Genomic DNA, 57,545 nt, shown 5'->3' on the forward strand with positions numbered 1-57,545 from the left:
GGGACGGAAACCAGAGGGGAAACCAACAAGAAAAAAACAAAAAAAAAAGGGGGGAGGCCCCCCCCCCCGGGGGGGCGCCCCCTTCCGCGTCTTCCACGTCGTCGTCCGCGGGCCGTCCCGCGTCCCGCCCGCCGCTAGAGCTTCTGCACCGGCGCGTACCGCAGCAGGAGCCGCTTCGGCTTCTCGTCCCCGAAGTCGATGGTGGCCTGCGCGTCCGCGCCCGCCCCCCTGACCTCCATGACCGTGCCCAGCCCGAACTGGTCGTGCGTGACCCGGTCCCCGACCACCAGCGCGATGACCGGCTTGTCGGCGGCCCGCCGCGTCGCGAACCCCGACGGGCCCGACTTCGTACGCGACGAGGACAGGAAGGACTCCGGCGAGGTGCCGAAGGAGGCCTTCGAGCCGCCGCCCGAGCCGGAGGACCCGTACCCCGAGCCGGAGCCGCGCATCGGGCCCGCCGGCTTCTGCGCCGCGCCCGTCCGCTTCCACTGCAGGTACTCGGCCGGGATCTCCTCCAGGAACCGCGACGGCGGGTTGTAGGAGGGCGTGCCCCAGGCGCTGCGCATGCTCGAGCGCGTCAGGTACAGCCGCTCGCGCGCCCGCGTGATGCCGACGTAGGCGAGGCGGCGCTCCTCCTCGAGCTCCTTGGTCTGGCCCAGCGCGCGCATGTGCGGGAAGACCCCGTCCTCCATGCCGGTCAGGAAGACCACCGGGAACTCGAGGCCCTTGGCGGTGTGCAGGGTCATGAGGGTGATGACGCCGTTGCCGTCGGTGTCCTCGTCCGGGATCTGGTCGGAGTCGGCGACCAGCGCGACCTGCTCCAGGAACTCGGAGAGGGTGCCGGGGCCGACCGGCGGGGCGCCGTTCTCGGCGGCCTCGGCCGCCGCGGCTTCCCGTGCCTGCTCGAATTCGAGCGCCACGGCCGCCAGTTCCTGAAGGTTCTCGATGCGCGTCTCGTCCTGCGGGTCGGTCGAGGCCTGGAGCTCGGCGAGGTAGCCCGTACGCTCCAGGACCGCTTCCAGGACCACCGCCGGGCCGGCGCCCGAGTCGACGATGGTGCGGAGCTCCTCCATCAGCACGTTGAAGCGCTTGACGGCATTGGTCGAGCGGGCGGCCATGCCGAAGGCCTCCTCGACCCGGCGCAGCGCCTGCGGGAAGGTGATCTTCTCGCGCATCGCGAGCGCGTCGATCATCGCCTCGGCGCGCTCGCCGATGCCGCGCTTGGGGACGTTCAGGATCCGGCGGAGCGGGACGTTGTCCTCGGGATTCGACAGGACGCGCAGGTACGCGAGGACGTCGCGGACCTCCTTGCGCTCGTAGAACCGGACGCCGCCGACGACCTTGTAGGGCAGTCCGACCCGGATGAAGATCTCCTCGAACACGCGCGACTGCGCGTTCGTCCGGTAGAAGATCGCGACGTCGCCGGCCTTCGCGTCGCCCGCGTCCGTCAGCCGGTCGATCTCGTCGGCGATGAACTGCGCCTCGTCGTGCTCGGTGTCCGCGACGTAGCCGGTGATGACGGCGCCGCTGCCGGCCTCGGTCCACAGGTTCTTCGCGCGGCGGTTCTCGTTGCGCTCGATGACCGCGTTGGCGGCGGACAGGATCGTCTGGGTGGAGCGGTAGTTCTGCTCCAGCAGGATCGTGGTCGCGTCCGCGTAGTCCTCTTCGAACTGGAGGATGTTGCGGATGGTCGCGCCGCGGAAGGCGTAGATCGACTGGTCGGCGTCACCCACCACGCACAGCTCGGCGGGCGGCAGGTCCGGGTAGCCGGTGCCGACCAGCTCGCGCACGAGCGTGTACTGGGCGTGGTTGGTGTCCTGGTACTCGTCGACCAGCACGTGCCGGAAGCGGCGCCGGTAGTGCTCCGCGACCTCCGGGAAGGCCTGGAGCAGGTGGACCGTGGTCATGATGATGTCGTCGAAGTCGAGGGCGTTGGCCTCGCGCAGCCGCCCCTGGTACATCGCGTACGCCTGGGCGAGGGTCTTCTCGAACCCGTCGGCGGCCTGCCCGGCGAAGGCGTCCTCGTCGATGAGCTCGTTCTTGAGGTTCGAGATCTTGGCGCTGAACGCCTTCGGCGGGAACTTCTTCGGGTCCAGGTCCAGGTCGCGGCAGACGAGCGCCATCAGGCGCTTCGAGTCGGCCGCGTCGTAGATCGAGAAGGAGGAGGTGAAACCGAGCCGCTTGGACTCGCGGCGCAGGATGCGCACGCACGCACTGTGGAAGGTGGAGACCCACATCGCGTTCGCGCGGGGGCCGACCAGGCCCTCGACGCGCTCCTTCATCTCGCCGGCGGCCTTGTTGGTGAAGGTGATCGCCAGGATCTGGCCGGGGTGGACCCCGCGCGCGCCCAGCAGGTGGCCGATGCGGTGCGTCAGCACGCGCGTCTTGCCCGATCCGGCGCCGGCCACGATGAGCAGCGGGGAGCCCGCGTGCACCACGGCGGCACACTGCTCCGGATTCAGTCCTTCCAGGAGCGCCGCCGGGTCGATGACGGGCCTGGGGGCGCCGTCCCGGTAGTACGCGTCCCCGTGCATGGGCGTGTCGAAGCGCCCCCCGAAGAGATCGTCCGCGCCCGCCTCGGGGGCGGCGTGGTCTTCGGGCGGCGGGGGGACCTCTTCGGAGGGGGAGAGGTCGGCCAGGAAGCTGTCGTCAAAGAGGCTGCTCATCGCCTTCCGAGTTTAGAGGGCGGGACCGACAGCCGGTCCCGCCCTCGGAAAATTCGGCGGCATATGCCCTGAGAACCCTTCCCGCCCCCTTCCGAGGCGCCCCCTCCGGCGCTAGCGTGCTCCGCCAACCGGAAGGAGGTGCCGGCCCGTGTACGCGTACGGATTCCCCTCGTCCCACCCCTCCCCCCACCACCGCAAGCCGCGCACCCGAAGACATCCGAACGCCCCCACCGCGGTCGTCACGACCGCGGCCCTGTCCTCCTTGGGCCTGCTCCTCCCCCACCAGGCCGCGGCGGCGCCGGCGCCCCGCCCCTCGGTGGAGGAGGTACGGACCCGCGTGGACGAGCTGCACCGGCAGGCGGGCACGGCCACCCAGGCCTACGACGCCGCGGCCGGGCGGACCGAGGAACAGCGGGCCCTGCTGTCCGCGCTCATGGACCAGGTGGCCGGCACCACCCAGAAGCTGAACGAGGCCCGGCGGCTGCTCGGCAGCTACGCCGCCGACCGGTACCGCGGCGCCGGCGGCCTCGGCGGGACCGCGACCCTGCTGCTCAGCGACGATCCGCAGGCCTTCTTCGCGCAGACGCACCTGCTGAACCGGCTCGGCGGCCGCGAGGACGCCCTGCTCACCCAGTACACCCGGGCCAGGGCGGAGACGGCCGCCAAGCGCCGGGAGGCGGCCGTGGTGGTCACGGATCTGGAGCGGGCGCAGGAGGAGCTGCGCGGGCGCAAGCAGGACGTGCAGGCCCGGCTCGCGGAGGCGAACGCCCTGCTCGCGCAGCTCACCGCGCCGGAGCGGGCGCGGGCCCTGGCCCCCCGGTCCCCGGCCGCTCCGGGGCCGCTGCCCGCGGACGGTGCCGCGTCGGCGGCCGGCGCCAGGGCGGTGGCCTTCGCCCGGGCCCAGCTGGGAAAACCGTACGTCTGGGGCGCGACCGGCCCGCGCTCGTACGACTGTTCCGGGCTGACCCAGGCCGCCTGGCGGGCGGCGGGGGTCACGCTGCCGCGCACCACCTGGGACCAGGTGAAGGCGGCCCCGCGGATCGCGACGAGCGCGCTGCGCCCGGGGGACCTGGTCTTCTTCTACGCGGACATCAGCCACGTCGGGATCTACATCGGCGGCGGCCGCATGATCCACGCCCCGCGCCCGGGGACGTCCGTCCGCGAGGACTCGGTCTACTACCAACCGATCTACGGGAGCGTCCGGCCGGGGTGAACGCGGCGGCGCCCGCTTCTCCGTCGGCCTTTCCGTCGGCGTGTCCGTCACTCAGCGCCACGGTGCGGCGGGTGCTCCGGCGTGGCGCTCACCGTCCGTATCAGAGGAGTTGGCGGGGCGCCCGCCAACTCACCCTCTCCGTTGGTCCGTTCGTGCCGTTCGATTCGCAGGTTCCGCCAACCGGGCCTAGCGTCTAGCACATCGAGGAGCATTTACCCCCCTTTGCGGACAAATAGTTCGCGGCTGCGCCTCGGGGACCCGGAGGATTCACCATGCATTCCATACGTGTCGCGTCCGTAGCCCTGCTGTCCACGGCCGCCTTCGCGCTCGCCGCGCCGATCGCCTCGGCCAACGACGGCGGGACCACGCCCAACGTCACGTCCTTCGGCTTCACCGTCTCCCCCACCACCGTCGCCGCGGGCGGCACCGTCACGCTGAACGCCACCGGTTGCCAGGAACCGCTGGTCAAGGCCTCCTCCGGCATCTTCGACGCGGTCGAGCTCAACGAGGGCAAGCCCGCCACCGCCAAGGTGGACGCGGACGCCAAGCCGGGTGCCCAGTACGAGGTCACCTTCGACTGCAAGGGCGAGAAGGGCACGACCACCCTCACGGTCGCGGGCCACTCGTCCGGCACCGGCACCGGCACGGAGACCGGAACGACCACTCCCTCCACTCCCTCCACTCCCTCCAAGGGCGTCAAGGCCGGTCTCGGCGGCGGCGCCGGAGGCCTGAACGGCACCGAGATCGCGGCCGGTTCCGCGCTGCTGGCCGGTGCGCTCGGTGGTGGCGTGTTCCTGATGCGTCGCCGGGCGGGCGACCAGGCCTGACCGCTGTCCCCCTGACAGCCGGGCCCGTCCGACCCGCCCCTGGCGACCGGACGGGCCCGGTCCAGTACCCGGTCCCCGGTCCAGTACCCGGTCCCCGGTCCAGTACCCGGTCCGGCCTCCGGCCCCGGAACCCCCGGCACCACGGAAGGAGCGCGCATCATGCCCCGCCCCCAGGAACGTACGAAGCCCCGCGGCGGCTGGGGCGTCGTTGCCGTGGTCGCCCTCAGCGGCACGTTCCTCCTCTCCAACGGGCTCGACCTGAACGGCGGTCCGCCGCAGCCCGCGCAGGCCGCCTCCCTGGTCAGCGACCCGGCCCACGACGAGGCCGCCCGCCGCCTCCCGCCGGCCCCGCAGCCGCTGAAGCCCTCCCCGCCGACCCGGATCCGGATTCCCGCCGTACAGGTCGACGCCCCGGTCACCCGGGTCGGACTCGACGCCGAGGGCTGGGTGGACGCCCCGCCGCCGCAGGACCGGAACCTGGCCGGCTGGTACGAGGGCTCCCCCGCCCCGGGCACCCGGGGCACGACGGTAATCGACGGTCACGTGGACAACGAGCAGGGTCCGGCCGTCTTCTACGCGCTCGGCTCGCTCAAGCAGGGCCAGCACGTCGAGGTGGACCGACAGGACGGCCGTACCGCCGTGTTCACCGTGTACGGCATCGAGGTCGTCGGCAAGAAGGACTTTCCGGCGGCGCGGGTCTACGGCCCCAAGGGCGCTCCGGAGCTCCGCGTGATCACCTGCGGCGGCGGTTTCTCCAAGAAGGGGGGCTACGACGGCAACGTGGTCGTCTTCGCCCGCCTGACGGACATCCGCGGATAGCGGAAGGCCATCGACGGGCACCCGCCCGCCAGGTCCGGTTACGTACCGCCACTTTCGATCATCTCGTCATCTGCCCGTTACCTTCGGGTCTAGCGTCCTCCCCCAAGCACCGACCAGGCACCGACGGAGGAAGGACGTGAGGCCCTCGTGGCCAGTCATCGAAAGCCCAGGCAGCGCCCGCTCACCAGCGGCACGGCACGGAGCACCGTACGCACCACCGCCGCCACCCTCGCCCTCGCGGGCGCTGCCACCGCCACCGCCTTCGAAGGCACCTCCCACGCCGATCCGCAGCCGACGCCCTCGCAGGTCAAGGCGGAGATGGACCGGCTCTACGAGGAGGCCGAGGCGGCGACGGACCAGTACAACGGGGCGAAGGAGAAGGCCGACGAGGCGCAGCGCGCGCTCGACGGGCTGCGGGACGAGACCGCCCGCAAGACCGACCAGCTCAACACGGCCCGCAGCACGCTCGGTTCGCTGGCCGCGACGCAGTACCGCAGCGGCACGCTGGGCGCCGCCGTCCAGCTGGCGATGTCCGACGATCCGCAGGAGTACCTGGACCGGGCCGCCCTCATCACCCGCGCCGGGAACCGCAACGCGGCCGAGATCTCGGCCGTGCGGCGGGGGCTCGACGAGGTCGGGAAGCTCAAGGACCAGGCCGCCGGACGCCTCGCCGACCTGCGGGCCCGGCAGGGCGAACTCGCGGGCCACAAGGCCGCGATCGAGGAGAAGCTGACCGCTGCGCAGCGGCTGCTGGCCAAGCTGACGGCCGAGGAGCGGGCGGCCTACGAGGCCCGCTCGGCCGGCCCCGCACCGGCCGGCCCCGCCACCCAGGCTCCGCCGCCCTCCGACGGCTCGCGCGCGGCGCGCGCGGTGGCGTTCGCGTACGGGGCGATCGGCAAGCCGTACGTGTGGGGCGCGACGGGCCCGGGATCGTTCGACTGTTCCGGTCTGACCCAGGCGGCCTGGCGCGCGGCCGGGGTCGCGCTGCCGCGGACCACCTACACCCAGATCAACGCGGGCCGGCGGGTCTCCCGCGACGCGCTGGCCCCCGGTGACCTGGTGTTCTTCTACTCCGGCGTCACGCACGTCGGCATGTACGTCGGCAACGGCCAGATGATCCACGCCCCGCGCCCCGGCTCCACGGTCCGCGTCGCGCCGGTGGACTCGATGCCCTGGGCCGGAGCCTCGCGGCCCGCCTGACCGGGGCCCGGACCACTGAGGCTCAGATCAGCCGGCGGGCCGTCGCCCAGCGGGTCAGCTCGTGGCGGTTGGAGAGCTGGAGCTTGCGCAGCACCGCCGAGACGTGGGATTCCACGGTCTTGACCGAGATGAACAGCTGCTTGGCGATCTCCTTGTACGCGTACCCGCGCGCGATCAGCCGCAGCACCTCGCGCTCGCGCTGGGTGAGGCGGTCCAGGTCCTCGTCGACCGGCGGGGCGTCCGTCGAGGCGAAGGCGTCGAGCACGAAGCCCGCCAGCCGCGGCGAGAACACCGCGTCCCCGTCCTGGACGCGGAAGACCGAGTCCACGAGGTCGGTGCCGGTGATCGTCTTGGTGACGTAGCCGCGGGCGCCGCCCCGGATGACCCCGATGACGTCCTCGGCGGCGTCCGACACCGACAGGGCCAGGAACCGCACCGGGTCCTCGACGGCGCCCATCAGCGGGGCGCAGCGGCGCAGTACCTCGACGCCGCCGCCACCGGGCAGGTGCACGTCGAGGAGCACCACCTCGGGGCGGGTGGCGGTGATGACGGTGACGGCCTGGTCCACGTCGGCGGCCTCGCCGACGACCTCGACCCCGGTCCGCTCGGTCTCGCCGATCTCGGCTTGCACCCCGGTGCGGAACATCCGGTGGTCGTCGACGAGCACCACCCGGACCCTCCTGGTCACGCCGCCGGTGCTCGCGCTGTCCTCGGTCATGCTGCCTTCGCCGCCCTCTCCATCTCCAGCTCGACTTCCGTGCCGCCGTCCGGCGCGGACCGCAGTCGCGCGGTCCCGCCGTTGCGCTGCATCCGGCCGATGATCGATTCTCGTACGCCCATGCGGTCGTCCGGTACCGCGTCCATGTCGAAGCCGGGTCCGCGGTCCCGTACGGACACGAACACCGTCTGGCCCTCCACCTCCGCGTACACCTGGACGGGTCCGCCGTCGCCACCGTACTTGGCGGCATTGACCATCGCCTCGCGCGCGGCCTGCATCTGTGCGGCCAGCTTCTCGTCGAGGGGGCAGTCGCCGACGACGACCACCTCGATCTGGACCCCGTGGTGGTCCTCCACCTCGGCGGCGGTCTTCTTCACGGCCTCGGCCAGGGTCGTCGGCTCCTCGCCCTCGTCCTTGCCGGTGCCCTCGGGCTTGTACAGCCAGTTGCGCAGCTCCCGCTCCTGGGCCCGGGCGAGGCGGCGCACCTCCCCGACGTCCTCGGCGTTGCGCTGGATCAGGGTGAGGGTGTGCAGCACGGAGTCGTGGACGTGGGCGGCCACCTCGGCGCGCTCCTGGGCGCGGATGCGCATCAGGCGCTCCTCGGAAAGGTCCTGGGTCATGCGGATCAGCCAGGGTCCCGCCAGGAGGGCGACGCCGACGAGGACGGCGAGGGTGGCGGTCAGTACGTTGCCGAGCTGGGCGGCGGAGCCGCGGACCACGATGAAGACGGTCAGGCCCACCCCGACCAGGGCGACGCCGGCGAGCGCGCGGGCGGCCTGCAGCAGCCGGGCGTGCCGGCCGGCGGCGGCGTTCCAGTGGGCGCGGCGGGCGTTGTCGGCCTGGCGCCAGACGAGGACCACGCCGGCTCCGACGAGCAGGGTCGGCCACACGTACCGTCCGGAGCTGCCGCCGACCTGGACCTGGGAGATGAAGATGCCCGCGCCGACGCACAGGGCGATCAGCGCGATGATCTGGCCGCGCTCGGGCTTGCGCAGCCGCCGGGTGCCGTCGGGGAGGGTGTCGAAGTAGGAGCGGTGGCCGCTGCGGCCGCCGACGCCGAGCGGTACGAAGACCCAGAACGCGGCATAGAGCAGCACGCCGAGGCCGTCGCCCCACATGAACAGGCCGAGGAAGGCGAGCCGGACCCAGACGACGGGCAGGCCCAGGTGCCCGGCGAGGCCGCGCGCGACTCCGCCGAGCATCCGGCCGTCGGCGCTGCGGTAGAGCTTGCGCTGCGGCGTCTCGTCGGAGTCCGGTGCGTACGGCGTGCGGGGGGCGGCTGCTACGGGCATGTCACCGATGGTCACACGCTCGCGGCGGCCGTGGCATCAGGGCAGCCCCCCAGTTCTCTCGGGGGGATATCAGGGTTGCGCCAGGGTAGATCCGGATGCCTGCGGCGTCGGCGGACCGTCACCATGTACGCATGACCGAAGTACACGATTCCCCGCCGCCGGACGCAGGAGCCGGCACGAGCAGGGCCGGCGCGGGCGCCGGCTCCGCTTCGCCGCTCGCCGAGCGCCCTCCCCTGCGCCGCGGCAAGCGCGACAAGGTGCTCGCGGGCGTGTGCAGCGGCCTGGGCCGGTACTTCGATCTCGACCCGGTGATATTCCGGATCGTACTCGGCGTCCTCGCCGTCACCGGCGGCGTCGGTCTGATCTTCTACGGCTTCGCGTGGATGCTCCTGCCCCAGGAGGGCGAGGAGGACAGCGAGGTGAAGAAGCTGCTGACCGGCCGGATCGAGGGATCGACGCTGGCGGCGGTGTTCGCCGCGCTGGTGGGCTGCGCCCTGTTCCTGTCGATGCTGGACAACGGCGGGCTGGCGGTCTTCTCCGTCCTGGCCGTGCTGGCGCTGGGCGGCGCGGCGTACTGGTCGCAGCGCCGGCGGAGCGGGTCCGGCGGGCGGCTCCAGCCGGGAGAGGAGGAGCGGGCCCCTGCGGGCGTGGAGTTCGTGTACCCGGCGGCGACCCGCACCGGGCACCGCACCGTGCACAGTCCGGCGCCGCCGGAGACCCAGGCGCCGCCCGTGCCCGGCGGTCCGTCCTGGTGGCGGGATCCGCTGGTCAAGGACGGCACCACGGGGCCGGTCGGCTCGACGGGCTACCTGTGGGGTCCCGAGGACTCGGTGCCCGCCGGCGCCGGCGGCGATCCGGCCGCGCCCGCGGCGCCGGAGGGCGCGCAGCAGGTCCGCAGGGAGCCGCGGGGCGGTATCGGCGGCCGGGTGTTCGTGCTGGCCCTGCTCGCCTGGGCCGTCGGCACCGCCTCGGTCTGGGAGGGCAGCACCCTGAGCCGTGCCCTGCAGGTCGGCTTCGCCTCCGCCCTCGCCGTCTTCGGCCTCGGGCTCGCGGTGAGCTCGGTCAAGGGCCGCACCGGCTTCGGCACCGTCCTGCTCTCGGTGATCACCGCCGTGCTGCTGGCCGGGGCGGTGGCCCTGCCCAAGGAGATCGGCACCGCGTGGAAGGACGTCGTCTGGCGGCCGGCCGCGGTGGCCGACGTGGCGCCGTCCTACGAGGCGGGCACCGGGCTCGCCACCTTGGACCTCAGCCGCCTGGACGTGCCCAAGGGCGCGACCGTGCCCGTCCGCGCCTCCATCGACGCCGGCCGGCTGCGGGTGATCCTCCCGCGGGAGGTCACCGCGGAGACCGAGGCGGCCATCAAGCTGGGCGACATCCAGATGCCCGGCGATACGGGCGAACACATACGCATCCAGAGCCGCGACGAGGTGCGGCGGGTGACCCTGCAGCCCTCCCCCGGCACCGAGGCCGGCGGCACGATCGAGTTGCACCTGAGCGCGGGTGTGGGACAGGTGGAGGTGGCCCGTGCGGCGTCATGAGTTCCAGCCGGGACGGCTGATCGCGGGACTGGTCCTGATGGCGGCCGGGGTGCTCTATCTCCTCGGCGCGTCGGGCGAGGCCGATCCACCCTGGTTCTTCGTCCTCATGATGACCGCGGGCGGTCTCGCGTTCGCCGCCGTCGCCGGGCTGGTGACCTACGCCGTGCGCCGTGACCGGCGGGAGCGGATCAGCGAGTCCAGCGAGAGGTAGGGCGCCCCGGCGAGGACCAATGGGGTCCAGGCCATCAGGTAGATCAGGTCGTTGCCGTAGTAGTAGGGGGTCACCGCCCAGGACACGGTGAGCCACAGACTGAGCGAGATCAGGGCTCCGCCGACGGACGCGATCCGGGTCAGCAGTCCGGCCAGGACCCCCAGGCCGACCAGGAGTTCCCCGATGGCCAGGGCCACGGCGAAGCCGACGGGCGCCTTCAGGGCCAGGTCCACCATGGCCGGGATCGCCGAGGTGTCGCGCACCCCGTTCATCAGCTCGCCGATGGAGCCGCTGCCGGTGGCGGAGAGGAAGGCGGAGTCGGTCAGCTTGTCCAGGCCTGCGTAGACGAAGGTCACGCCGAGGAAGATCCGCAGGGGCAGGAGCGCGTGGCGGGCGGCGAGCTCGCGCAGGCCGTGCAAGCCGCTCTGTCCGGTGGGAGCGTCAGGGGCGCCGGAGGGGACGTCAGTTCGGGTCACGCGCTATGTGTACCCGCTTCACTCCGCCACGTCGATGGTGCACCGGTTGGATTCCACCCCCGCGGCAGTGACGACCTGGATCTCGATCCGCCCCGGCTCCACTTCCGCCGGGACCGGCACGGTCAGCACGGCATCGGACGGGTTGGTGAAGCCGCCCGCCACCGGGACCAGCGGTACGTGCACGTGGACCGCGCCCACGCGGACCACCAGCCGGGCCAGCATCTCCGGCGTCTGCGCCCCCGGCGGGACGAAGCCCACTCCGCGGATCTCGATGTCGTCCCCGGGGCGGATCGCCGCGTCCAGGTCCCCGGGCTCGCGTCTGCGCACCACCGACAGGACCAGCGGACGGCTGCCCTCGGCGTACTTCGCCGCCAGGTACACGGCCGCCGACAGCGCCACCAGCAGCGCGAGCGCCCACGGCAGTGCCGGCAGCCGGTCCGGGAACCGGGCCAGCGAGACCCCCGCGAAGCCCAGCACCACCGTGGAGACCAGCACGTACTGGGCGTCCGGGAAGGAGCCCCGGCCCGCGTCGTCCGTCAGCAGGTCCGCCCCGGACGGCCGGTCCGCCGGCAGCTTCTGCAACCGCTGCCCCATGATCCGTACGGAGACCACCCGGCGCACCAGCACCGCGACCCCCGAGGTCAGCCCGAGCACCGCCAGCAGCGGCAGCGCCCGGTCGAGCGCGAAGCCCTCGTACAGCGCCTGGCGCTCGGGTCCCGGCGAGGAGGCCGCCAGCCGCAGCGCGGGCAGCAGCGTCGCGAAGGCGGTGAGCACCAGCCAGGCGCTCGGTACCGCCTTCGAGGTGGACAGCCGGTTGTCCTCACCGACCAGCGGGGCCAGCAGGCCGCCCCGGAGCGTCTGCGCGCGGGCCGCCACCGTCAGCAGGGCGGCCAGCACGAGCGCGGCCAGCAGCCCGGCGGTGCGCGCCGTGGACCAGCCGGTGCCGAGTGCGGTGCCGACCTGGACCAGCAGCAGCACCCCCGCGGCGATCCACACGGCGAGGACGGCCCGCCGGGAGAACAGGTAGAGCCAGGAACTGCCCGCCTCCCGGCCCCGGTCGGCGACCGTCCGGGCCGACAGGGTCAGCTCGTCGGAGACCCACTGCCGGGAGGCTCCGAGGGAGTGGGCCACGGCGGCCGGAACCCCCTGCCCGGAGGCGAACTCGTCGCGCTTCGCCAGGAACGCTGCGACCGCTCGGCGGTGCCCCTCTCGTGTGCAGTCCTCGCAGGCACAGGCCGCGGTATGGGTGCTTCTGGACATCTCTTGGACAGCCACGAACGTGCCGCCTCTCTGAACTACGGTGCAATGCCAGCGAATTGTGCACCACTGCGGCAGTGTTCCGGATTGCGCACGATGTCAGAGCAGGTGATTAACCGTTCATGATGTTGACGGACCCGCTCCGGAGGTCTCCAGCAGCGGCTGGCAGTTGGCCCAGGCGGCCAGATCCGACCCGAACCGCTCCCGGGTCGCGAGCGCACTGTGGTGGCTGATGAGCACCGCTTTCCCGGCCGCCCGCGCGATCAGCTGCACCTGCGCGGCCCGCTCCGCCGCGATGAACCACCACGCGGCGGCCTCCACCGAGTCGCCGACCGTCAGCAGCCCGAGGTTGCGCAGCACCAGCGCCTTGTAGGGGCCGAGCGCACCCGCGATCCGCTCGGCGTCCCCGGTGCCCGCGCCCCCGCCGCCCAGGGCCCCGCCGCCCAGAAACTCGTCGAGCAGCGCGTGGTCCTCGTAGAAGGCGCAGGCCTCCTGGGTGACGGGGGCGAGCAGTTCGCCGAGCGCGGCAAGCGCCCTGCCGTACGGGGCCTGCGTGCGGACGACGGCCACCACGGCGGGCCGGGCCCGGTGGACGGCCGCGTGCACGGCGAAGGCCAGCTGGTTGACCCTGCGCTCCCCCTGGCGGACCCGCCCCTCCCCGTCGACCAGCAGCAGGTCGTCGGGGCCGATCGCGCCGAAGGCCCGGCCGAAGGGGTTCACCCAGTAGCAGTCCTCGAACTCCGGGTCCCGGGCGCTGACGTGCCCGCCCACCCCGTCCTCGTACCCGAGCCTCCCCAGCAGCCGCAGCACCGCGGCGAGCCGCTCCTTGCGGTGCGCGCGCTCCTCCCCGGGGGTGGCGAACACCGGCGGCATCTCGAAGCCCAGCCGCTCCACGGGCACGGGTGCGGGTGCGGATGCGGGTACGAGTCGCTCGGTCATGGCCCCTCCTTCAAGGTCGCGGCGCAAAGTACCGGCGACCGGCCGAAGAGGCCATACACGCGGCGAGGCCGCCGCTCCCGGGGAGGGAGCGGCGGCCTCGGCGTTCACAGCGGGGCGGGCAGGAGGCTTACTCCCACTCGATGGTGCCCGGGGGCTTGCTCGTGCAGTCCAGGACGACGCGGTTGACGTCCGGCACCTCGTTGGTGATGCGGGTGGAGATCCGCGCGAGCACCTCGTACGGCATGCGCGTCCAGTCCGCCGTCATCGCGTCCTCGGAGGAGACGGGGCGCAGCACGATCGGGTGGCCGTACGTACGGCCGTCACCCTGGACGCCGACGCTGCGGACATCGGCGAGCAGGACGACCGGGCACTGCCAGATCTCCTTGTCCAGGCCGGCCGCCGTGAGCTCGTGGCGGGCGATGGCGTCGGCCTCGCGGAGCAGGTCCAGGCGCTCCTTGGTGACCTCGCCGACGATGCGGATGCCGAGGCCGGGGCCGGGGAACGGCTGGCGCTGGACGATCTCGGCGGGCAGGCCGAGCTCCTGGCCGACCATCCGGACCTCGTCCTTGAACAGCTGGCGCAGCGGCTCGACGAGCTCGAACTCGATGTCGTCGGGGAGCCCGCCCACGTTGTGGTGGGACTTGATGTTGGCGGTGCCGGTGCCGCCGCCGGACTCGACGACGTCCGGGTACAGGGTGCCCTGGACCAGGAAGGCCACGGCCGGGCCGTCCTCCTGGAGGATCTCCAGCTGGGCCTGCTCGAAGACGCGGATGAACTCGCGGCCGATGATCTTGCGCTTGGTCTCCGGGTCGGAGACGCCGGCCAGCGCGTTCAGGAAGCGCTCCTGCGCGTCGACGACCTTCAGCCGCGCGCCGGTGGCGGCGACGAAGTCCTTCTCGACCTGCTCGGTCTCGCCCTTGCGCATCAGACCGTGGTCCACGTACACGCAGGTGAGCTGCGAGCCGATGGCCTTCTGCACGAGGGCCGCGGCGACCGCGGAGTCCACGCCGCCGGACAGGCCGCAGATGGCGCGCTTGTCGCCGACCTGCTCGCGGATGAGGGCGACCTGCTCCTCGACGATGTTGCCGGGGGTCCAGGTGGGCTGGAGGCCTGCGCCGCGGTAGAGGAAGTGCTCCAGGATCTGCTGGCCGTGCGTGGAGTGCATCACCTCGGGGTGGTACTGCACGCCGTAGAGCTTCTTCTCGTCGTTCTCGAAGGCCGCGACCGGGACGACGTCGGTCGACGCGGTGACGGTGAAGCCCTCGGGAGCGGCGGAGCAGGCGTCGCCGTGGGACATCCATACCGACTGGTTCTCGGGGGTGCCCTCGAAGAGGGTGGATCCGGCCTTGGAGACGGCCAGCGGGGTGCGGCCGTACTCGCGCGAGCCGGTGTTGTCGACGGTGCCGCCGAGGGTGACCGCCATGAGCTGGAAGCCGTAGCACATGCCGAAGACGGGGACGCCGGCCTCGAAGATCGCACCGTCGAGCTGGGGGGCGCCCTCCTCGTACACGGAGGACGGGCCGCCGGACAGGATGATCGCCTTGGGGTTCTTGGCGAGCATCTCGGCCACGGGCATCGTGCTGGGCACGACCTCGGAGTAGACCCGTGCCTCGCGGACGCGGCGGGCGATCAGCTGCGCGTACTGGGCGCCGAAGTCGACGACGAGAACCGTGTCCGGGGCGCTGTCGTGGGTGGCGAAGGTGGCTTCTGGCACGGGGCAGGCCTTCCGGCGGAAGAGGGGGTTGTTTTGTCGATTCTAACGGGGGACGGATACCCCTCTTCGTCTCACCGTCCGAACCGGCTTGGCACGGAGCGGGACAGAGGGTCATAATCCCTCCATGCGCAAGCAGCTGAGCTTCCTCTTTACCTATGGCACCGGCCGGTCCGGTCGCCATGGGTCATCGTGATGCTCGCTTGAGCCGCTGACTTCCCAGAGCGCCCCGGTCCGACAGGACCGGGGCGCTCTGGCGTTTCCCGCTCCGGTCGGACCCCCACCGACAGGAGAACCCCATGTCCGTCACCACCCCCGAGCAGCTCATCGCCGGCTCCCGCGAGCGGATCGACGCCATCGACGACCGGATCATCGGCCTGATCCAGGAGCGGATGGCCGTCTCGACCGTCATCCAGGAGGCCCGGATCGGCTCGGGCGGGCGCCGGGTGCACCTGTCGCGGGAGATGGAGGTCCTGAGCCACTGGAGCGACGCCCTCGGCAAGCCGGGCACCACGCTCGCGATGACCTTGCTGGAGCTGTGCCGCGGCCGGGTCTGAGACCCGTGGCGGGGCCCGTGACGGTGCCCGCGGCCGGGCCCGTGGCGGGGCCCGCGTCGCTGTTCGTCACCCGTCCGGACCGTGACCGCCCCCACGGCCCTTCGTTGATGCGGATGACCGTGCCAGCCAGGTGCGGGACCGCAGCACCACGCGTGGCTCCTCCGGAGCGATGAGACGCACCCCCTGCCGGGCGTGCGTCGTGGGACCTCGCTCCTTCATGTGACCGGACGGCAGGGGACAGCAGCCCGGTCACCACACAAAGGACGGCCGGCCCGGGGGACGCCCCGGACCGGCCGTTCTTCTGTTTCCCCCGTGACGCGCGCCCTCCGCTTCCCCCGTGACGCGCGTGTCCCCCCGCTTCCCCCGTTTCCCCCCGTTACCCCCGGCCGGTGACCCGCCGGCGGAACGCCAGGAACACCGCGCCACCGGCGGCGACGAGCGCCATGCCGGCGATCAGCACCGGCCCGGTCGCGGCGCCGGTCTCGGCGAGGCCGCCGTTGGGCGTCTTGCCGTTGCCGGTACTGGCACTGGGGCTCGGGGTGGCACTCGCACCCGGCGTGGCCGACGGGCTCGTGGAAGCCGTCGGCGTCGGGCCGGGGGTGGTCGGAGCCGGCGTGGGCGTGATCTGCTTGCCGTTGATCACGAAGGCGGCCTTGTTGTTGGCGTGGTTCGGGTCCCAGGCCTGCGGGGTGGTGCCCTCGGCGGACCACTGCCCGACCGAGACGGAACCGGTGGCGTCGGCCACGACCTTCTCGATCTTCAGCTCGAACGGGAAGCCGAACACCTGCTTCTCCCCGATGACGTGCGAGGTCGTGCAGAAGTAGCGCGGGGCGCCCAGCTGCTCCTCCCGCTGGCCACCGTCCGCCGCGGCGGCCCTGCAGCGCTCCGGCACCTTGGTGACCTTGGCCCCGGCCGGGATCACGATGTCCGCCAGGGCGACGTCCTCACCCGAGCGGAAGTAGGCGATCCACGCCGGGCCGTCGTTCCGGAAGCCGAGGTCGACCTTGACGGTCTCGCCCGCCTTGCCCTTGGCCGCGGTACCGGCCGCGACCAGGTCGGCGGTGTTCTTCGCCGAGAAGTCGAAGTCGTGCCAGTTGTTCCACGGGTCCAGGTCCGCCGAGCGGGGCGCGCCCTTGGCCGCACGCTTCGTGAACTCCAGCTTCTTGCCCGTGCTCGGCTTGACCTGCTTCCGCTCGGTCTTCGGCTGGTCGCCGGCCTCGTGCACCGAATAGATCAGGCTCTCGAGGAAGGCGTGCGGCGCGGCCTTGAGGGTCAGCGGACCGGAGATCTCGTAGAACTCGCCCGGCTGGACCACGTTCTCGAAGGTGCAGACCGTGGTGCCCCAGCCCGTGTTCCAGGGCCGGCCCTCGGTGTCGTCCTGGCTGTACGCGCAGTTGTCGTACTCCTCGACCAGGTCCATCCCGTGCGTGGTCTTCAGCTCCAGCGCCACGCCCTTGGCCGGCTCGGTGCCCGTGTTGCCGAAGGCGATCGGCAGCGGCTGCGTCTCGCCCGGGGTCACCTTGGCCTTGAGCTTGGACTTCTCCATCACCAGGTCGGGGCCGCCGATCCTGACCTTCGTGGTGGTGGACTTGAAGGTGGCGCCCTCCGCCGATCCGGTCATCGTCAGGTCGACGACCGCACCGGGCTTGCTGCCCTTGGCGGCGGTGAGGTCCAGGGCCCCCACCCAGTCCTGGCCGTCCGAGATGCCCCAGTGGTTGGTGCAGGTGACCGCCGTCGCCGTGAGGGTGCAGCGGCTGGACTGCCCCTCGGTGAGCGCAACGTCCGCGACGCCCTTGAGCGGGCCCAGGTCGACCGTGTAGGTGGACGGACGCCGGAACTCGTCCACGGTCCCGTTCTCCACCCGGAAGTCGACCGTGGACTTCTGCGGCTTGCCCTCCTGCCCCGGGTGCGGGAACAGGCCGATCTCCGACGGGCTGGTGAGCGTGAACACCGGGTCCGCGGCGTTCGCGGGGGTGGCGGCCAACCCGACGGCCACCAGGCCGGCTGCCGCCAGCAGGGAGATGCGCTTTCTCATGAAGGTGTTGACCAGCGAAGGCCCTCCACGGTTGCCTCCTTCACCCTGTGACGGAGGCCACACCTCCGTTGCCGGATTCCGCTACAACCATCCGGGCCCGACGGCTGTCATCCATATCGTTCGGCGGGCACCGCACTCGGAGGGGGAGTGCGGTGCCCGCCGCAGTCGTTCATTCGGTGGGTGCCGCCGAGCGCGGCGGAACCTCCGGCACCGCCAGGAACGGCAGGCGCAGCGCCCCGAAGGCCTCCTTCGGCACCACCGGGAGGACCGGTTCCACGGCCGTCAGGCGGGTGTAGGCCGCCCCCTGCTCCGGGCGCGGGTCGCGCTCGCCGTTGTTCGGCCAGTAGGACATCGCCCGTTCCGCCTGCGCGGTGATCGTCAGCGACGGGTTGACCCCGAGGTTCGCGGAGACCGCCGAACCGTCCACCACCGAGATGCCCGGGTGCCCGTAGAGCCGGTGGTACGGGTCGACCACGCCCTCCTCGGGCGAGGCTCCGATCGGGCAGCCGCCGAGGAAGTGCGCCGTCAGCGGGGTGCCCATCAGCTCGCCGATGTTGCTGCCCGGGAACCCGTTGATCTCCTCGGCCAGCAGCGTCGCCGCCTGCGTGGCCTCGGCGATCTGTACGGGGTTGGGCGCCCCGTGGCCCTGCCGGGCCGTGAGCAGGCCCTTCCCCAGGCCGCCGGGCTTGCGGTAGGTGGTCAGGGAGTTGTCCAGGGACTGCATGACCAGGCCGATGATGGTCCGCTCCGACCAGCGCCGGTTGGACAGCGAGCGCAGCAGCTGCACCGGGTGCCGGGCGGTGCGCCCGAACCAGGCGCGGACCCGGTGGGTGGAGTAGGGCACCTGGAGGATCGTCATGAACCCCATCGCGTTGGAGCCCTTGCCGTAGCGCACCGGCTCGATGTGCGTGTCGGCGTTGGGGTGCACCGAGGAGGTGATGGCCACGCCCCGCGTGAAGTCCGCACGCTTGTCCTTGCCGTGCCGCTTGCGGTAGCGGCGGTCATCGGTCTGCGCCCCTACGAGGCCTTCGGAGTTGGTCCGGGTCAGATCGCCGAGCCGGTCCGAGAGGCGGGGCAGCTCGCCGAGGTCCTTCATGGTGTGCAGGAGGGTCTGGGTGCCGTACGTGCCCGCCGCGACGACCACGTAGCGGGCGCGCAGCACCTTCGCCGTGCCCTTGGCGCTCCTGCGTCGCTGGTCGGTGGGGACCGTACGGACGCGGTAGCCGCCGTCGGGGTGCTCGGAGAGGGCGGTGACCGTGGTCATGGGGTGGATGACGGCGCCGGCCCGCTCCGCGAGGTGCAGGTAGTTCTCGCCCAGGGTGTTCTTCGCGCCGTGCCGGCAGCCGGTCATGCACTCCCCGCACTCGGTGCAGGCCTTGCGGGCGGGCCCGGCGCCGCCGAAGTACGGGTCGGCGACCTCCTCGCCGGGGCGGACCTTGCCCTGCCCCTCGGCGTCGTCGCCGTCCCCGAAGAAGACGCCGACCGGGGCCATGTGGAAGGAGTCCGCGACGCCCATCTTGGCGGCGGCCGCCTTGAGGTGGACGTCGGAGGGGGTCGTCGTCGGGTTGAGCCGGACCCCCAGCATCCGCTTGGCCTGGTCGTAGTAGGGGGCGAGCTCGTCCTGCCAGTCCGTGATGGACGCCCACTGCCGGTCCTCGAAGAAGGCGGTGGGGGGCACGTAGAGGGTGTTGGCGTAGTTGAGGGAACCGCCGCCCACCCCGGCGCCCGCGAGGACCATCACGTTGCCGAGGAGGTGGATGCGCTGGATCCCGTACAGGCCGAGGGCCGGGGCCCACAGGTAGTTGCGCAGGTCCCAGCTGTTCTTCGGCAGGCTCTCGCGGGTGAACCGGCGTCCTGCCTCGAGGACGCCGACCCGGTACCCCTTCTCGGAGAGCCGCAGCGCCGAGACCGACCCTCCGAAACCCGATCCGATGACGATGACGTCGTAGTCGTACGACACTGCGGTGCCTCCCAAACGGAACGGACTAGCGGAGCCGGAACGCCTTCATGACCTGGAGGCTGCGGGTCATGAACGCCGCGTACTTCTCGTCGTCCATCCCGAACGAGGGCGCCATCGGCAGCAGCCGCTGGTGGGCGACGGTCTGGGCCTCGGTGTACTTGAGGATGCCCTCGGAGCCGTGGCGGCGGCCGAGGCCGGATTCCTTCATGCCGCCCATGGGCGCCTGGGCGGAGCCGTAGGCCGGGGCGTAGCCCTCGTTGATGTTGACGGTGCCGGTGCGCAGGCGGGCCGAGACGGCGTGGCCGCGGCGGGCGTCCTTCGTCCACACGCTGGAGTTCAGGCCGTAGGAGGTGCCGTTGGCCTCTTCGATGACCTGGTCCTCGTCGGTGAAGCGGTAGATGGAGACGACCGGGCCGAAGGTCTCCTCCCCGCACACCGCCATGGCGGTCTCGACGCCGTCGAGGATGGTCGGCTCGTAGAAGAGCGGGCCGATGTCGGGGCGGGCGACGCCGCCGGTGACGAGGGTGGCGCCCTTGGCCACGGCGTCGTCCACGTGCCGCTGTACGGCGGCCAGCTGGCGTTCGCCGGCCAGGGAGCCCATGTCCGCGCCGTAGGCGAGGGAGGAGCCGAGGCGCATGGCCTTGGTCCGGGCGGCGAACCGGGCGACGAACTCGTCGGCGATCGAGGCGTGCACGTACAGCCGCTCGATGGAGATGCAGAGCTGGCCCGCGGAGGAGAAGCAGGCGCGGACGGCGCCGGCGGCGGCCTTCTCCACGTCGGCGTCGCGCAGCACGAGCATGGCGTTCTTGCCGCCCAGCTCGAGGGAGGCGCCGACCAGGCGGGCGGCCGCGCCCTGGGCGACCTCGCGGCCGGTACGCGTGGAGCCGGTGAACGAAACGTAGTCGGCGTGCCGGACCACCTCGGGGCCGACGACCGGGCCCTCGCCGAGGACGATCTGGAACACCTCGGCCGGCAGGCCCGCCTCGATCATCAGGTCGCGGGCCCACAGGGCGGTGAGCGCGGTCTCCGTGTCGGGCTTCATCACGACGGCGTTGCCCGCGACGAAGGCGGGCAGGGCGTCGCCGATGGAGAGCTCGAGGGGGTAGTTCCAGGGGGCGATCTGGCCGATGACCCCGCGCGGCTGGCGCAGCTCGGTGACCTTGGTGAGGGTGGGCATGGCGCCCGTGTGGCCCTTGGGGCGCAGGTACGAGGGCGCCTTGCGGCCGTAGTGCCGGGCCGCGATGGAGACGGCCTGGACCTCCTCGTGGGCGTGCAGGCGGGCCTTGCCGGTCTCCAGCTGGATCAGGTCGAGCACCTCGGCCTGCCGGGAGAGGACCAGATCGTGGAAGCGCAGCAGCACGGCGGCCCGCGCGCGGACGGGCACCGCGGCCCAGGCGGGCTGCGCGGCGCGGGCTGCGGCGAAGGCCTCCGCCACGTCCTCGGGGGTGGCTTCGGGGAGCTCCGCGAGCCGGTCCCCGGTGAAGGGGCTGTGGTTGGCGGTGCGGCCGGAGCCGGCCACTCCGCGGGTCAGCCGGGTGACCAGTTCGGGGGTCACCACGTCGGCGGCGCTCCGGGCGCCCGCCGGGGCGGGGGCGACCGGGTTGGTGGGCTGCGGGGCGCTGCGGAGGGGGGCCGGGGCCTGCGTGTCCGTCATGGCCGTGAGCGTATTGCGCCGGGGGGTGCTTTGGGTACCCGCCGGTAACCGGATTTTGCCTTTTCTGCCAGTGATCGCTGGCAGGATGGCGGAATCCGGGCACCCGGTGCACCCGCTGTACGCCGGGATCAGCGGGGCGGGGCCGGCGCCCAGCCGCTGAGCACCACGTCGAACTGATCCCGGGTCGTGTCCCAGTCCGCGACCGGACCCGACATGTACACCGCGTACTCGGTGCCGTCCGGTGCGTAGTACATCTGCTCGATGGCCTTCCGGGGCCCGGTGAAGGCCCCGGTCTTCTCCGTCCACTCGAACTCCCACAGGGCGGCCTTGGCCTGCCCGCGGAAGGTGTTCGGGTGCAGGGTCAGCTGCCTGTAGTCGGAGCGCTTCTGGACCTGCTTCTCCAGGTCCAGAAGGTGCGCGTACGGATCCTTGAAGGTCGGCTTGGGGTCCATCGCGATCCGGATGAAGTGCTTGCCGCCGTCCCCGGTGTAGTCGATCTGCGACCCGTCCTCCCGGCGCTTCCAGCCGTCCGGGACGAAGAGGGTGAAGCCCTCCTTGTCGACCACCTTGCTCCAGCCCGCCGGCGGAGCCTTCACCGCCTGCCCCTTGGCGTCCCCGGCGGCGGCCGAGGCACCGGCCGACGCGTCCGGCGAGCCGGCCGTCCGGCCCGGGATCGCGCCGTCCGTGGGCGAGTCGCTCGTGTACTTCAGGATCCCGAACACACCGCCGCCGCCGAGCAGCGCCGCCACCACGGCGACGACCGCAGCGCGCCGGATCCGGCCGGGGGCCCCGGTGTCCCCGCGGCCCGGACCGCCCGGTCCGGCCTCGGAGCGGGCGGCGAGCACCGGCTCCGTCTCCAGGGCCCGGCCCTGCTCCGGTACGTGGCCCTGGCCCCGGCCCTGCTCCGCTTCACCGGGCAGCTCGGCCGTGTCCGCCGGATCGTTCCGGGCGGCGCCCAGCTCCTCGGAGCCCATCGCGCGCGTGGGGACGTACGCCTGCGCCGCCTTCGGCTCGCGTCCCTCCATCGCCTGGAGGAACATCTGCTCGGCCTCGTCGGCCGACGGCCGCTGCGCCGGATCCTTGCGCAGCAGCGCCGTGATGACCGGGGCCAGCGCGCCCGCGTGGGCCGGGGCGGGCGGCTCCTCGTTCACCACGGCCTGGAGGCTGGAGATGGGCGAGGTGCGGCGGAAGGGCGAGCGGGCCTCGACGGCCGTGTACAGCGTCGCGCCGAGCGACCACAGGTCGGAGGCCGGGTCGGGGGACCCGCCGGTGACCCGTTCGGGGGCCAGGTAGTCGATGGAGCCGATCAGTTCGCCGGTGCGCGTGATGGAGGAGTCGCCCTCGATCGCGGCGATGCCGAAGTCGGCGAGCATCACCCGCCCGTCCTTGGCGAGCATCACGTTGCCCGGCTTCACGTCCCGGTGCAGGACGCCGACCGCGTGCGCGGCGCGCAGCGCACCGAGCACGTGCAGCCCGATCCGGGCCGCCTCTCGGGGTTCGATGCGGCCGGCCGTCTTCGCCGCGTCCGCGAGGGAGGGACCGTCGATGTACTCCATGACGATCCAGGGCCGGTCGTCGTGTTCCAGTACGTCGTGGACCGTGACGACCGCCGGATGCTGGATCCGGGCCGCGGCCCGGGCCTCCTTCTGCGTCCGGGCGTGCAGGACGTCCCGGTCGGCCTGGGCGACGTACAGGCCCGCCGTCAGTTCCTTGACGGCGACCGTCCTGTGCAGCAGCTCATCGTGTGCGCGCCACACCTTGCCCATGCCGCCCCTGCCGATGGGCTCCACGAGCCGGTACCGGCCCGCGAGCACCGCACCTGCACCTGTCTGCTGTTCCACGAATCCCCGCCGCCGCTCTGTGCACTTCCGGTCAGACTACGGAGATCCCGGGCGACGGCGGAACCACTCGGCCGCGGTTGGGCCGCACTGTGACGCAATCGCCGTACTGATACCGCGTCAGCCGCCGGTCTTGTAGCTGGCCGTCGCCTGCTCGAAGGTTTCGGTGACCTTGCCCTCCTGGTCCTGCGGGCCGGTGACCATGACCACGTGGTAGGTACCTCCGAGCGCGACGACGAAGTTGCGGGCCACGACGGATCTGCCGTTGCCGTCGATCCAGGTGTACCGGCCGGTGACGCGGAGCTGGTTGCCGACCTTGGTGGACTTGATGTCGCTGACGCTCGACCAGGTGGAGGAGCGGTACGGAGCCAGCTCGGGCTCCTTGTCCTTCTGGTAGGTGGCCGGGTCGGGGTTGCCCTCGACCTTGTCCCGGCCGGGGACGACGGTCAGCACGAAGTCCCCCTCCGTGTAGCGGACCTGACCGGACTCGTTCATTCCGCGGCGCTCCCAGCCGTTCGGAACGTTGATCGAGAAGTGCTCGGCGTCCTGCTGGGCCGTGTAACCGGACGGAGCGGGAGCGTTGGTCTGCGGAGCGGGCTTGGACTCGGGCGGGTTCGCGGAGGGGCTCGGAGCCTGGCCGGACCCGCTCGGCTTCGCGCTGGGCTTCGCGCTCGGCTTGGGGCTCTGCGGCTGGGACGCGGTGGGCTGCTTCATGCCGGCGGCCTTCTGCCCGCCCTGCGGATCGGCGGAGCGGGGCATGAAGAACAGGGCGTAGGCCACGGCTCCCGAGAGCAGGACGAGGATCCCGAGTAACAGGGAACGCCCCAGCGAGCGCGGCTTGCGGGGGTGTTCGGCGCTGCGGTGCCGGCCGTGCAGGTCGGCTCGCCGCCGTACGACGGGCAGCCTGGCCGGATCCTCCACCACCGGCGGCAGCATCGCGAAGCCGCCGTCGGGCTCCGGAGCGGACCGCACGAGGGAGCGCAGCCAGCCGCGGAGCTCCTCGAAGTCGGGGCGCTCCGTCGGGTCCTGGCGCAGCAGGGACTCCACGACCGGGCGCAGCGGGCCGCACTCCTCGGCGAAGGCGGGGGGCTCGGCGCAGACCATCTCCACGAGCTCGGCGACGCTGTCCTCGGGGTACGGGGCATGCCCCTGTACGGCGCGGTACAGGAGCGCACCGAGCCCCCACAGGTCGGTGGCCGGCCCGACCGGCGCGGCCAACTGCCACGGCCCGTGCACGGCCTGCGCCTGCTCGGGAGCCCACCGCTCGGTGACGGCCCCGACCACGGCCATCCGCGTCTGCCGGGCCCGCTCCGCATCCAGCCCGCTCCGCGGCCCGCTCCCCCACCCGGCGGCTGCCGGGTACCTGGCGGCACCCTGCGGATCGCCCTGCGGGGCGGCCTGGCCGTAAGCGTCGACCCCGGGGGCCGCGGGATACCCGGCACCGGTCTGGCCGGAATGGCCGTAACCGGCGGCGCTCTGCGGTCCGGTCTGCCCGGTGCCCGCCGGATCCGGGCGGCCCGGTCCGAGCTGGGGCTGTCCGCCGTATCCGGTGCCGTCCCGCGCAATCGGCCGGCCGAAGCCCGCCTGATCCTGCTCCGGGTGGCCCGGTCCCGGCGAAGGCTGCCCGGGGATCCGGCCGTCGCCGTCGGCCCGGCCGCCGGGGGTGTCCGCCTGCTGGTAGCCCTGGGGAAGGGCGAGTTGCGCCGGCAGCTCGGCACGGGCCGGAGGCTCCGCTTCGGCCGGGGGCAGGGCCTGGCGGCGCGGAGTGGCGCCGTGCCAGGTCGCGCCGCTGTCCGGGCCGCCGTACGGGTACGAGTACCCCTGCGGCAGCTTCGATCCCTCGGGCCTCGGCTCCGCTTCCGGCTCCGGCGCGGGCTCCGAACCGGCCCTGCGCTGCTCGGTGATCCGCGCGGCCGCCTGGGCCCCGGCCCGGTACGCCGCGATGGCCCCGGCCCGCGCAGCGGCCTTCAGATCGGGCCGCTCCCCGGCACCGCCCGGGGACCCGGCGGCGGGGGCGCCGGCCGCACCAGGAGTACGGGAAGGAGCAGGGGGGCCGGACGCACCAGGTGCACCGAGGGCACCAGGGGTACCGGGAGTACCGGGAGTACCGGGAGTACCGGAAAGGGCAGGGGCACCAGGAGCACCGGATGCATCAGGACCGTTCGCGGTCCCGGGGCTTATGTGGTCCCGGTAGCGCGGCCCGGTGTCGTACCCCGGGGCCACGAGCGGCGCGTACTGCGCCGTGTTCCCGCTCCCCGGGACGGCCGTACCCGCGCCGGGCCCGCCGTCTCGCCCGGACCGCTCCGCGGGCCCGCCCTGCTGCCCGCCGGCCGGCCCCGCGCCGGGCCCGGCCCCCTGCCCGTACCCGGCAGCCGCCGCCGGCCCGCCCCAGGACCCGCCGCCGCTCTCCGGCCGAGCCGCCACGATCCCCGGGCCACCGCCCGGCCAGGGATCCGCGGAGCGGTCCGTACCGTCCCGCGGGGGAACCGGGTCGTACCCGCACAGGGCGTCCTCCGCGGCTCCCGCCGCCAGCCCCGTCAGGACGACCCGCCCGTCCTCGCAGATCAGTACCGTCCGCATGGTGATGTTCCGGTGCGTCCACCCGTGCGCGTGCAGCACCCGCAGAGCGGTCAGCACGTCCGCCGCCACCTCCGCCGCCCGGTACGGGCTCAGCGGTTCGTCGGCGATCAGCGCCGCCAGCGGCCTGGCCGGGACGAGTTCGCTCACTATCCAGAGCGACCCGCCCTCCGCGAACACGTCGAAGACCTGGTCCAGCCGTGGATGGTCCGGTACGGACGCCGCCGCCTGCGCGGCCTCGATCGCCCTGCGCACGGCGGGCAGTTCACCGTGCGGGAGCCGCCGGCCCCCGGCGGCCGGCGGACCGCCCCGCGTGCCGTCCAGCAGCTCCGCGTCGACGACCTCCGGCAACGGAACCTGCCGTACGAGGACTTCCTGGCCGCTGCGCGTGTCGAAGGCCCGGGTCTCGATCAGTTCGTAGGCGTCGGACGGCGGCAACGGCAGACGGTAGCGCTCGGCCAGGATCCGGCCCGCGTAGTCCTCCACATCGCCTCCCCCGAGAGCTGCGGACCCGTCCCCCAGGCCCCGCTGACACGATACGACGCCCAGGGCGCCCGCGTCCCGGCCCTGGCGAGGCTGACCCGAGCTCGCGCGGAACCCGTGTCAGCCCAGCGGCTGGAACGTGTCGAACGCCGTGGTGCGCAGCTGCGTGCACTCCTGCGCGTCCCACTGGTCGGCGAGGCAGGTGATCATGATGGCGTAGCCGTGCTTCGCGTCCATCCTGAACCCGCGGTCGAGCACCCGGACCCGCGAACCCTTCTGGTCCCGCTCGAACTCCCAGTCCGCGACGGTGGGGTACCCGCGGTACTCGACCTTCTCGAGGCGCAGCAGCTTGTAGTTGCTGCTGCTGCCCGCCACGCTCGGCGCCAGTTCCGCCCAGGCGGCTCGGGCGTCGTCCTTCGGCGAATCGTTGAAGTCGATCTGGACGCGCGGGAAACCGCCGTCGCGGCTGTATATGACGCCGTTGTTCTTGCCTATCACGCCGGTCTGCTTGAAGCCGTCGGGCAGGCCCATCGCGAAGTGGAACCCGGGGTCGTTGACCTGGCCGTACCCGGGCGGGAGCCCGGGCGGGAGCCCGGGCAGGGCGCCGCCGGGCGTGGCGCCCTGGCCCTGGCCGGGGTTGGTGCCCGAACCTCGCGACTGGCCCGGGTCCGGAGACGCGGCCCCTCCGCCGGGCACCCCGCCGGTCTTCGGCGAGGGGGAGGGCGAGGGCGAGGCCGGGGGCGGGGTCGAGGAACCGGTCGAGGGGCTCGACGCGGCGCTGGCCTTGCTGCCGCCCTTGCCGTCCTTCGGGGCACCGCCCTTCTCGTCGTCGCCGCTGAAGGCGTACGCGACGATCGAGCCGATGACGGCGAGCGCCATGACCACACCGGCGATCGCGAGCGCGATGGTGCGGCGCGGCACGACATCGGTGAGCGGGGCGGCGACGGGCGCCGGGCGCGGCGACGGGGACTCGGCCGCGGTCACGGCCGTTGCCGTGGCGGCGGCCGCGGCGGCGCTGGCGGCCGCCGCCTTGCGGGCCGACTTCAGCGCCGCGCGGGCGCGCTCGCGCTGCTCGCGCTCACGGCGCTCACGTTCCTTCTTCTCCGCCTTCTCCGCGACCTTGGCCGCCTTGTCGGCGGCCGCCTTCTCGGCGGCCTCCCGGGCCTCGGTGAGCGATATCTGCCGGGTCTCCTCGGCTTCCGGGACCGCTACGGGGGCCGGCGGCTCGGGGGCGTCGATCACGGCGGTGAGCAGCGCCCGCGCGCGGTCGTCGTCGAGCCGGTGGGCGGGGTCCTTGACGAGGAGGCCGTAGATGACCTCGGTCAGCGGGCCGGCGTTCTTGGGCGGTTCGACGGGCTCGGTCATCACCGCGGTGAGCGTCGCGAGGGCGGACCCCTTGTCGTACGGGGGGACCCCTTCGACGGCGGCGTACAGCAGGCCGCCGAGCGACCACATGTCCGCCGGGGGGCCGGGGCGCTGGCCGCGGGCCCGCTCGGGCGAGATGTACGAGGGCGCGCCGACGAGCATGCCGGTGGAGGTGACGGAGGGGTCGCCCTCGACCTGGGCGATACCGAAGTCGGTGAGGACCACGCGGCCGTTGCCCCGGTCGGCGAGGAGCACGTTGGAGGGCTTCACGTCCCGGTGCAGGATGCCCTGGCGGTGGGCGGCACGGAGCACGTCGAGCACGGCGAGGCCGACTTCCGCGGCGCGGCGGGGGGTCAGCGGGCCGCTCTCGCGGATGAACTCCGCGAGCGAGGGGCCCTCGATGAGCTCCATGACGATCCACGGCCGGCCGTCTTCGTCGACGACGTCGTAGACGGTCACCGCGCCGCCGCTGCGGATCCGGGCGATGGCCTTCGCCTCGCGCAGGGTGCGGGTGATCAGGCGGCGCTTCTCGTCCTCGTCGACGCCGCTGCCGAAGCGGAGTTCCTTGACGGCGACGGTGCGGCCGAGGGTCTCGTCCTCGGCGCGCCAGACGGTGCCCATGCCGCCCTTGCCGAGCACGTCCCCGAGCCGGTACCGGCCCGCGAGCAGCCGGCCCTCGTCGTGGGCACCCTCTCCCGCCTTGGCCGCGGCGGCCTTGACGGCGGCGGCCACCTCGTCGGCCTTGCTCACCGCAACGGGCTTGGCGTCCGCAGCCTCGGCAGCCTTCACACCCTCGGCCGCGGCCGTCCCCCGAACAGGCTTCGCATCCTCGGGCTCGACAGGCTTCGTACCCGCGGCCTCGGCCTTCCGCAGAACCGGCTTCGCGTCCTCGGGCTCAACCGGCTTCGCACCCGCGGCCTCGGCCTTCCGCAGAACCGGCTTCGCGTCCTCGGGCTCAACCGGCTTCGCACCCGCGGGCTCGGCCTTCCGCAGGACGGGCTTCGCACGCACGGCCGCAGCCGGCTTCGCGTCCTCAGGCTCGACACCCGACACCGCAGGCTTCGCACCCACGGCCGCGCCAGGCTTCGCATCCTCGGGCTCGACGCCCGCACCCGCAGGCTTCGTGTCCACGGCCTCGGCCGGCTTCGCGTCCTCCGGCTCGGACTTCGCGCCAACAGGCTTCGCGTCCGCGGGCTCAGCACCACGGGCAGCCTTCGCCGCAGCCGGCTTCCGCAGCTCCGCCGCGGCAGCGCCGGGCTTCGCGTCCTCCGGTTCGGCCGCCCCGGTGGCTTCGGGGGCGGCCGGGGGCACGGCGGCCGCAGCGGCCTTCGCGGCCCCCGTGGTGGCGGTCTTCGCGGCCGGCTTCGCGCCCGGCTTCGCCGCCGCAGCGCGCTTCGCGGCTCCCGCCGCGGGCGGCTCCGCGGGAGACTTCGGCTCCGTCGGGGGTGCAGCCGGAGGCACCGGCGATCCCGTCCCGACAGACGGATCCGACGACTCGGTGTGCTCCGGCTTCGACATGCGTCCCCTCTGCGTTCGTGCCGCCTGCTCCGGTTGCCCTGGCAGCGGCCGGGGTGCCCGGTAACCCACCCCGGCAGAACCCTCATTGTCCCTTACTCCGCAACGGACGGGAGCCCCGGGTCCGCGGTTCCGCCCGCGAAGTGACGGAGTTACAACGGGACGATGTCCGGCGCCCCCAGCCTCGCCGCATCCGCCGTCTGATCGTCCGGCTGACGCTGCGACTCCCGCTCCGCCTGCACCCTCTTCTCGTAGTGTTCCACTTCCTTCTCGATCTGCTGCTCGTCCCAGCCCAGGACCGGAGCCATCAACTCCGCACACTCGCGCGCCGATCGCGTCCCCCGGTCGAAGGTTTCGATCGAGATCCGCGTCCGCCGGGTCAGCACGTCGTCCAGGTGCCGCGCTCCCTCGTGCGAGGCCGCGTAGACCACCTCGGCGCGGAGGTAGTCGTCGGCGCCCGTCAGCGGATCCCCGAGCGAGGGGTCTTCCTCGATCAGCGTCAGCAGTTCCTCCGTCAGCGAGCCGTACCGGTTCAAGAGGTGCTCCACCCGCACCACATGGAGCCCCGTCCGCGCGGCGATCCGCGCCCGGGCGTTCCACAGGGCCCGGTACCCCTCGGCCCCGACCAGCGGCACGTCCTCCGTCACGCACGGCGCGACCCGCTGGTCGAGGCCGTGCACCGCCTCGTCCACCGCGTCCTTGGCCATCACCCGGTACGTCGTGTACTTGCCGCCGGCGACCACGACCAGCCCCGGCACCGGGTGCGCCACCGTGTGCTCGCGCGAGAGCTTGCTCGTCGCGTCCGACTCCCCGGCCAGCAGCGGCCGCAGGCCGGCGTAGACCCCCTGGACGTCGTCCCGGGTGAGCGGGACCGCCAGCACCGAGTTCACGTGCTCCAGCAGGTAGTCGATGTCCGCGCTCGACGCCGCCGGGTGCGCCTTGTCCAGGTCCCAGTCGGTGTCCGTGGTGCCCACGATCCAGTGCCGGCCCCACGGGATGACGAAGAGCACCGACTTCTCGGTCCGCAGGATCAGCCCGGTCGAGGAGTGGATCCGGTCCTTGGGAACGACGAGGTGGATGCCCTTCGAGGCCCGTACGTGGAACTGGCCGCGCTCTCCGATCAGCGCCTGGGTGTCGTCCGTCCACACCCCCGTGGCGTTCACGATCTGCTTCGCCCGGATCTCGTACTCGCCGCCGCCCTCCACGTCCTGAACCCGCGCGCCGACCACCCGCTCGCCCTCCCGCAGGAAGCCGATGACCCTCGCCCGGTTGGCGCACTGCGCTCCGTAGGCGGCGGCCGTCCGGACCAGGGTCGCCACGTACCGCGCATCGTCCATCTGGGCGTCGTAGTACTGCAGGGCGCCCACCAGCGCGTCCTTGCGCAGCGCCGGTGCGATCCGCAGGGCGCGCTTGCGCGAGAGGTGGCGGTGCGTAGGCAGCCCGCGTCCGTGGCCGCTGGAGAGCGACATGGCGTCGTACAGCGCGACGCCCGAACCGGCGTACCACCGCTCCCACCCCTTGTGCTGCAACGGGTAGAGGAACGGCACCGGCTTCACCAGGTGCGGGGCGAGCCGCCCCAGCAGCAGGCCGCGCTCCTTGAGCGCCTCCCGCACGAGGGCGAAGTCGAGCATCTCCAGGTATCTGAGCCCGCCGTGGATGAGCTTGCTGGAACGGCTGGACGTGCCCGAAGCCCAGTCCCTCGCCTCCACCAGCCCGGTCGCCAGGCCCCTGGTCACGGCGTCGAGGGCGGTACCGGCGCCCACCACACCGGCCCCGACCACCAGCACGTCCAGCTCCCGCTCGGCCATTCCGGCGAGCGCCTCGGCCCGCTGCACGGGCCCCAGCGAGGCCCGCCCACCGCCTCCCCCCATCCCCGCACCCATGCCCATGCCGGTGCCCGTTCCCGACCCCGTACCTGCCGCTGCGCCCGTCCCTGTCCCAGTCCTCACGGCTGCCTGCCTCCCGTTGACGCGGGTCGCCCCGTCCGCCCTGTGCGGTCATCCCACCCGTTGTGGGTGATCCCGCTCACATCGCCCGTTCATGATTCTCACCGGCCGCACCCACATCAGCCACCGGCTGTGGATAACACGGCGGCGATCAAGACCTCTGAATACGACATATCTGTCATATATACGCCTAGTCTGACATTGCGCCAGCTTTCCTCCTCCACAGGACTTGCGCGCTCCGCCCCCTCATGCATGTCAGGGAAGGGAAGGGACGGCACCCCCATGCCCGCAGATCTCGCCGTCATCGGACTCGGCCATCTCGGCCTCCCGCTCGCCCAGGCAGCCGTGGCCGCCGGGATCGAGACGGTCGGCTACGACAGCGGTCCGGCTACGGACTCCACCCTCACCGCCGCAGAGATCCGCCGCATGTCGGCGGCCGGCTTCCGGGTCACCACCAACCCCGTCGAACTCGGCCGGGTCCGCACGGCCGTCATCTGCGCCCCCACCCAGCTCGGCGCCGACCGCGCGCTCGACCTCTCCGCGGTCGGCGAGGCGGGCCGCACGCTCGCCGCCCGGCTGCGCCCGCACACCACCGTCATCCTCGAATCGGCGGCCCATCCCGGCGTCACCGAGGACTACCTGCGCCCGATCCTCGAATCGGGCTCCCGCCTGCGCGCCGGCCGGGACTTCCACCTGGCCTACTCCCCCAGCCGCCTCGACCCGGGCAACCGCACGCACGGCATCTCCAACACCCCCAAGGTCATCGGCGGCCTCACCCCCGCCTGCACCGAGTCCGCGCACGCCTTCTACGCCCGCCTCACCGAGAAGGTGGTCCGCGCCCGCGGCCTGCGCGAGGCCGAGACGGTCCAGCTGCTGGAAACCAACTACCGGCACGTCAACATCGCCCTCATGAACGAGATGGCCGTGCTCTGCCACGACCTCGGCGTGGACCTGTGGGACGTCATCCGGTGCGCCGAGACCAAGCCGTACGGGTTCCAGGCCTTCCGCCCCGGCCCGGGAGTCGGCGGCCACGGCGTCCCCCTGGACCCCAACTACCTCCCCCACACCACCCGCACCCCGGGTCACCCTCTCCGCATGGTCGGCCTGGCGCAGGAGATCAACGACCGGATGCCGCAGTACGTCATCCAGCGCAGCGCCACCCTGCTCAACGAGCACGGCAAGTCCGCGCGCGGCGCCCGCGTCCTGCTCCTGGGCGTCACCTACAAGCCGGACCTCGCCGACCAGGAGGGCTCCCCGGCGCGCGAGATCGCCAGCCGGCTCCTCGACCTCGGTGCGCTGATCAGCTACCACGACCCGTACATCGCCGGTTGGCGCGTCAGGGACCAGCCCGTCCCCCGTGCCGAATCGTTGTACGAGGCCGCCGCCAACGCCGATCTGACGATCCTGCTCCAGCACCACCGCACCTACGACCTACAAGGCCTGGCAGTGAAGGCCCAGTTGCTCCTGGACACCCGCGGCGCCAGCCCGGCGGGCGCCGCACACCGCCTCTAGCCCACACCCCGCACGCAAACCCTGCCCACCCGAAACCCCTCCACGGATGTCACAGGCTGCTGCTAGCCTGCGGCGACTTATCTCGCGCATACACCCCCACGTCAGCCGTGCGGGCCCCGTGTGCCCAAATCCCTGGGGGGGATTTCTCCATGAGCCAGCAGTTCCAGCCGCCCGCGCCCGAAGCCGGCACGCCCGCACCCGAAGCCGCCGCCACCCCGGCCCCCTACCCGGGCCCGTCCGGCGCCGACTTCCTCCAGGCCCAGGCCCCGGCCCCGGCGCGCCCCGCCAACGTGGGCCTCGGGATCGGCGCGGCCGTGGGCGTCGCCCTGGTCACCGCCGCCGTCTACGGCGCGATCATCGGCCTGACCGGGTACCAGGTCGGCTTCGCGGCCGTCGGCGTCGGCGCCGCCGTCGGTTTCGCCGCCGGCAAGCTCGGCGGGTCCAACCCCCTCCTGCCGGTGCTCAGCGCGCTGCTCTCGCTGGCCGCCGTCTTCGCGGGCCAGATCTTCGGCATCGCCATGATCGGTGCGGACGAGCACGGCGTGAGCACCCTCGACGTGCTCAACCTCGGGACCTCCCTGCTCGTCGACGTCTGGACGGAGACGTCGGGCCCGATGACGTACCTGTTCCTCGGCCTCGGCGGCTACACCGCCTTCCAGTCGGCCCGCAAGGCCGCCTGACCCCGCCCGACCCCTCGTTCCACACGGCCCGGCCCCGGACTCCGCACAGGACTCCGGGGCCGTCCCCGTCCCCGGGAGCGGACCCGGCCGCCGCGGCTCCGAGCAGGCGGGCCCATGATCACCCGCAGCCGGAAACCTGTCTTCCGCAAGGCCCCCGGCCCTATGATCCGCGCGTGTCCCCGAACCTCCCGAACACCCCGGACCTCCCCACCGCCTCGCACCCCCCGGACCGCGAGCCCGCCGCCTGGTTCACCGTCCTGCTGTGGGTGCTCGGCCTCCCCGGGATGCTCACCCTCGTGGGGGTGGTCCTGGTCGGCACGGCCCTGGGCGACCGGCACGGCCAGCTCTCCCGGGACGACGCGTACTCCCTGGTGCCCTGGCTGCTCGTCGCCGCGGCTTTCCTCGTCCCGTGGTCCATCTGTGTGAACCGCCGGACCAAGGGCAAGAACTGACCGGTGTCCCACCCCACTCACCGAACGCCCGAGGCCCGGCTCCCCCGAAGGGGAGCCGGGCCTCGGAAGGTGCGGTGACGGGCCTCAGCGGCTGTGCTGGGAGTCCGCGATGGTGACCTCGACCCGCTGGAACTCCTTGAGCTCGCTGTAGCCGGTGGTGGCCATCGAGCGGCGCAGCGCGCCGAAGATGTTCATCGAGCCGTCCGGGGAGTGCGACGGACCGGTGAGGATCTCCTCGGTGGTGCCGACCGTGCCGAGGTCGACCTTCTTGCCGCGCGGCACGTCCTCGTGGACGGCCTCCATGCCCCAGTGGTTGCCCTTGCCGGGCGCGTCGGTGGCACGGGCCAGCGGGGAGCCCATCATCACGGCGTCGGCGCCGCAGGCGACGGCCTTGGGGATGTCGCCGGACCAGCCCACGCCGCCGTCGGCGATGACGTGCACGTAGCGGCCGCCGGACTCGTCCATGTAGTCGCGGCGGGCCGCGGCCACGTCGGCGACGGCGGTGGCCATCGGGACCTGGATGCCCAGCACGTTGCGCGTGGTGTGCGCGGCGCCGCCGCCAAAGCCGACCAGGACACCGGCAGCGCCGGTGCGCATCAGGTGCAGGGCCGCGGTGTAGGTGGCGCAGCCGCCCACGATGACCGGGACGTCGAGCTCGTAGATGAACTGCTTGAGGTTCAGCGGCTCGGCGGCGCCGGAGACGTGCTCCGCCGACACGGTGGTGCCGCGGATCACGAAGATGTCCACGCCCGCGTCGACGACGGCCTTGGAGAACTCGGCCGTGCGCTGCGGGGAGAGCGCGGCGGCGGTGACGACGCCCGAGTCGCGCACCTCCTTGATCCGCTGCCGGATCAGGTCCGCCTGGATCGGAGCGGAGTAGATCTCCTGGAGACGACGGGTGGCGGACTCCTCGTCCAGCTCCGCGATCTCGTCGAGCAGCGGCTGCGGGTCCTCGTACCGGGTCCACAGGCCTTCGAGGTTCAGCACGCCGAGGCCGCCGAGCTCGCCGATGCGGATGGCGGTCTGCGGGGAGACGACCGAGTCCATGGGGGCGGCCAGGAACGGGAGCTCGAAGCGGTAGGCGTCGATCTGCCAGGCGATCGAGACCTCCTTCGGGTCCCGGGTACGGCGGCTGGGGACGATGGCGATGTCATCGAACGCGTACGCCCGGCGGCCGCGCTTGCCGCGCCCGATCTCGATCTCAGTCACGTGTGGTGGCCTTTCCTGTGGGTCTGCCCGTCCAGTATCCCCGAACCCCGGCGCGCCGCGTTCCGGTGACCGCTGTACGGACGCACGCACCGGGCACGCCGGAGGGGCGGACCCGTGCGGGCCCGCCCCTCCGGTGCTGCTGAGCAACCGCCCCGATCAGCCCTTGCGGCTGTAGTTCGGCGCCTCGACCGTCATCTGGATGTCGTGCGGGTGGCTCTCCTTGAGGCCGGCCGAGGTGATCCGGACGAACCGGCCCCGGTCCTGGAGCTCCGGCACCGTGCGGCCGCCGACGTAGAACATCGACTGGCGCAGACCGCCGACGAGCTGGTGCACGACCGCGGAGAGCGGGCCGCGGTACGGGACCTGGCCCTCGATGCCCTCGGGGATGAGCTTGTCGTCGCCGCCCACGCCCTCCTGGAAGTAGCGGTCCTTGGAGAAGGACTTGCGGTCGCCGCGGGACTGCATCGCGCCGAGCGAGCCCATGCCGCGGTACGACTTGAACTGCTTGCCGTTGATGAAGAGCAGCTCGCCCGGGGACTCCTCGCAGCCCGCGAGCAGCGAGCCGAGCATCACCGTGTCGGCGCCCGCGACCAGGGCCTTCGCGATGTCGCCGGAGTACTGCAGGCCGCCGTCGCCGATGACCGGCACACCGGCCGCCTTGGCGGCGAGCGAGGCCTCGTAGATCGCGGTGACCTGCGGGACGCCGATGCCGGCGACCACACGGGTGGTGCAGATGGAGCCGGGGCCGACGCCGACCTTGATGCCGTCGCAGCCGGCGTCGATGAGGGCCTGGGCGCCGTCGCGGGTGGCGATGTTGCCGCCGATGACGTCGACCGTCGAGTTCGACTTGATCTTGGAGACCATGTCGCCGACGAGACGGGAGTGGCCGTGGGCGGTGTCGACGACGATGAAGTCGGCGCCCGCCTCGATCAGGGCCTGGGCCCGCTCGTACGCGTCGCCCGCGACACCGACGGCGGCGCCGACGAGCAGCCGGCCGTCCTTGTCCTTGGCGGCGTTCGGGTACTTCTCGGCCTTGACGAAGTCCTTGACCGTGATGAGGCCCTTGAGGAGACCGGCCTCGTCGACGAGCGGCAGCTTCTCGATCTTGTGGCGGCGCAGCAGCTCCATGGCGTCGACGCCGGAGATGCCCACCTTGCCCGTGACCAGCGGCATCGGGGTCATGACCTCGCGCACCTGGCGGCTGCGGTCCGACTCGAAGGCCATGTCGCGGTTGGTGACGATGCCGAGCAGCTTGCCCGCCGGGTCGGTGACCGGGACGCCGGAGATGCGGAACTTGGCGCAGAGCTCGTCGGCCTCGCGCAGGGTCGCGTCGGGGTGCACCGTGATCGGGTCGGTGACCATGCCGGACTCGGAGCGCTTGACGAGGTCGACCTGGTTGGCCTGGTCGGCGATGGAGAGGTTGCGGTGCAGGACGCCGACGCCGCCCTGGCGGGCCATCGCGATGGCCATCCGGGACTCGGTGACCTTGTCCATGGCGGCGGAGAGCAGCGGGACGTTCACCCGGACGTTGCGGGAGATGAGCGAGGACGTGTCGATCGCGTCCGGGGACATGTCCGACGACCCCGGAAGCAGCAGCACATCGTCATACGTGAGGCCGAGTGTGGCGAATTTGTCGGGCACTCCGTCGGCGTTCACAGTCATGACACCTTCCAAGATGGTCTTGCTCAGCGCGGATGTCCATGCTAACGGGATCCCGACGCGTCTCATTCCACGACGAAGATCGATGCCAAGGTTCGTATCTTCCTACGGGAAAAACCCCGTACGGCCTACTGCTCGGCGAGCGCACGGAGCCGGCTCAGCGCCCGGTGCTGGGCGACGCGCACCGCCCCGGGGGACATTCCGAGCATCTGCCCGGTCTCTTCGGCGGTCAGCCCGACGGCCACGCGCAGGACGAGGAGCTCGCGCTGGTTCTCCGGAAGGTTGGCGAGCAGCTTCTTGGCCCAGGCGGCGTCACTGCTCAGCAGTGCGCGCTCCTCCGGACCCAGGGAGTCGTCGGGCCGTTCCGGCATCTCGTCCGAGGGCACGGCCGTACTGCCCGGATGGCGCATGGCGGCACGCTGGAGATCGGCGACCTTGTGCGCGGCGATGGCGAAGACGAAGGCCTCGAAGGGGCGCCCGGTGTCGCGGTAGCGCGGCAGGGCCATCAGGACGGCGACGCAGACCTCCTGCGCCAGGTCCTCCACGAAGTGGCGAGCGTCACCCGGAAGTCGCGACAGGCGGGAGCGGCAGTAGCGGATGGCGAGGGGGTGCACGAAGGCGAGCAGATCGTGGGTGGCCTGCTCGTCGCCTTCCACCGCACGGCGTACGAGCGCGCTGACGGTACTGTCGCCGCTGTTTCGGGAGGCGCCGCTGCCGCCTGTGGTCGCGGGTGACCCCGGGGCTGGGCCTTCGCGGTCTTCACGCATCAATCCATGGTGCCTTGGCGCCGGAGTATTCGCGGCACTGCGGCCCGTGTTGTGCGTCGAAGCGTTATGCGTCGACGGGTTGTGCGGGGTGGGTGCACCGGAACTCATGCTCTGGCCCCTCCCCTCCCGCTCGGCCGAATCGTCCCCGCGGCGACATCTCCAGGATGCGCCACACCCTCAAGCATGCGGCATCGCGCCCGAAGCGACACGTCCCCCGGATTGTGCACCGTCAATCCCCGGTGCGCACCAGGGTGCGGCGGATCGGACAGCGGGAGATTCCGGAGGGCTGCCGGGACCGCGGGAACCGGGCGGGCCGGCCCGCCCGCGGCACCGCCGGCCGGTGAGGGCCGGCGGTCGCGCGGTCAGCGGACCAGGCCCCAGCGGAACCCGAGCGCCACGGCGTGCGCCCGGTCGGACGCACCCAGCTTCTTGAACAGCCGGCGGGCGTGCGTCTTGACCGTGTCCTCGGAGAGGAAGAGCTCGCGCCCGATCTCCGCATTGGACCGGCCGTGACTCATGCCCTCCAGCACCTGGATCTCGCGCGCGGTGAGCGTGGGCGCGGCGCCCATCTCGGCCGAGCGGAGCCGGCGCGGGGCCAGCCTCCAGGTCGGGTCGGCGAGGGCCTGGGTGACCGTGGCCCGCAGTTCGGCGCGCGAGGCGTCCTTGTGCAGGTAGCCCCGGGCGCCGGCGGCGACCGCGAGGGCCACGCCGTCCAGGTCCTCGGCGACCGTCAGCATGATGATGCGGGCGCCGGGGTCGGCCGAGAGCAGCCGGCGAACCGTCTCCACACCGCCGAGCCCGGGCATCCGGACATCCATCAGAATCAGGTCGGAGCGGTCGGCACCCCAGCGGCGGAGGACTTCCTCGCCGTTGGCAGCCGTCGTCACTCGCTCGACGCCGGGCACGGTGGCAACCGCGCGACGGAGCGCCTCTCGGGCAAGCGGGGAGTCGTCGCAGACGAGGACGGATGTCATGACCGCCCTCCGCAGCTGCTGATGCGCGTCACCTTGAGCCTCCAGGCTGGTACGTATCGTCACCTGTGCGGTCGATGCTCCCGGACACATGTCCGAGAACTTCTTGGTTCAACCGCCTTCGCACTCTCAACGATGGTCACTCGAAAGAGTTACGGGTCGGACGGACACCTTCGGCACTCTACGTGAGGAAGCGAACACAAGGCAGGAGCCACTCGCCGCGTGTCCTCCAGATGACGGTATGCCCTATTTGGCGGCTTTCCTTCCGTTTGGCGCATGTCTGAGGCTAGATTCCCAATGAGTCATATTTACATCTACTACGACAGTAGGTGTGGAGACATGGACCGTATCCGCCTCAGTACCGGCACCAAGAGGACTACCAATGGCAGATTTCTCCCGCCTCCCCGGACCGAACGCCGACCTCTGGGACTGGCAGCTGCTGGCTGCCTGCCGCGGAGTCGACAGCTCCCTCTTCTTCCACCCGGAAGGTGAGCGGGGCGCGGCCAGGAGTGCGCGCGAGACCTCGGCTAAAGAGGTCTGCATGCGATGCCCGGTGCGTTCTGAATGCGCCGCGCACGCACTCGCCGTCCGCGAGCCCTACGGGGTGTGGGGCGGCCTCACCGAGGACGAACGCGAAGAACTGATGGGCCGCGCACGCCATCGCCTGATCCCGGCAACGACCGCGATCGGACCGAGCACGCCGATCGCTCCGCACTGAGCGGGCTTCCCACGAAACGACCGAAGGAACGTTTCCTCGATTGCCCGGACCGGCTGCCACCCGACCGGCCGTACCGCCGTACGGTCCTTCGGGTGGCGTCCGTCCGGTGCGGATGCTCCGGTGCCAGACCGGGCCGTCAGCGCCGGGCGGCCCGCTCCAGCTGGGTCAGGGTCGCGGCCACCGCCGGGACCCGCGCCAGGTCGGGCAGGGTCAGCGCGACGACCTCCCGCTCGACGGCCGGTTCCACGGCGAGGGTGCTCACGCCCTTGGCCCGTACGGACTCCACCGCGAGCTCCGGCAGCACCGCGACCCCGAGCCCGGCCCCGACCAGGCCGACCACGGCCGGGTAGTCGTCGGTGGCGAAGTCGATGCGCGGGGTGAAACCGGCGGCCTCGCACACCTCCACCAGATGGCGGCGGCAGCGCGGACAGCCCGCGATCCAGGGCTCGTCGGCCAGCTCCGCCATGCCCACCCGCTCCGCCCCCGCCAGCCGGTGCCCCTCGGGAACCAGTCCGACGAGCCGGTCGGTCAGCAGCGGCCGGACCACGAGGTCCTCCCACTCGGCCGCCGACCCGGAAGCGCCGCCGTAGCGGAAGGCCAGCGCGAGATCGCAGTCCCCCTCGCGCAGCATCTCCACCGAACGCGGCGGCTCCGCCTCGACCAGCGAGATCCGGGTCCCGGGATGCTCCGCGCGCATCGCCGCGAGCGCGGTCGGCACCAGCGTGGAACTGCCGCTGGGGAAGGAGACCAGCCGGACCCGGCCGGCGCGCAGCCCCGCGATGGCCGCGACCTCCTCCTCGGCGGCCGTCAGCCCGGCGAGGATCCCGGCGGCATGCCGGACCAGCGCCTCACCGGCCTGGGTGAGGCGCATTTCGCGCCCGGTGCGGATCAGCAGCGGGGTGCCGGCAGACTGCTCCAGCGCCTTCATCTGCTGGGAGACGGCCGGCTGGGTGCAGCCGAGCTCGCGGGCGGCGGCGGAGAAGGACCCGGTTCCGGCGACAGCGCGCAGAACTCGGAGATGGCGTGCCTCGATCACCCTTCGAGCATAAGGGGTGCTTTGACATGGGCGCGCATAATCCCCGGCCGCCTTTGAGGTGATTCCGCTAGCGTGGGGCCATGCATCTGATCTCCGTGAACCTCGGCCGCGCGACGGCCGTCGACTACACCGACGCCCCGGACGGGCTGACCGGTCACGGCAAGATCCCCGCGCCGGGCCCCGTACGGGTCTTCGCGCCGGGCCCCAAGGGCATCGGTGCGAGCGGGGTCGAAGGGGACGACGTCTGCCACCTGCGCCATCACGGCGGGGACCACCAGGCCGTGTACGCGTACGCCCGCGAGGACCTGGAGTGGTGGGAGCGCGAGCTCGGCCGCGAGCTGCCCGGCGGGATCTTCGGCGAGAACTTCACCACCTCCGGCCTCGACGTGAACGGCGCACTGCTCGGCGAGCGCTGGCGGGTCGGCCCCGACCTGCTCCTGGAGGTGGCCTCGGCCCGCATCCCGTGCCGGACCTTCCAGGGGATGCTCGGCGAGAAGGCCTGGGTGAAGCGGTTCACGCAGGAAGCCCGGCCGGGCGCCTACCTGCGGGTCCTCCAGGAGGGCTCGGTCTCCCCCGGCGACACCATCGAGGTCGTGCACCGCCCGGACCACGAGGTGACGGTGGAGTTCTGGTTCCGCGCCTTCACCACCGAGCGGGAGCTGCTGCCGCGCACGCTGGCGGCGGGCGACGCCCTGGAGCCGGAGGCTCGGGACAAGGCGCTGGCCCACGTGGAGAAGTACGGGAAGCAGGGCGACTAGGTTGCGCCTATGACGACTGCGTTGATTACGGGATCCACGGCGGGCATCGGCGCCGCCTTCGCCCGGCGGCTCGCCGCCGAGGGCCACAACCTCGTCCTGGTGGCCCGGGACACCAAGCGGCTCGGCGAGCAGGCCACCGAGCTGCACGACCGGCACGGGATCGAGGCAGAGGTGCTGGCCGCCGACCTCTCCACCGAGGACGGCATCGCGGCCGTCGAGGAACGCCTCGCCGACCGCAAGCACCCGGTGGACCTGCTGGTGAACAACGCGGGCTTCGGCAACAAGGGCCGCTACCTCGAAGTCTCCATGGCCGACGAGCTGACCATGCTGAAGGTCCACATCGAGGCGGTGCTGCGGCTGACCTCGGCGGCCGTGGAGCCGATGCGCTCGCGCGGGCGCGGCGGCGTGATCAACGTGGCCTCGGTGGCCGCCTTCCTGCCGCGCGGCACCTACGGGGCGAGCAAGGCCTGGGTCGTGCAGTTCACCCAGGGCGCGGCCAAGGACCTGTCCGGCTCGGGCGTACGGCTGATGGCGCTGTGCCCGGGCTTCGTGCGCACCGAGTTCCACGAGCGGGCCGGCATGGGCACGGACAACATCCCCGGCTGGATGTGGCTCGACGCCGACAAGCTGGTGGGGGCGGCGCTGGCCGATCTGGCGCGGGGCAAGACGGTGTCGATCCCGGACCCGCGGTACAAGGCGCTGATGGGCCTGGTGAAGGTGGCCCCGCGGGGGCTGCTCGGCGGAGTGTCCTCGCGCACCGGGCGCAAGTACGGGCCCCAGTAGCCGGACCGCCGGTGGCGACCTGGTGGCCTGGTGGCCTGGCGGCCTGTGGGTAAACGCGGCATATGGGTGAAATCTCCCTAGACTGGATGTGTCCCATCCAGCGCGGGAGGCGACGCGATGACATTCGTACAAGTGATCGACTACGAGACCAAGCGCTTCGACGAGATGAACAGTCTCATCGACCGCTATGCCGAGCAGACCGCCGGCAAGCGCACGGTCACCCACACCCTCATCGGCAGGGACCGCGACTCCAAGACCCACTACGTGGACCTGGTCGAATTCCCCTCGTACGAAGAGGCCATGAAGAACTCTCAGCTCCCGGAAACCGACCGGATGTTCCAGGAGATGGTGGCGCTCTGCGACGGAATGCCGAAGTTCATGAACCTCGACGTGGTCCGCGACGAGTACCTCAACAAGCTCGTCGTGAACCGCTTCCTCGAGGAGGTCGTGGGCAAGGGCAACTTCGACGCCGTCGAAGACTGCATCGCGGCCGACTACGTCACCCACGACATCATGGAGAGCGCCGGCCAGGGCAACGGCCGCGAGGGCATCCGCAAGACCGTCGGCATGTGGCGGGGCGCCTTCGACATGACCTTCGACATGACGCGCCAGATGGCCGAAGGCGACTGCGTCACCACCCTGTGGGACTGGAAGGGCACCCACAAGGGCGAGTTCATGGGGGTCGCGCCGACCGGCAAGGAATTCACCATGTCGGGCTGTACGACCTGCCGGATCGAGGACGGCCAGATCGCCGAGGACTGGTGGTACTACGACGCCCCGGGCCTGATGCGCCAGATGGGCATGATGCCCGGCTGACGCTCCACCCGGAGTCGGCGGCACACGGGAAAGCCCCGGTCACCACCGCTTGGCAGCGGTGACCGGGGCTTTCCTGTGCTTACTGCTTACTGCTTACTGACGAGGTCAGTGGCTGTGGCCGTGGCCACCGTGGCCGTGACCGGCGTCGCCCTCGTCGTCGGCCGGCTTCTCGACGACCAGGGTCTCGGTCGTGAGCAGCAGGGACGCGATGGAAGCGGCGTTCTCCAGCGCGGAGCGGGTGACCTTGACCGGGTCGATGACGCCGGCCTTGACCAGGTCGCCGTACTCGCCGGTGGCGGCGTTGAAGCCCTGGCCCTTCTCGAGCTCGGCGACCTTCGAGGTGATGACGTAGCCCTCGAGGCCGGCGTTCTCGGCGATCCAGCGCAGCGGCTCGACGGCGGCGCGGCGCACGACCGCGACACCGGTGGCCTCGTCGCCCGACAGGCCGAGGTTGCCCTCGAGCACCTTCACGGCGTGGACGAGAGCGGAGCCACCGCCGGAGACGATGCCCTCCTCGACCGCGGCGCGGGTCGCCGAGATGGCGTCCTCGAGACGGTGCTTCTTCTCCTTGAGCTCCACCTCGGTGGCGGCGCCGACCTTGATGACGCAGACGCCGCCGGCGAGCTTCGCCAGGCGCTCCTGCAGCTTCTCGCGGTCCCAGTCCGAGTCGGTGGACTCGATCTCGGCCTTGATCTGGTTGACGCGGCCGAGGACCTCGTCGGAAGAGCCGCCACCGTCGACGATGGTGGTGCTGTCCTTGGAGATCGTGACGCGGCGGGCGGAGCCCAGTACGTCCAGACCGGCCTGGTCGAGCTTGAGGCCGACCTCCTCGGCGATGACGGTGGCACCGGTGAGGGTGGCCATGTCCTGGAGCATCGCCTTGCGGCGGTCACCGAAGCCGGGCGCCTTGACGGCGACGGCGTTGAAGGTGCCACGGATCTTGTTGACGACGAGGGTGGAGAGCGCCTCGCCCTCGACGTCCTCGGCGATGATCAGGAGCGGCTTGGAGGCGCCGGCCTGGATGACCTTCTCGAGCAGCGGCAGGAGGTCCTGGATGGAGGAGATCTTGCCCTGGTTGATCAGGATGTACGGGTCATCGAGGATGGCCTCCATACGCTCCTGGTCGGAGACCATGTACGGGGACAGGTAGCCCTTGTCGAAGGCCATGCCCTCGGTGAACTCGAGCTCCAGGCCGAAGGCGTTGGACTCCTCGACGGTGATGACACCGTCCTTGCCGACCTTGTCCATCGCCTCGGCGATGAGGTCACCGACCTGCTGGTCCTGCGCGGAGAGCGCGGCCACGGCGGCGATGTCGGACTTGTCCTCGATCGGACGGGCGGTCGCGAGGAGCTCGTCGGAGACGGCCTTGACCGCGGCGTCGATGCCCTTCTTCAGGGCGGCCGGGGAAGCACCCGCGGCAACGTTGCGCAGACCCTCGCGGACCAGCGCCTGCGCCAGGACGGTGGCGGTGGTGGTGCCGTCACCCGCGACGTCGTTGGTCTTGGTCGCGACCTCCTTGACGAGCTGCGCGCCAAGGTTCTCGTACGGGTCGTCGAGCTCGACCTCACGCGCGATGGTGACACCGTCGTTCGTGATGGTGGGAGCGCCGAACTTCTTGTCGATGACGACGTTGCGGCCCTTGGGACCGATCGTCACCTTCACGGTGTCGGCAAGCTTGTTGACGCCACGCTCAAGGGCGCGACGGGCGTCCTCGTCAAACTTGAGAATCTTCGGCATGGGAGCGGTTCAGCCCTCTCGTTGCTATCCCCGGCCGCTCACCGCGACCGCCTGTCAGACACGAACTACGCCCCTCGCCGCCCGGCATCAGCAGGGGTGACCAGGGGCGTAGCTCAAAGCAAAACTGGAGAAGTGATTACTTCTCGACGATCGCGAGCACGTCGCGGGCCGAGAGGACGAGGTACTCCTCGCCGTTGTACTTCACCTCGGTGCCGCCGTACTTCGAGTACAGGACGACGTCGCCGACGGTGACGTCCAGCGGGAGACGCTGGCCGTCCTCGAAGCGACCCGGGCCCACCGCGAGGACGACGCCCTCCTGGGGCTTCTCCTTCGCGGTGTCCGGGATGACCAGGCCAGAGGCCGTGGTCTGCTCGGCGTCGAGCGGCTGGACCACAATGCGGTCCTCGAGCGGCTTGATGGCAACCTTGGAGCTGGTGGTCGTCACGATCTGACCTTCCGCTTCGGAGATCCGGAGTTAACTGTCTGGGTGGCGACCTTGTCGATCCGTCGTCGCGGGTGCCGGATCCACTGTCGCAGGGTTGGCACTCACCGGGGGCGAGTGCCAGACGCGAGACTATTCCGGGGATTAGCACTCGGTCAAGCGGAGTGCCAATACGCGCCGCTGGTTTCGCGGCCGGGGGCGCCTCGCGCGCGGCGCCGTTGCGCCTCAAACGCCGGCGGGGCTGGGGTTGGCCTGGTGTCGGGTGGGCTGCGGCGGGTGGGTCGGTGCCGGGGCCGGGGTGGGGTGTTGGCCTGGACTGCATGATTTAGGCGCCCCCTGCTCTACTCCGACAGGGCGCGGCATGTTCTCGCGCCACAAATCACGCTCTACGTCCAGGCCAACACCCCACCCCGTCCCCGTCCCCGACCCTCGCCGCAGCCCTCCGACCCCGGCCGGGCGACGATCCGGCGCAGCCATTTCAGCCGTCCGGCGTTTGAGGACCGGGGTCGGAAAATCCAGCCTCGCCGGTGTTTGAGGACCGGGGTCGGAAAATCCAGCCTCGCCGGCGTTTGAGGCGCGGGGTCTGGGGCGGAGCCCCAGGGGGGGGCCGGGCGCAGCCCGGTAGCCCTCCCGGCCGGGGGCATCCCCAGCCCCGCCGGCGTTTGAGGCGCGGGTCCGAGCAGCGCCCGGGGAACGGTGGAAGGGCGGGTAGGGGACTTCGCCCCGCAGGGCCCAGCCGGCCGCACCCGCCCACCGGGCCCGGGGCGGCAGCCCCGCTCGGCCACCGTCGGACGGAGGGCGGCGCAGCGGCGCGAAGCCGGGGAGGCCCGCCAGGGGCGAGCCGCGCGAGTGGCGCGTCAAGAAGGTGCGGCGCCCGGTATGTGAGGCTTGGGGGATGCGGATCCTGGTCGTCGAAGACGAAGTCAGCCTCGCCGATTCACTGCGGCGCGGCCTCTCCGCCGACGGCCACTGGGTCGATCTCGCCCACGACGGCCACCGCGGCCTGGACCTGGCCCTCACCGGAGGCCCGTACGACGTGGTGCTCCTCGACCTGATGCTCCCGGGCCTCTCGGGCTACGAGATCTGCACCCGGATGCGGTCCCACGGCGTCGCCACCCCCGTGCTGATGCTGACCGCCAAGGACGGCGAGTACGACGAGGCCGAGGGGCTGGACTCGGGCGCGGACGACTACCTGACGAAACCGTTCTCCTTCGTCGTCCTCGCCGCCCGCCTCCGCGCACTCACCCGCCGCACGGCCACCGCCGCCGCCCGCCCCGCCGTCCTCCAGGCCGGCGACCTCGTGCTCGACGCCCAGGGCCGCCGCTGCCGCCGGGGCACGCACGAGATCGAGCTGACCGCCCGCGAGCTCGGCGTCCTGGGCTGCCTGATGGAGCAGCCCGGCCGGGCCGTCGCCAAGCAGGACATCCTCGACGAGGTCTGGGACGGCCCGCACGGCATCGACCCGAACATCGTCGAGGTCTACGTCTCCTCGCTCCGCCGGAAGATCGACGCCCCCTTCGGCCGCCGCTCGATCCTCACCGTGCACGGCACCGGCTACCGGATGGCCCCGGACGGTGGCTGAGCCGGGACGGGGGCCGCGTCGGCCCCGCCGCCTCGGGAGCCTCCGCGCACGCGCCGCCGCGGCCGCCGCCCTCGCGATGGCCGCCGTCCTGGCCGCCGGCGGGCTGTGGCTCTACACCCTGTTGCGCGCCAACCTCATCGAGAACACCACCGGCCGCACCGAGCTCGCCGCCCGCAAGGTGGCCGCCCAGTACGACACCGGGAGCCTCCCGGCCGCCGGCCGGCTGCCCGCGCCCGAGGACGGGGTCGACCTGGTCCTCGTACGGAACGCCGCCGGGACGGTCGTGGCCACCAGCGGGGACCTGAAGGACACTCCCGAGGTCACGGAGTTGCGCCCCGCGCCCGGCGAGGACATGCGGTCGGGCGTCCTGCCGCCCGCGCGCCCCGGCGCGCAGCGGCGCGTGGTGGTCGCCGTGGACGCGCCCGGCCCGCCGGGGGCGCACGACGCGCACACCGTCTACGCCGCGACCGTGCTCGGCGACGTGGACGACGCCAACCGGGCCGTCGCGGTCGGGTTGCTGGCCGGTGCGCCTCCGCTGATCGTCTTCGCGGCGGCCCTGGCCTGGTGGGTGACGGGCCATGCGCTGCGCCCGGTCACCGCGATCCGCACCGGGCTGGCGGCGGTCACCGGGAGCGAGCTGGACCGGCGGGTCCCGGACCCGGGCGGCGCCGACGAGATCGCGCGGCTGGCCCGGACGGTCAACGAGACGCTCGACCGGCTGGAGCGCAGCGACGCCCGCCAGCGGCAGTTCACCGCCGATGCCTCGCACGAGCTGCGCAACCCCCTCGCGGCCGTCCGGTCCCGGCTGGAGGTGGCGCTGCGGGACCCCGACCGGGAGTCGGTGGCCGCCGCGCTGGCCGATACCGAGCGGCTGCAGGGCATCGCGGCCGATCTGCTCCTGCTGGCCCGGCTGGACGGCGGGCCCGCGCCGCGCACCGAGCCGGTGGACCTCGCGCTGCTGGCCGCCGAGGACGCGGCGCGGCGCCCGGAGCCCCGGGCCCGGCTACGGCTGGACGCGCGGGCTCCCGTACCGGCCGCCGGGGATCCGGCGCGGCTGGAGCGGGCGCTGGCCAATCTGGTGGACAACGCCCTGCGGTACGCCCGTACCGGGGTCGTGGTCCGGGCCTCGACCGAGGACGGCTGGGCGCTGCTGGAGGTCACGGACGACGGGCCGGGCATCCCGGAGGCCGACCGGGACCGGGTCTTCGAGCGGTTCGTGCGGCTGGACGCGGACCGGAGCCGGGCCGGCGGCGGCACCGGCCTGGGGCTGGCCATCGCCCGGGAGATCGCCCGGGCGCACGGCGGCGAGGTCAGCGCGCTCCCCGCACCCGCCGGCGGCGCCCGCCTGGTGCTGCGCCTGCCCGGCTCGGCCACGCGCCGCTCCCGCCCCTGAAGGCATCCTCAGGACCCTCAGGTTTCCTTCAGCACCGCTCCCCCAGCATCGGGATGCATGAGCGCCCACCGCAGGAAGACCCGTGCCCCGAAGCCCCCGGTCCCCGCGTCCCGCCGCCGCAGGCTCACCCGCACCCTGCTGGCGTCCGGCTGCGCCCTGGTGGTGCTCGCGGGGGCGACCGCCTGGTACCTGTACGAAGACCTCGCCTCCAGCATCGGCAGCTCCAAGGCCCTGGAGGGCGCCGAGAAATCGAAGTTCGGCGATACGAACATCCTGCTGATGGGTCTGGACAGCCGCCGGGACCAGAACGGCGAGGACCTCCCGCCGGCCATCCTCGAAAAGCTGCACGCGGGCGCGAGCTCCGAGGTCGGCGGGTACAACACCAACACGCTGATCCTGCTGCACGTCCCCGGCGACGGGGGCAAGGCGAAGGCCTTCTCGGTGCCGCGCGACGACTTCGTCGACCTGCACGGGGTGCCCGGGTTCACCGGCAAGGCCAAGATCAAGGAGGCGTACGGGCGGGCGAAGGCCACGGTCGAGGAGCAGCTCGCCGCCAAGGGGGTCACGGACCGGCGGCAGCTGGAGCACGAGGGGCGCGAGGCGGGGCGCAAGGCGGAGATCGAGACGGTGCGCACCTTCCTGGGGGTGCCGATCGACCACTTCGCCGAGCTGAACCTGGCCGGCTTCTACCACCTGGCGGACGCGCTGGGCGGCGTACCGGTGTGCCTCAAGAAGCCGGTGAAGGACGGCTACTCCGGGGCCGACTTCCCGGCCGGGCGGCAGACGCTCGACGGTCAGCAGTCGCTGGCCTTCGTACGGCAGCGGCACGGCCTGACCATGGGCGACCTGGACCGGACGAAGCGGCAGCAGGCGTTCCTGGCGGGGGCGACCTACAAGCTGAACCAGGCCGGGACGTTCACCGATCCGGTGAAGCTGATGAAGCTGATCGACTCGGCGAAGCAGGACGTCGTCACCGATCGGGGGTGGGACCTGCTGTCGTTCGTGAAGCAGGCGAAGAACCTGTCCGGGGGCAACGTGGAGTTTGTGACCCTTCCCATCGAGGGCTTCGACAGGAACCATGGCGCGGAGATAAACGTCGTAGACGATATGAAGATAAAGCGGTTCATAGCCGAGCGGATCGGGCCCGGGGCCTCTGCGAGCCCGAGCGCGCCTGGCGCCGCTCCCTCCTCACCGGGCACGCCGGCCCCACAGGGTTCCGCCCCGGGCCCGTCCCGGAGCTCCGCCCCGGCCCCCGCGCCCGCACCGTCCCAGAGCAGCAGCGGAACCCCCGCCATCGATGGCGGCGGCGTCCCGTGCGTGGACTGAAACCCCTGACTTCGGCGGGCGCGCGCCGCCGCACGGAAGCGCTGCTCCTCGTCCTCGTCCTCGCCGTGACCATTTCCGGCCACGTCTGCGCGGGCCTGGCGATGAACGACGAGCTGCCGCCCAACCTCACCGGCTTCGTGATCAGCATGACGCTGCTCGCGCTGGTGGGGCACCTGGCGATCCGCAGGTTCGCGGCGTACGCGGATCCGCTGGTCTTCCCGCTGGCCCTGCTGCTGACCGGGCTGGGGCTGGTGCTGCTGCACCGCCTCGACCAGGGGTACCTGGAGCGGTACGGGCCCAAGACCGCCCTGACCGCACCCAGCCAGTTGATGTGGACGGTGATCGGCGTAGCGGCCTGCATCGCGGTGCTGGCACTCCTGCGCGACCACCGGCTGCTCCAGCGGTTCATCTACATCACGATGGTCGTCGCGCTGGTGGCCCTGATCGCGCCCGCCTTCTTCGGCGCGGACACCTACGGGGCGAAGCGCTGGATCAAGCTCGGCGGACTGTCGGTACAGCCCGGCGAGTTCGTGAAGATCATGATCGCGGTCTTCTTCGCGGGCTACCTGGTGATCCACCGCGATGCGCTGGCCCTGTCGGGACGCAAGTTCCTGGGCATGCGGCTGCCGCCGATGCGCCAGCTCGGCCCGCTCATCACGGTGTGGATCATCTCGCTGCTCGTGCTGGTCTTCGAGCGCGACCTCGGCACCTCGCTGCTCTTCTTCGGCGTCTTCGTGGTCATGCTCTACGTGGCCACCGAGCGCACGAGCTGGATCGTCTGCGGCCTGGTCCTCGCCTCGGCGGGCGCCTTCGTCGTGGGCACGACGGAACCGCACGTCAAGGCGCGTGTGGCGGCCTGGCTGAACCCGCTGTCGTACTACTGGAAGGACCGGCCGCCGGGCGTCATCTCGGACCAGTCGGCGCAGGCGCTGTTCAGCTTCGGCACGGGCGGCATCTCGGGGACGGGCCTCGGCATGGGCCATCCCGAGCTGATCAAGTTCGCGGGCCGCAGCGACTTCATCCTGACGACGGTGGGCGAGGAGCTCGGCCTGGCCGGGGTCATGGCCGTCCTGATCCTCTACGCGCTCCTCGTGCAGCGCGGCCTGCGGATGGCGCTGGGCGCGCGCGACCCGTTCGGCAAGCTGCTGGCGGTGGGCCTGTCGTCCGCCCTGGCCCTCCAGGTCTTCATCGTGGCGGGCGGCGTCACGGGGCTGATCCCCCTGACGGGCAAGGCCCTGCCGTTCCTGGCCGCGGGCGGCTCGTCCCTGCTGGCCAACTGGATCATGATCGCCCTGCTGCTGCGCATCTCCGACAGCACCGAACGACAACGCGAGGCGGACGCCCGGGGCCCGGCGGAGACGACGATCACCCCGGTGATCGCAGCGGCGGGCCCCCGGGTCGTCTAGAGGTAGTCCTCCACGCGGCCGATCCGGTAGCCCTGCTCCTGTATCCGCCGGAGCATCCGGGTCGTCATCTCGGTCTCCGTCGTGCCCTTCAGCTCGGCGGGGCCGCGGAAGTGGGCCAGGATGATGTCACCCGGTTTCAGGGCGGAGCCCTCGGCGTACTGGAAGTTGTTGATCTGCATCGACACGCGCCACAGGAGGATCTGGGATATCCCGCACTCGTGCGCGGCCCTGAGGGTGTCGTCGTTGTGATTGCCGTACGGCGGGCGGAAGAGCGTCGGCCGTTTGCCGAAGCGCTTCTCCAGGCGTTCCTGCTGCCCGCATATCTCCTTCTTCTGTGCCTCGAAGGACAGGGTCTTGAGATTCGGGTGCGTCAGGGTGTGGTTGTTTATCGTGCTGTCGGAGCCGTTGTCGCGGAGCTTTTCGAAGTGGCCGTAGTCCGACGAGGCGATGTTGTCCGTCAGGAACATGCTGATCGGCAGCTTCAGATCGGCGGCCATCTTCAGGAACTCGGGGTTCTTCTCCGCACCGTCGTCGAACGTCAGGAAGACGACCTTGTCGTCCGCCGGGACGGGTATTCGGTCGACGACCTGGGCCCGCCCCGCCTTGGCCGGCGGGATCTGGGGTTTCACGGCCGGCTTGGGCGCGTACTGGAGGGGGCCGCTGAGGCCCCACTTCTTGTAGGCCTCGTCCGCCGCGGCCACCGATCCGTTGCCCGCAGCGGACGGGGAGGCCGCCCCCGAGGGCGCCGGAGTCGCCCTCGTCTCCGTGGCCTTGCGTCCCATCCGTTCGATGGGATCCACGCTGTCCCCGCACCCCGTCAGGGACAGCGCGAGCGCGCCGGCCGTCAGCGTTCCGGCTACCAACCGGCGCGCGTGCTTCACAAGTAATCCTCCAAGCGAGCCACGGCGTACCCCTTGTCCGTGACGGTCTTCATGACGTGACGGATCATGTCAGTCATGCTGCCCTTCCAGTCTTCCTTGCCCCGGAAGTGGGTGAGGATGATGTCGCCGGGGTGCAGGTCCTTGTCCCACTCCCGCCAGTCCATCCGGTTCGGGAAGGCCTCTTCGTTCCACAGCGGAACGGCCTTGATCCCGCAGGACTTGGCCGCGCGCAGGGTGTCCTCGTTGTAGTTCCCGTACGGCGGCCGGAAGAGCGTCGGACGCTTGCCGAACGTCTTCTCGATCGTGTCCTGCTGTCCGCAGATCTCCTGGCGCTGCTTCTCGTACGAGAGCGCCGGCATGTAGCGGTGGTTGAGCGTGTGGTTGTTCAGGGTGACGCCCGCCGCCTGCATCTCCTTGAAGTACGGGTAGTTGTCCCGGACCAGGTAGTCGCTCAGGAAGGCGGTGTACGGGAGCTTCAGCTCCTGCATCATCTTCAGGAGCTCGGGGTCCTTCTCGGCCCCGTCGTCGATCGTCAGGAAGACGACCTTCTCCTCCGTGGGGACGGTCGTGAAGACCGGGGGCAGCTCGTCCTGGCCCTCGACCTCGAAGCCGTCGCGGGTGGTGATCTCCGGCTTCTGCTTGGGCGCCTGCGGAGCGACGAGCGGCGGCTTGGCCAGTCCCCACTTCTTCGCGGCGACGATCCTCGCCTGCTGGAGGGCCTTCAGCTTCTCGGCGTAGGTGCCGAGGGCGCCGGCCGCTCCGGCCTGCTCGCCCGCGGCGCCCGCGGCGGCCTTCGCCTTGGCCGCCTTGTCCGGCGTCTCGGATCCGCCGGCCCCGCAGCCCGTGCCGAGTGCGGCGACGAGCAGTGCGGCCATCGCGGCCGTACCCAACCGGCCGCGCGCGACTGCCGCGATCCGGTGACCGTGTTGCGTCTTATGTTCCGTTTGTCGGACTAGCTGCATAGTCGGGGATCTTTACACCCTTCACGCACGCGTCGCGGGCGACACCGCGAGGGGAATCCGACCTTCCTCCGAGTGGCCCACCGTGGCCGACAATGGACCCGTGACCCCCGAAGACTTCGCCGCGCTCCTCACCCCCGAGGGCCACGCCCTCCTCGACTCGCTCCGGGACTACGACCCCGCCCAGGAGATCGCCGTCGCCACCCGGCTGCGCCGCGAACACCCCGCCGCGCTGGTCTCCGCAGCCCTCGGACAGGCCCGGCTGCGCCAGCGTGCGGTCGCGAAGTTCGGGGCCGAGGACGCCCACCGGATGTACTTCACCCCCGGCGGCGGGGAGATGGCCACCCGCGCCTCGGTGGCCGCGTACCGCGCCGAGCGGCTCGCCGCCCTGGGCGTACGGAGCCTCGCGGACCTCTGCTGCGGGATCGGCGGCGACGCCCTCGCCCTGGCCCGGCTCGACATCCGCGTCCTGGCGGTGGACCACGATCCGCTGACCGCCGCCGTGGCCCGCGCCAATGCCGAGGCGCTCGGGCTGGCGGACATGATCGAGGTCCGGGAGGCCGATGTGACGGAGGTCGACACCGCGGGCTACGACGCCGTCTTCATCGACCCGGCCCGGCGGGGCGGGCGCGGCCGGATCTTCGACCCGGAGTCCTATTCGCCGCCGCTGTCCTGGGCGATCGCCACCGCCCGCTCCGCGAAGGTCGCCGCCATCAAGATCGCCCCCGGGATCCCGCACGAGGCGGTGCCCCCCGAGGCGCAGGCCGAGTGGATCTCCGACCAGGGGGACGTGAAGGAGGCCGTGCTGTGGTTCGGGACGGCGCCGGGCGAGATCCGCGCCACCCTGCTGCCCGGTCCGCGCGCGCTGGCGACCGCCGATCCGCTGCCCGATCCCGAGGCCGGCCCCGTCGGCCGCTACCTCTACGAGCCCGACGGCGCCGTGATCCGGGCCCACCTCGTCGCCGAGGTCGCCGAGCAGCTGGGCGGCCGGCTGATCGACCCGACCATCGCGTACATCACCGCCGACGAGCTGCACGAGACCCCGTACGCGACCTCGTACGAGATCACCGACGTGCTGCCGTTCGGGCTGAAGAAGCTCAAGGCGCTGCTGCGCGAGCGCGGGGTCGGCATCCTCACGGTGAAGAAGCGCGGCTCCGCGATCGAGCCGGAGGAGCTGCGCAAGAAGGTCAAGCCGCAGGGGCCGAACTCCGCCACGGTGTTCCTGACCCGGGTCGCCGGGGCCCCCTCGATGCTGATCGGCTCACCGACCGGCCGGCCCTGACGGTCCGCCGCCCCCCGGGGCCCCGCCCGCACCCGCGCTCCCGCCCCCGAAGACCCGCAGCGCCCACCGGTAGTGCGCGCCCGCCTTGCCGAGGCCCAGCAGGGCGGTGATCCACAGGATCATGCCGAGGCCCATCGTGTAGGCGACCTCCCCGTAGGTGTCGGCTCCGGGCCGGGCCGAAGCCGCCGATCCGAAGGTCACCCAGAGTCCGAACCCGCCCAGGGCGAAGGAGGCCAGCAGCCAGATCAGGCTGCGCCCGGGGGCCCGTACGGCGGCGTCCACGGGCGGGTCCCGGTCCAGCTCGGCCCAGGCGCACAGCAGCCTGCGCACCTGCCGGTCCCGCTTGGCGCCCCAGGCGAACCAGAACCCGGCCGGTATCAGCACGCCCACGCCGAGCACGGCGAAGATCAGGCCGAAGAGGTACGCGAAGGGGTCGTGCGTCTCGATGGCCATCAGGGCCATTCCGACGAAGGACCAGCCCAGGGCGAAGACCCCCGAGACCGCCCAGAGGAGCAGGAGCCGGCCGAAGCCCAGACTGCGCCGCCCGAGCTCCCCCAGGAACCGTGCGCGGTCGGCCCGTACGGCATTCGCGTCGAGCCAGGCGCGCAGGTGCGCGGGCGGGGGCGGCGGCGGCAGGTCACGACGGGGCATGCGCATGACCATATCCGCACGCCACGGCGACCGGCGGGCGGCCTGGCGGAGAGTCAGCTTCCGTCCGGCTCCCCGACCTCCACCGATGCGAAGCGCCAGCGGTGGACCGCCCGCGTGATCAAATCGGCTGCGGGTTCCGGCAGTTCGGGAAGTTCGGCGCCGATCCCCTCGGAGGTCTCCCACCAGGTGATGACGAGCACCCGGTCCTGCGGGGCGCTGAACAGTTCGCGCCGCACCGGCTCTTGGGCCAGGATCTGCGAACGAGCCCACTCCAGCAGCTCGTTGGAGCGCCCGGGCACGGCCCGGGCCTCCCACATCAGCGCGACGGTGCTCACGAGTACAGGTTGTCCTTGCTCAGCTCGTGCACGTGGTCGTGATCGTGCGCATGACCGTGGCCGTGTCCGTGGCCGTGCCCGCCGCCGTCGCCTTCCCCGTCGCCGTGAGAATGGCCGTGGGAATGGCCGGGAACGTGCGGGTCGGTCACCGGGAGCGAGGAGTCCGCCGACAGGTCCCAGTCCGAAGGGGCCCTGTTCCGCTTGACCATCTCCGCGCCCAGCGCCGCGACCATCGCGCCGTTGTCCGTGCACAGCTTCGGCCGCGGCACCCGCAGGATGATCCCCGCGTCGTCGCAGCGCTCCTGGGCGAGCGAGCGCAGCCTGGAGTTGGCCGCGACCCCGCCGCCGATCATCAGGTGGTCGACGCCCTCGTCCTTGCACGCGCGGATCGCCTTGCGCGTCAGCACGTCCACCACGGCCTCCTGGAAGGAGGCCGCCACGTCGCGCACCGGCACGTCCTCGCCCGCCTTGCGCTTCGCCTCGATCCAGCGGGCGACCGAGGTCTTGAGCCCGGAGAAGGAGAAGTCGTACGGGGCGTCGCGCGGACCCGTCAGGCCGCGCGGGAAGGCGATCGCCTTCGGGTCCCCCTCGCGTGCGAGCCGGTCGATGACCGGACCGCCGGGGAAGCCCAGCTGCAGGACGCGCGCGATCTTGTCGAAGGCCTCGCCCGCCGCGTCGTCGATGGTCGCGCCCAGCGGCCGTACGTCCGAGGTGATGTCGGGGGCCAGCAGCAGCGAGGAGTGCCCGCCGGAGACCAGCAGCGCCATCGTCGGCTCGGGCAGCGGCCCGTGCTCCAGCTGGTCGACGCAGATGTGCGAGGCCAGGTGGTTCACCCCGTACAGCGGCTTGCCCAGTGCGTACGCGTAGGCCTTCGCGGCGGAGACGCCCACCAGCAGCGCCCCCGCGAGGCCGGGGCCGGCGGTGACGGCGATGCCGTCGAGGTCGCGGGCGCTGACCCCGGCCTCCTTCAGGGCGCGCTCGATGGTGGGGACCATCGCCTCCAGGTGCGCGCGGGAGGCCACCTCGGGCACGACCCCGCCGAAGCGGGCGTGCTCGTCGACGCTCGACGCGATGGCGTCCGCGAGCAGCGTGGTGCCGCGGACGACGCCGACGCCGGTCTCGTCGCAGGAGGTCTCGATGCCGAGGACGAGCGGTTCGTCAGCCATGGGTCGTCTCACCTTGCAGGGGTACGGAGTGTGCGGAGTCGGGGAGTGCGGGATCGGGGTCCACCGGGTCTGCCGGGTCCACCGGGTCCGCGGGGGCCGCCGGATCGGAGACGCGGCGCATCACGAGGGCGTCCACGTTGCCGGGCTGGTAGTAGCCGCGTCTGAAGCCGATGGGCTCGAAGCCGAAGCGCGCGTAGAGCTTCTGGGCCCGGACGTTGTCGACCCGCACCTCCAGCAGCACCTCGGCGCACTCGAACGCGGTGGCGGCGCGCAGCAGCTCGGTCAGCAGCCGGGCGCCGAGCCCGGTGCCCCACTGGTCGCGGGCCGCGGCGATGGTCTGTACGTCGGCCAGGTCCCCGGCCGCGGCCAGCCCGGCGTAGCCGACCAGCCGGCCCGCCTCCTCCGCCACGAGGTACCGGCGCGTGGCGCCGGGGCCGCGGGCGTGGGCGAGCTCGGACCAGAACATTCCGGCGGACCAGGCGTCCTCGGGGAACAGCTCGTGCTCCAGCTCCAGCACGGGCTCGATGTCCCACCAGCGCATCTCGCGCAGGACGACTGCTGAGGTGGCCGTCACTTCGGGGTGACCACCTTGTAGTTCTTGGGCACCTCGGCATCGGGCCGGCGCAGGTAGAGCGGGACCGGCGGCCGGCCGTCGGCGTTCTCGAACGGCTCGCCCGCCGCCAGCCGGTGCGCGGCCAGGGCGGCCAGTGCGCCGGCGCTCTGGTGCTCGGGGGCCCGGGCGTCGGTGAACACCTCCGGGTACAGCTGCGCCCCCTGCCCGACGGCGGGCAGGCCGGCGACGCGCTCGGCGATGTCGGCCGGCCGGTCCACCGCGGGCTCGCCGACCCGGGTGCGGGGGTCCTCGTAGCGCGCCCAGTAGACCTCCTTGCGGCGGGCGTCGGTGGCCACGACGAAGGGGCCCTCGATCCCGGCCGCGCCGGCCGCGTAGGCCAGGCCGTCGAGGGTGCACAGGCCGTGGACGGGCACGCCGAGGACGGAGGCGAAGGTGGACGCGGTCACGAGCCCGACGCGCAGTCCGGTGTAGGGGCCGGGGCCGACCCCGACGACGATGCCGGTGACGGCTTCGAGCTTCACCCCCGCCTCGGCGAGGACCTTGTCCACGGAGGGCAGCAGGAGCTCCCCGTGGCGGCGGGCGTCGACCTGGTTCGACTCGGCGAGGACGGTCTCGCCGTCGTGCAGGGCGACGGTGACGGCGGGCGTGGCGGTATCTACAGCGAGCAAGAGCACGCGAACAGCCTACGACTCCGGGGCCCCCGGCCCTTGCGGCCGGTCTGCGGGCACCCCTGCTGCTACCTTCGGACCAGGTGTCGGGTGGTGATCGTCCGCCCGGCGTCCGAAGGCATCGACTGACCATGCGGAGAGGTGGAGCAAGGTGGCACGCAGCAGCTCGGGAATCGTGGCCGGGCTCACCGTCGCGGCGCTCGCCGTCGTCGGTTTCCTCGGCTACCAGGCCTCCGCCTCCGCTCCCGCGCTCCCGCCGAAGGCCGCCGCGCAGACCCCGGCGCCCGCTCCGAGCGACTCCGGGCCCGCCAAGACGGACCCGGCCAAGCCGGTGGCCCTCCCGGCCGGATCCGGTGCCGGGGTGCGTGTCGTGTACTCGCTGGGCGCCAAGCGCGTGTGGCTGGTGGGAGCCTCCGGGGAGCCGAAGTCCTTCGCGGTCGTGCCCAGCACGGTGCACCCGGCGCCCGGCAGTTACACGGTGGGCGGCCGCACGGGCGCGGTGACCGGCTCGGACGGGGTGCCGATCGAGCACGTCGTCCGGTTCGCGAGCCCCCAGGGGGTCACGGTCGGCTTCAGCGCCCGCGTGGACAACACCCTGCCGGCGCCGGACCCGGCCAAGAAGACCGGCGGTGTCCGCATGCTGCGCGCCGACGCGGACGCGATGTGGGCCTTCGCGACGATCGGCTCGAAGGTCGTCGTCGTTCCCTGACCCAACCGACCGGCGGGCGGGCCCTGGCAGGCCCGGCCGCGACACGCCGAATTCACTCGTACGGGGACTCCGCCGTCGGGACGGTCACCCGCTTCAGGCCCCTCCAGGCCGCTCCAAGACTGCTTCAGGCCGCTTCGGACTCCGGGGCGGCCCGTTCTTCGTCCTCCGCGCCCTGCGCCCCGTCCCGTACGGGATCGGGGTCCGCGGCCTGCTCGCGCGCGGGCGGGGTGGACACGGCGCTGGCGGCGACGCCCGCGGCGAGCAGCGCCCCCATGG

At 72.2% G+C, this 57,545-nt stretch carries 49 protein-coding genes (1 of these 49 cut by a window edge); 20 read left to right on the forward strand and 29 right to left on the reverse strand.

The genetic code is table 11. The annotated features are described in order from the left end of the window. Positions 1-134: 134 nt before the first annotated feature. Positions 135-2,666, reverse strand: coding sequence for a DNA helicase PcrA (gene pcrA, locus ACFRU2_RS15135; RefSeq protein WP_382972070.1), 2,532 nt, complete (start codon positions 2,664-2,666; stop codon positions 135-137). A gap of 148 nt (positions 2,667-2,814) precedes the next feature. Between pcrA and ACFRU2_RS15140 the strand changes: the two genes are divergently transcribed. From ACFRU2_RS15140 to ACFRU2_RS15155, 4 genes are all read left to right on the forward strand, one after another. After that, a complete protein-coding gene (locus tag ACFRU2_RS15140; RefSeq protein ID WP_382972072.1) occupies positions 2,815-3,879 on the forward strand; it encodes an NlpC/P60 family protein in 1,065 nt (354 codons plus the stop codon). Positions 3,880-4,151: 272 nt separating this feature from the next. Next, positions 4,152-4,706, forward strand: coding sequence for a hypothetical protein (locus tag ACFRU2_RS15145; protein WP_382972074.1), 555 nt, complete (start codon positions 4,152-4,154; stop codon positions 4,704-4,706). A gap of 159 nt (positions 4,707-4,865) precedes the next feature. Then, on the forward strand, positions 4,866-5,525 hold the full coding sequence (locus tag ACFRU2_RS15150; RefSeq protein WP_382972076.1) for a class F sortase: 660 nt from the start codon (positions 4,866-4,868) through the stop codon (positions 5,523-5,525). Between the two features lie 147 nt (positions 5,526-5,672). Continuing rightward, positions 5,673-6,725 (forward strand): NlpC/P60 family protein, encoded by a 1,053-nt coding sequence (locus ACFRU2_RS15155; protein WP_382972077.1) that lies wholly within the window; start codon positions 5,673-5,675, stop codon positions 6,723-6,725. Between the two features lie 22 nt (positions 6,726-6,747). On the opposite strand, the gene ACFRU2_RS15160 is transcribed toward ACFRU2_RS15155, so the two are convergent. Next, positions 6,748-7,443, reverse strand: a complete 696-nt coding sequence (locus ACFRU2_RS15160) for a response regulator transcription factor (protein ID WP_243333471.1) — start codon at positions 7,441-7,443, stop codon at positions 6,748-6,750. Next, a complete protein-coding gene (locus ACFRU2_RS15165; RefSeq protein ID WP_382972079.1) occupies positions 7,440-8,735 on the reverse strand; it encodes a PspC domain-containing protein in 1,296 nt (431 codons plus the stop codon). The genes ACFRU2_RS15160 and ACFRU2_RS15165 overlap by 4 nt, the downstream gene beginning before the upstream one ends. Before the next feature lie 131 nt (positions 8,736-8,866). Here ACFRU2_RS15165 and ACFRU2_RS15170 point away from each other — a divergent pair, with 131 nt between their 5' ends. Beyond that, positions 8,867-10,273, forward strand: coding sequence for a PspC domain-containing protein (locus tag ACFRU2_RS15170; RefSeq protein WP_382972081.1), 1,407 nt, complete (start codon positions 8,867-8,869; stop codon positions 10,271-10,273). Next, on the forward strand, positions 10,260-10,484 hold the full coding sequence (locus ACFRU2_RS15175; RefSeq protein ID WP_382972083.1) for a hypothetical protein: 225 nt from the start codon (positions 10,260-10,262) through the stop codon (positions 10,482-10,484). Before ACFRU2_RS15170 ends, ACFRU2_RS15175 begins: the two co-directional genes overlap by 14 nt. On the opposite strand, the gene ACFRU2_RS15180 is transcribed toward ACFRU2_RS15175, so the two are convergent. The 4 genes from ACFRU2_RS15180 to guaA form a co-directional block, all read right to left on the reverse strand. Next, on the reverse strand, positions 10,430-10,903 hold the full coding sequence (locus tag ACFRU2_RS15180) for a DoxX family membrane protein (protein ID WP_382972557.1): 474 nt from the start codon (positions 10,901-10,903) through the stop codon (positions 10,430-10,432). The two genes, ACFRU2_RS15175 and ACFRU2_RS15180, sit on opposite strands and share 55 nt — an antisense overlap. Before the next feature lie 75 nt (positions 10,904-10,978). Further along, positions 10,979-12,235 carry a hypothetical protein gene (locus ACFRU2_RS15185; RefSeq protein ID WP_274549130.1) on the reverse strand — a complete coding sequence of 419 codons (1,257 nt, stop codon included), beginning with the start codon at positions 12,233-12,235 and terminating at the stop codon, positions 10,979-10,981. A gap of 102 nt (positions 12,236-12,337) precedes the next feature. Then, the gene (locus ACFRU2_RS15190; RefSeq protein ID WP_382972085.1) at positions 12,338-13,156 is read right to left on the reverse strand and encodes a class II aldolase/adducin family protein; all 819 of its coding nucleotides are present in this window, start codon (positions 13,154-13,156) and stop codon (positions 12,338-12,340) included. A 127-nt stretch (positions 13,157-13,283) separates the two neighbouring features. Beyond that, a complete protein-coding gene (gene guaA, locus ACFRU2_RS15195; RefSeq protein ID WP_382972087.1) occupies positions 13,284-14,870 on the reverse strand; it encodes a glutamine-hydrolyzing GMP synthase in 1,587 nt (528 codons plus the stop codon). A gap of 296 nt (positions 14,871-15,166) precedes the next feature. Between guaA and ACFRU2_RS15200 the strand changes: the two genes are divergently transcribed. Beyond that, on the forward strand, positions 15,167-15,424 hold the full coding sequence (locus tag ACFRU2_RS15200; protein ID WP_382972089.1) for a chorismate mutase: 258 nt from the start codon (positions 15,167-15,169) through the stop codon (positions 15,422-15,424). A gap of 376 nt (positions 15,425-15,800) precedes the next feature. Here ACFRU2_RS15200 and ACFRU2_RS15205 read toward each other — a convergent pair whose 3' ends face one another. From ACFRU2_RS15205 to ACFRU2_RS15235, 7 genes are all read right to left on the reverse strand, one after another. Then, entirely contained in the window at positions 15,801-17,459 is a 1,659-nt protein-coding gene (locus tag ACFRU2_RS15205; RefSeq protein WP_382972091.1) for a peptidase, read from the reverse strand. Between the two features lie 169 nt (positions 17,460-17,628). Further along, complete coding sequence (locus tag ACFRU2_RS15210) at positions 17,629-19,419, reverse strand: GMC oxidoreductase (RefSeq protein WP_382972093.1); 1,791 nt, start codon at positions 19,417-19,419, stop codon at positions 17,629-17,631. 25 nt (positions 19,420-19,444) lie between these two features. Then, positions 19,445-21,073: a succinic semialdehyde dehydrogenase gene (locus ACFRU2_RS15215; protein ID WP_382972094.1), complete on the reverse strand. Its 1,629-nt coding sequence runs from the start codon at positions 21,071-21,073 to the stop codon at positions 19,445-19,447. A 128-nt stretch (positions 21,074-21,201) separates the two neighbouring features. Continuing rightward, positions 21,202-22,914, reverse strand: a complete 1,713-nt coding sequence (locus tag ACFRU2_RS15220) for a serine/threonine-protein kinase (protein ID WP_382972096.1) — start codon at positions 22,912-22,914, stop codon at positions 21,202-21,204. 117 nt (positions 22,915-23,031) lie between these two features. After that, a complete protein-coding gene (locus ACFRU2_RS15225; protein WP_382972098.1) occupies positions 23,032-25,974 on the reverse strand; it encodes a protein kinase in 2,943 nt (980 codons plus the stop codon). Between the two features lie 117 nt (positions 25,975-26,091). Continuing rightward, a complete protein-coding gene (locus ACFRU2_RS15230) occupies positions 26,092-28,797 on the reverse strand; it encodes a protein kinase (RefSeq protein WP_382972100.1) in 2,706 nt (901 codons plus the stop codon). 206 nt (positions 28,798-29,003) lie between these two features. Next, entirely contained in the window at positions 29,004-30,722 is a 1,719-nt protein-coding gene (locus ACFRU2_RS15235) for a glycerol-3-phosphate dehydrogenase/oxidase (RefSeq protein WP_382972102.1), read from the reverse strand. Between the two features lie 357 nt (positions 30,723-31,079). Here ACFRU2_RS15235 and ACFRU2_RS15240 point away from each other — a divergent pair, with 357 nt between their 5' ends. From ACFRU2_RS15240 to ACFRU2_RS15250, 3 genes are all read left to right on the forward strand, one after another. Further along, entirely contained in the window at positions 31,080-32,309 is a 1,230-nt protein-coding gene (locus ACFRU2_RS15240; protein ID WP_250744114.1) for a nucleotide sugar dehydrogenase, read from the forward strand. 149 nt (positions 32,310-32,458) lie between these two features. Further along, the gene (locus ACFRU2_RS15245; RefSeq protein ID WP_382972104.1) at positions 32,459-32,989 is read left to right on the forward strand and encodes a hypothetical protein; all 531 of its coding nucleotides are present in this window, start codon (positions 32,459-32,461) and stop codon (positions 32,987-32,989) included. A gap of 173 nt (positions 32,990-33,162) precedes the next feature. Then, the gene (locus ACFRU2_RS15250) at positions 33,163-33,441 is read left to right on the forward strand and encodes a hypothetical protein (RefSeq protein ID WP_382972106.1); all 279 of its coding nucleotides are present in this window, start codon (positions 33,163-33,165) and stop codon (positions 33,439-33,441) included. Positions 33,442-33,525: 84 nt separating this feature from the next. Here ACFRU2_RS15250 and ACFRU2_RS15255 read toward each other — a convergent pair whose 3' ends face one another. From ACFRU2_RS15255 to ACFRU2_RS15270, 4 genes are all read right to left on the reverse strand, one after another. Continuing rightward, complete coding sequence (locus tag ACFRU2_RS15255; RefSeq protein WP_243333436.1) at positions 33,526-34,650, reverse strand: GuaB3 family IMP dehydrogenase-related protein; 1,125 nt, start codon at positions 34,648-34,650, stop codon at positions 33,526-33,528. Between the two features lie 156 nt (positions 34,651-34,806). Continuing rightward, complete coding sequence (gene guaB / locus ACFRU2_RS15260; protein ID WP_382972108.1) at positions 34,807-36,312, reverse strand: IMP dehydrogenase; 1,506 nt, start codon at positions 36,310-36,312, stop codon at positions 34,807-34,809. Positions 36,313-36,437: 125 nt separating this feature from the next. Next, the gene (locus ACFRU2_RS15265) at positions 36,438-37,076 is read right to left on the reverse strand and encodes a sigma-70 family RNA polymerase sigma factor (protein ID WP_382972110.1); all 639 of its coding nucleotides are present in this window, start codon (positions 37,074-37,076) and stop codon (positions 36,438-36,440) included. Between the two features lie 362 nt (positions 37,077-37,438). Continuing rightward, positions 37,439-38,050 (reverse strand): response regulator transcription factor, encoded by a 612-nt coding sequence (locus ACFRU2_RS15270; protein ID WP_003948568.1) that lies wholly within the window; start codon positions 38,048-38,050, stop codon positions 37,439-37,441. A 379-nt stretch (positions 38,051-38,429) separates the two neighbouring features. Between ACFRU2_RS15270 and ACFRU2_RS15275 the strand changes: the two genes are divergently transcribed. Continuing rightward, entirely contained in the window at positions 38,430-38,765 is a 336-nt protein-coding gene (locus tag ACFRU2_RS15275; RefSeq protein ID WP_250744119.1) for a WhiB family transcriptional regulator, read from the forward strand. A gap of 136 nt (positions 38,766-38,901) precedes the next feature. Here ACFRU2_RS15275 and ACFRU2_RS15280 read toward each other — a convergent pair whose 3' ends face one another. Next, a complete protein-coding gene (locus ACFRU2_RS15280) occupies positions 38,902-39,801 on the reverse strand; it encodes a LysR family transcriptional regulator (RefSeq protein WP_250744120.1) in 900 nt (299 codons plus the stop codon). A gap of 80 nt (positions 39,802-39,881) precedes the next feature. Here ACFRU2_RS15280 and ACFRU2_RS15285 point away from each other — a divergent pair, with 80 nt between their 5' ends. The 3 genes from ACFRU2_RS15285 to ACFRU2_RS15295 all read left to right on the forward strand — a co-directional run bounded on the left by ACFRU2_RS15285 (position 39,882) and on the right by ACFRU2_RS15295 (position 42,158). Further along, positions 39,882-40,559 (forward strand): MOSC domain-containing protein, encoded by a 678-nt coding sequence (locus ACFRU2_RS15285; RefSeq protein WP_274549118.1) that lies wholly within the window; start codon positions 39,882-39,884, stop codon positions 40,557-40,559. Positions 40,560-40,568: 9 nt separating this feature from the next. Next, positions 40,569-41,342: an SDR family NAD(P)-dependent oxidoreductase gene (locus ACFRU2_RS15290; protein ID WP_382972112.1), complete on the forward strand. Its 774-nt coding sequence runs from the start codon at positions 40,569-40,571 to the stop codon at positions 41,340-41,342. Between the two features lie 117 nt (positions 41,343-41,459). Further along, positions 41,460-42,158 (forward strand): ester cyclase, encoded by a 699-nt coding sequence (locus tag ACFRU2_RS15295; RefSeq protein WP_382972114.1) that lies wholly within the window; start codon positions 41,460-41,462, stop codon positions 42,156-42,158. A 105-nt stretch (positions 42,159-42,263) separates the two neighbouring features. Here ACFRU2_RS15295 and groL read toward each other — a convergent pair whose 3' ends face one another. Further along, positions 42,264-43,895 (reverse strand): chaperonin GroEL, encoded by a 1,632-nt coding sequence (gene groL, locus ACFRU2_RS15300; protein ID WP_250744124.1) that lies wholly within the window; start codon positions 43,893-43,895, stop codon positions 42,264-42,266. Positions 43,896-44,031: 136 nt separating this feature from the next. Next, entirely contained in the window at positions 44,032-44,340 is a 309-nt protein-coding gene (gene groES, locus ACFRU2_RS15305) for a co-chaperone GroES (protein WP_008739621.1), read from the reverse strand. Between the two features lie 892 nt (positions 44,341-45,232). On the opposite strand from groES, the gene ACFRU2_RS15310 reads away from it, so the two are divergent. Genes ACFRU2_RS15310 through ACFRU2_RS15325 form a run of 4 tightly spaced genes read left to right on the forward strand, consistent with a single transcriptional unit; the run spans position 45,233 to position 50,044 of the window. Next, positions 45,233-45,919, forward strand: a complete 687-nt coding sequence (locus ACFRU2_RS15310) for a response regulator transcription factor (RefSeq protein ID WP_382972117.1) — start codon at positions 45,233-45,235, stop codon at positions 45,917-45,919. Then, entirely contained in the window at positions 45,912-47,312 is a 1,401-nt protein-coding gene (locus ACFRU2_RS15315; RefSeq protein ID WP_382972119.1) for a sensor histidine kinase, read from the forward strand. The genes ACFRU2_RS15310 and ACFRU2_RS15315 overlap by 8 nt, the downstream gene beginning before the upstream one ends. A 57-nt stretch (positions 47,313-47,369) precedes the next feature. Further along, positions 47,370-48,638, forward strand: coding sequence for an LCP family protein (locus tag ACFRU2_RS15320; protein ID WP_382972121.1), 1,269 nt, complete (start codon positions 47,370-47,372; stop codon positions 48,636-48,638). Next, positions 48,626-50,044 (forward strand): FtsW/RodA/SpoVE family cell cycle protein, encoded by a 1,419-nt coding sequence (locus ACFRU2_RS15325; protein WP_382972123.1) that lies wholly within the window; start codon positions 48,626-48,628, stop codon positions 50,042-50,044. Before ACFRU2_RS15320 ends, ACFRU2_RS15325 begins: the two co-directional genes overlap by 13 nt. Here the strand turns inward: ACFRU2_RS15325 and ACFRU2_RS15330 are convergent. Continuing rightward, positions 50,041-50,925, reverse strand: coding sequence for a polysaccharide deacetylase family protein (locus tag ACFRU2_RS15330; protein WP_382972125.1), 885 nt, complete (start codon positions 50,923-50,925; stop codon positions 50,041-50,043). The genes ACFRU2_RS15325 and ACFRU2_RS15330 overlap by 4 nt on opposite strands. Next, positions 50,922-51,887, reverse strand: coding sequence for a polysaccharide deacetylase family protein (locus ACFRU2_RS15335; protein ID WP_382972127.1), 966 nt, complete (start codon positions 51,885-51,887; stop codon positions 50,922-50,924). The genes ACFRU2_RS15330 and ACFRU2_RS15335 overlap by 4 nt, the downstream gene beginning before the upstream one ends. Before the next feature lie 82 nt (positions 51,888-51,969). Between ACFRU2_RS15335 and ACFRU2_RS15340 the strand changes: the two genes are divergently transcribed. Beyond that, positions 51,970-53,166 (forward strand): methyltransferase domain-containing protein, encoded by a 1,197-nt coding sequence (locus tag ACFRU2_RS15340; protein ID WP_382972128.1) that lies wholly within the window; start codon positions 51,970-51,972, stop codon positions 53,164-53,166. Here ACFRU2_RS15340 and ACFRU2_RS15345 read toward each other — a convergent pair. Genes ACFRU2_RS15345 through tsaB form a run of 5 tightly spaced genes read right to left on the reverse strand, consistent with a single transcriptional unit; the run spans position 53,146 to position 56,566 of the window. Beyond that, on the reverse strand, positions 53,146-53,817 hold the full coding sequence (locus tag ACFRU2_RS15345) for a hypothetical protein (protein ID WP_382972131.1): 672 nt from the start codon (positions 53,815-53,817) through the stop codon (positions 53,146-53,148). The genes ACFRU2_RS15340 and ACFRU2_RS15345 overlap by 21 nt on opposite strands. Before the next feature lie 53 nt (positions 53,818-53,870). Then, positions 53,871-54,152, reverse strand: a complete 282-nt coding sequence (locus tag ACFRU2_RS15350; RefSeq protein ID WP_382972132.1) for a hypothetical protein — start codon at positions 54,150-54,152, stop codon at positions 53,871-53,873. Continuing rightward, positions 54,149-55,318, reverse strand: a complete 1,170-nt coding sequence (gene tsaD / locus ACFRU2_RS15355; protein ID WP_382972133.1) for a tRNA (adenosine(37)-N6)-threonylcarbamoyltransferase complex transferase subunit TsaD — start codon at positions 55,316-55,318, stop codon at positions 54,149-54,151. Before tsaD ends, ACFRU2_RS15350 begins: the two co-directional genes overlap by 4 nt. After that, positions 55,311-55,859 (reverse strand): ribosomal protein S18-alanine N-acetyltransferase, encoded by a 549-nt coding sequence (rimI, locus tag ACFRU2_RS15360; RefSeq protein WP_382972559.1) that lies wholly within the window; start codon positions 55,857-55,859, stop codon positions 55,311-55,313. Before rimI ends, tsaD begins: the two co-directional genes overlap by 8 nt. Positions 55,860-55,888: 29 nt before the next feature. After that, positions 55,889-56,566, reverse strand: coding sequence for a tRNA (adenosine(37)-N6)-threonylcarbamoyltransferase complex dimerization subunit type 1 TsaB (tsaB, locus tag ACFRU2_RS15365; RefSeq protein WP_382972135.1), 678 nt, complete (start codon positions 56,564-56,566; stop codon positions 55,889-55,891). A 145-nt stretch (positions 56,567-56,711) separates the two neighbouring features. On the opposite strand from tsaB, the gene ACFRU2_RS15370 reads away from it, so the two are divergent. Next, the gene (locus ACFRU2_RS15370) at positions 56,712-57,269 is read left to right on the forward strand and encodes a hypothetical protein (protein WP_382972137.1); all 558 of its coding nucleotides are present in this window, start codon (positions 56,712-56,714) and stop codon (positions 57,267-57,269) included. A 124-nt stretch (positions 57,270-57,393) separates the two neighbouring features. Here ACFRU2_RS15370 and ACFRU2_RS15375 read toward each other — a convergent pair whose 3' ends face one another. Further along, positions 57,394-57,545 carry the 3' portion of a hypothetical protein gene (locus ACFRU2_RS15375; protein WP_382972138.1) on the reverse strand. It continues 46 nt past the right edge of the window, so the window shows 152 of its 198 coding nt (coding positions 47-198); its start codon lies off the right edge, out of view — the gene reads right to left on this strand; it ends in the stop codon at positions 57,394-57,396.

Source organism: Streptomyces sp. NPDC056883 (genome assembly GCF_042788835.1).
GTDB lineage: Bacteria > Actinomycetota > Actinomycetes > Streptomycetales > Streptomycetaceae > Streptomyces > Streptomyces stoeckheimensis.

Coding starts and splice junctions, on each gene's coding strand:
- ACFRU2_RS15290 (WP_382972112.1), top strand. CDS start 40,569: ATGACGACTGCGTTGATTACGGGATCCACGGCGGGCATCGGCGCCGCC.
- guaB (WP_382972108.1), bottom strand. CDS start 36,312: ATGACTGTGAACGCCGACGGAGTGCCCGACAAATTCGCCACACTCGGC.
- pcrA (WP_382972070.1), bottom strand. CDS start 2,666: ATGAGCAGCCTCTTTGACGACAGCTTCCTGGCCGACCTCTCCCCCTCC.
- ACFRU2_RS15285 (WP_274549118.1), top strand. CDS start 39,882: ATGCATCTGATCTCCGTGAACCTCGGCCGCGCGACGGCCGTCGACTAC.
- ACFRU2_RS15310 (WP_382972117.1), top strand. CDS start 45,233: ATGCGGATCCTGGTCGTCGAAGACGAAGTCAGCCTCGCCGATTCACTG.
- ACFRU2_RS15200 (WP_382972089.1), top strand. CDS start 15,167: ATGTCCGTCACCACCCCCGAGCAGCTCATCGCCGGCTCCCGCGAGCGG.
- ACFRU2_RS15165 (WP_382972079.1), bottom strand. CDS start 8,735: ATGCCCGTAGCAGCCGCCCCCCGCACGCCGTACGCACCGGACTCCGAC.
- ACFRU2_RS15270 (WP_003948568.1), bottom strand. CDS start 38,050: ATGACATCCGTCCTCGTCTGCGACGACTCCCCGCTTGCCCGAGAGGCG.
- ACFRU2_RS15320 (WP_382972121.1), top strand. CDS start 47,370: ATGAGCGCCCACCGCAGGAAGACCCGTGCCCCGAAGCCCCCGGTCCCC.
- ACFRU2_RS15295 (WP_382972114.1), top strand. CDS start 41,460: ATGACATTCGTACAAGTGATCGACTACGAGACCAAGCGCTTCGACGAG.
- ACFRU2_RS15150 (WP_382972076.1), top strand. CDS start 4,866: ATGCCCCGCCCCCAGGAACGTACGAAGCCCCGCGGCGGCTGGGGCGTC.
- ACFRU2_RS15170 (WP_382972081.1), top strand. CDS start 8,867: ATGACCGAAGTACACGATTCCCCGCCGCCGGACGCAGGAGCCGGCACG.
- ACFRU2_RS15245 (WP_382972104.1), top strand. CDS start 32,459: ATGAGCCAGCAGTTCCAGCCGCCCGCGCCCGAAGCCGGCACGCCCGCA.
- ACFRU2_RS15335 (WP_382972127.1), bottom strand. CDS start 51,887: ATGCAGCTAGTCCGACAAACGGAACATAAGACGCAACACGGTCACCGG.
- ACFRU2_RS15145 (WP_382972074.1), top strand. CDS start 4,152: ATGCATTCCATACGTGTCGCGTCCGTAGCCCTGCTGTCCACGGCCGCC.
- ACFRU2_RS15275 (WP_250744119.1), top strand. CDS start 38,430: ATGGCAGATTTCTCCCGCCTCCCCGGACCGAACGCCGACCTCTGGGAC.
- ACFRU2_RS15265 (WP_382972110.1), bottom strand. CDS start 37,076: ATGCGTGAAGACCGCGAAGGCCCAGCCCCGGGGTCACCCGCGACCACA.
- ACFRU2_RS15240 (WP_250744114.1), top strand. CDS start 31,080: ATGCCCGCAGATCTCGCCGTCATCGGACTCGGCCATCTCGGCCTCCCG.
- ACFRU2_RS15235 (WP_382972102.1), bottom strand. CDS start 30,722: ATGGGGGGAGGCGGTGGGCGGGCCTCGCTGGGGCCCGTGCAGCGGGCC.
- ACFRU2_RS15215 (WP_382972094.1), bottom strand. CDS start 21,073: ATGACGGACACGCAGGCCCCGGCCCCCCTCCGCAGCGCCCCGCAGCCC.
- groL (WP_250744124.1), bottom strand. CDS start 43,895: ATGCCGAAGATTCTCAAGTTTGACGAGGACGCCCGTCGCGCCCTTGAG.
- tsaD (WP_382972133.1), bottom strand. CDS start 55,318: ATGGCTGACGAACCGCTCGTCCTCGGCATCGAGACCTCCTGCGACGAG.
- ACFRU2_RS15160 (WP_243333471.1), bottom strand. CDS start 7,443: ATGACCGAGGACAGCGCGAGCACCGGCGGCGTGACCAGGAGGGTCCGG.
- ACFRU2_RS15345 (WP_382972131.1), bottom strand. CDS start 53,817: ATGCCCCGTCGTGACCTGCCGCCGCCGCCCCCGCCCGCGCACCTGCGC.
- ACFRU2_RS15205 (WP_382972091.1), bottom strand. CDS start 17,459: ATGAGAAAGCGCATCTCCCTGCTGGCGGCAGCCGGCCTGGTGGCCGTC.
- rimI (WP_382972559.1), bottom strand. CDS start 55,859: ATGCGCTGGTGGGACATCGAGCCCGTGCTGGAGCTGGAGCACGAGCTG.
- ACFRU2_RS15190 (WP_382972085.1), bottom strand. CDS start 13,156: ATGACCGAGCGACTCGTACCCGCATCCGCACCCGCACCCGTGCCCGTG.